51 protein-coding genes (2 of these 51 only partly in view) are annotated in these 57,097 nt (G+C 71.0%); 7 read left to right on the top strand and 44 right to left on the bottom strand.

Going from position 1 to position 57,097, the window contains the following annotated elements; translation table 11 throughout:
- Positions 1-239, bottom strand: the 5' portion of a protein-coding gene (locus OV207_RS08840; RefSeq protein ID WP_267554173.1) for a YicC/YloC family endoribonuclease. The gene continues 640 nt to the left of window position 1, outside the view; the window shows 239 of its 879 coding nt (coding positions 1-239); the start codon lies at positions 237-239; its stop codon lies off the left edge, out of view.
- Between the two features lie 81 nt (positions 240-320).
- On the opposite strand from OV207_RS08840, the gene OV207_RS08835 reads away from it, so the two are divergent.
- On the top strand, positions 321-1,430 hold the full coding sequence (locus tag OV207_RS08835; RefSeq protein WP_267554167.1) for a glycosyltransferase family 9 protein: 1,110 nt from the start codon (positions 321-323) through the stop codon (positions 1,428-1,430).
- Here OV207_RS08835 and OV207_RS37635 read toward each other — a convergent pair.
- The 10 genes from OV207_RS37635 to OV207_RS08790 form a co-directional block, all read right to left on the bottom strand.
- Complete coding sequence (locus tag OV207_RS37635; RefSeq protein WP_324291512.1) at positions 1,420-1,566, bottom strand: Trm112 family protein; 147 nt, start codon at positions 1,564-1,566, stop codon at positions 1,420-1,422. The genes OV207_RS08835 and OV207_RS37635 overlap by 11 nt on opposite strands.
- Before the next feature lie 33 nt (positions 1,567-1,599).
- Complete coding sequence (locus tag OV207_RS08830) at positions 1,600-2,088, bottom strand: adenylyltransferase/cytidyltransferase family protein (protein WP_193430622.1); 489 nt, start codon at positions 2,086-2,088, stop codon at positions 1,600-1,602.
- The gene (locus OV207_RS08825; RefSeq protein ID WP_267554163.1) at positions 2,085-3,098 is read right to left on the bottom strand and encodes a bifunctional heptose 7-phosphate kinase/heptose 1-phosphate adenyltransferase; all 1,014 of its coding nucleotides are present in this window, start codon (positions 3,096-3,098) and stop codon (positions 2,085-2,087) included. Before OV207_RS08825 ends, OV207_RS08830 begins: the two co-directional genes overlap by 4 nt.
- Before the next feature lie 31 nt (positions 3,099-3,129).
- Positions 3,130-4,272: a tetraacyldisaccharide 4'-kinase gene (gene lpxK / locus OV207_RS08820; protein WP_267554161.1), complete on the bottom strand. Its 1,143-nt coding sequence runs from the start codon at positions 4,270-4,272 to the stop codon at positions 3,130-3,132.
- The gene (locus tag OV207_RS08815) at positions 4,269-5,300 is read right to left on the bottom strand and encodes a glycosyltransferase (RefSeq protein ID WP_267554159.1); all 1,032 of its coding nucleotides are present in this window, start codon (positions 5,298-5,300) and stop codon (positions 4,269-4,271) included. Before OV207_RS08815 ends, lpxK begins: the two co-directional genes overlap by 4 nt.
- Entirely contained in the window at positions 5,300-6,301 is a 1,002-nt protein-coding gene (locus tag OV207_RS08810; protein ID WP_267554156.1) for a glycosyltransferase family 4 protein, read from the bottom strand. The genes OV207_RS08815 and OV207_RS08810 overlap by 1 nt, the downstream gene beginning before the upstream one ends.
- Positions 6,298-7,581 carry a 3-deoxy-D-manno-octulosonic acid transferase gene (locus OV207_RS08805; protein ID WP_267554154.1) on the bottom strand — a complete coding sequence of 428 codons (1,284 nt, stop codon included), beginning with the start codon at positions 7,579-7,581 and terminating at the stop codon, positions 6,298-6,300. The genes OV207_RS08810 and OV207_RS08805 overlap by 4 nt, the downstream gene beginning before the upstream one ends.
- 20 nt (positions 7,582-7,601) lie before the next feature.
- On the bottom strand, positions 7,602-8,768 hold the full coding sequence (locus tag OV207_RS08800; protein WP_267554152.1) for a PHP domain-containing protein: 1,167 nt from the start codon (positions 8,766-8,768) through the stop codon (positions 7,602-7,604).
- Between the two features lie 247 nt (positions 8,769-9,015).
- The gene (locus OV207_RS08795; protein ID WP_267554150.1) at positions 9,016-10,800 is read right to left on the bottom strand and encodes an ABC transporter ATP-binding protein; all 1,785 of its coding nucleotides are present in this window, start codon (positions 10,798-10,800) and stop codon (positions 9,016-9,018) included.
- 2 nt (positions 10,801-10,802) lie between these two features.
- A complete protein-coding gene (locus tag OV207_RS08790) occupies positions 10,803-12,686 on the bottom strand; it encodes a DUF4388 domain-containing protein (protein WP_267554149.1) in 1,884 nt (627 codons plus the stop codon).
- A gap of 65 nt (positions 12,687-12,751) precedes the next feature.
- Here OV207_RS08790 and lpxB point away from each other — a divergent pair, with 65 nt between their 5' ends.
- The 3 genes from lpxB to OV207_RS08775 all read left to right on the top strand — a co-directional run bounded on the left by lpxB (position 12,752) and on the right by OV207_RS08775 (position 15,331).
- Entirely contained in the window at positions 12,752-13,921 is a 1,170-nt protein-coding gene (gene lpxB / locus OV207_RS08785; RefSeq protein WP_267554147.1) for a lipid-A-disaccharide synthase, read from the top strand.
- A gap of 62 nt (positions 13,922-13,983) precedes the next feature.
- Positions 13,984-14,691 (top strand): polyprenol monophosphomannose synthase, encoded by a 708-nt coding sequence (locus OV207_RS08780; RefSeq protein WP_267554146.1) that lies wholly within the window; start codon positions 13,984-13,986, stop codon positions 14,689-14,691.
- A 4-nt stretch (positions 14,692-14,695) separates the two neighbouring features.
- Positions 14,696-15,331 (top strand): MarC family protein, encoded by a 636-nt coding sequence (locus tag OV207_RS08775; protein WP_267554144.1) that lies wholly within the window; start codon positions 14,696-14,698, stop codon positions 15,329-15,331.
- On the opposite strand, the gene OV207_RS08770 is transcribed toward OV207_RS08775, so the two are convergent.
- The 20 genes from OV207_RS08770 to OV207_RS08675 all read right to left on the bottom strand — a co-directional run bounded on the left by OV207_RS08770 (position 15,324) and on the right by OV207_RS08675 (position 40,016).
- Positions 15,324-15,794 carry a hypothetical protein gene (locus OV207_RS08770; protein WP_267554142.1) on the bottom strand — a complete coding sequence of 157 codons (471 nt, stop codon included), beginning with the start codon at positions 15,792-15,794 and terminating at the stop codon, positions 15,324-15,326. The genes OV207_RS08775 and OV207_RS08770 overlap by 8 nt on opposite strands.
- An 8-nt stretch (positions 15,795-15,802) precedes the next feature.
- Positions 15,803-16,840, bottom strand: a complete 1,038-nt coding sequence (locus OV207_RS08765) for an OmpA family protein (RefSeq protein WP_267554140.1) — start codon at positions 16,838-16,840, stop codon at positions 15,803-15,805.
- Positions 16,841-16,976: 136 nt separating this feature from the next.
- Positions 16,977-17,780: an LpxI family protein gene (locus tag OV207_RS08760; RefSeq protein ID WP_267554138.1), complete on the bottom strand. Its 804-nt coding sequence runs from the start codon at positions 17,778-17,780 to the stop codon at positions 16,977-16,979.
- Between the two features lie 39 nt (positions 17,781-17,819).
- A complete protein-coding gene (gene lpxA / locus OV207_RS08755) occupies positions 17,820-18,596 on the bottom strand; it encodes an acyl-ACP--UDP-N-acetylglucosamine O-acyltransferase (protein ID WP_193430607.1) in 777 nt (258 codons plus the stop codon).
- Positions 18,597-18,627: 31 nt separating this feature from the next.
- A complete protein-coding gene (gene fabZ, locus OV207_RS08750) occupies positions 18,628-19,098 on the bottom strand; it encodes a 3-hydroxyacyl-ACP dehydratase FabZ (RefSeq protein ID WP_369414599.1) in 471 nt (156 codons plus the stop codon).
- Complete coding sequence (lpxD, locus tag OV207_RS08745) at positions 19,095-20,159, bottom strand: UDP-3-O-(3-hydroxymyristoyl)glucosamine N-acyltransferase (RefSeq protein ID WP_193430606.1); 1,065 nt, start codon at positions 20,157-20,159, stop codon at positions 19,095-19,097. Before lpxD ends, fabZ begins: the two co-directional genes overlap by 4 nt.
- Before the next feature lie 20 nt (positions 20,160-20,179).
- A complete protein-coding gene (locus OV207_RS08740) occupies positions 20,180-20,740 on the bottom strand; it encodes an OmpH family outer membrane protein (protein WP_193430605.1) in 561 nt (186 codons plus the stop codon).
- 113 nt (positions 20,741-20,853) lie between these two features.
- A complete protein-coding gene (gene bamA, locus OV207_RS08735; protein WP_193430604.1) occupies positions 20,854-23,328 on the bottom strand; it encodes an outer membrane protein assembly factor BamA in 2,475 nt (824 codons plus the stop codon).
- 76 nt (positions 23,329-23,404) lie between these two features.
- Positions 23,405-24,079 carry an ABC transporter ATP-binding protein gene (locus tag OV207_RS08730; RefSeq protein WP_267554134.1) on the bottom strand — a complete coding sequence of 225 codons (675 nt, stop codon included), beginning with the start codon at positions 24,077-24,079 and terminating at the stop codon, positions 23,405-23,407.
- A gap of 2 nt (positions 24,080-24,081) precedes the next feature.
- The gene (locus OV207_RS08725; protein WP_267554131.1) at positions 24,082-26,463 is read right to left on the bottom strand and encodes an ABC transporter permease; all 2,382 of its coding nucleotides are present in this window, start codon (positions 26,461-26,463) and stop codon (positions 24,082-24,084) included.
- A 12-nt stretch (positions 26,464-26,475) separates the two neighbouring features.
- The gene (lysS, locus tag OV207_RS08720) at positions 26,476-28,038 is read right to left on the bottom strand and encodes a lysine--tRNA ligase (protein WP_267554129.1); all 1,563 of its coding nucleotides are present in this window, start codon (positions 28,036-28,038) and stop codon (positions 26,476-26,478) included.
- A gap of 109 nt (positions 28,039-28,147) precedes the next feature.
- Positions 28,148-28,528: an anti-sigma factor family protein gene (locus OV207_RS08715; RefSeq protein ID WP_267554127.1), complete on the bottom strand. Its 381-nt coding sequence runs from the start codon at positions 28,526-28,528 to the stop codon at positions 28,148-28,150.
- Positions 28,525-29,157: an RNA polymerase sigma factor gene (locus OV207_RS08710; protein WP_193430599.1), complete on the bottom strand. Its 633-nt coding sequence runs from the start codon at positions 29,155-29,157 to the stop codon at positions 28,525-28,527. The genes OV207_RS08715 and OV207_RS08710 overlap by 4 nt, the downstream gene beginning before the upstream one ends.
- A 185-nt stretch (positions 29,158-29,342) precedes the next feature.
- A protein-coding gene (gene prfB, locus OV207_RS08705) for a peptide chain release factor 2 (RefSeq protein ID WP_227028123.1) occupies positions 29,343-30,465 on the bottom strand; the annotation gives its coding sequence in 2 pieces (ribosomal slippage) (positions 29,343-30,395 and positions 30,397-30,465; 1,122 coding nt in all).
- Between the two features lie 50 nt (positions 30,466-30,515).
- Complete coding sequence (locus OV207_RS08700; RefSeq protein WP_267554124.1) at positions 30,516-31,835, bottom strand: DUF4105 domain-containing protein; 1,320 nt, start codon at positions 31,833-31,835, stop codon at positions 30,516-30,518.
- A gap of 131 nt (positions 31,836-31,966) precedes the next feature.
- Positions 31,967-32,848, bottom strand: coding sequence for an rRNA maturation RNase YbeY (ybeY, locus tag OV207_RS08695; protein WP_193430597.1), 882 nt, complete (start codon positions 32,846-32,848; stop codon positions 31,967-31,969).
- A complete protein-coding gene (locus tag OV207_RS08690; RefSeq protein WP_193430596.1) occupies positions 32,845-35,352 on the bottom strand; it encodes an HD family phosphohydrolase in 2,508 nt (835 codons plus the stop codon). Before OV207_RS08690 ends, ybeY begins: the two co-directional genes overlap by 4 nt.
- Before the next feature lie 207 nt (positions 35,353-35,559).
- Entirely contained in the window at positions 35,560-36,639 is a 1,080-nt protein-coding gene (locus OV207_RS08685) for a PhoH family protein (protein ID WP_267554121.1), read from the bottom strand.
- 95 nt (positions 36,640-36,734) lie between these two features.
- Complete coding sequence (locus OV207_RS08680) at positions 36,735-37,853, bottom strand: DUF4388 domain-containing protein (RefSeq protein WP_267554120.1); 1,119 nt, start codon at positions 37,851-37,853, stop codon at positions 36,735-36,737.
- 3 nt (positions 37,854-37,856) lie between these two features.
- Entirely contained in the window at positions 37,857-40,016 is a 2,160-nt protein-coding gene (locus OV207_RS08675) for a hypothetical protein (protein WP_267554119.1), read from the bottom strand.
- A 116-nt stretch (positions 40,017-40,132) separates the two neighbouring features.
- Between OV207_RS08675 and mazG the strand changes: the two genes are divergently transcribed.
- A complete protein-coding gene (mazG, locus tag OV207_RS08670; protein ID WP_267554117.1) occupies positions 40,133-41,314 on the top strand; it encodes a nucleoside triphosphate pyrophosphohydrolase in 1,182 nt (393 codons plus the stop codon).
- Positions 41,315-41,475: 161 nt separating this feature from the next.
- The gene (gene rpsT / locus OV207_RS08665) at positions 41,476-41,742 is read left to right on the top strand and encodes a 30S ribosomal protein S20 (protein ID WP_120538442.1); all 267 of its coding nucleotides are present in this window, start codon (positions 41,476-41,478) and stop codon (positions 41,740-41,742) included.
- A gap of 40 nt (positions 41,743-41,782) precedes the next feature.
- Here the strand turns inward: rpsT and OV207_RS08660 are convergent, their stop codons facing one another.
- From OV207_RS08660 to leuS, 3 genes are read right to left on the bottom strand one after another with little or no spacing between them, the layout of a single operon-like run.
- Positions 41,783-42,298, bottom strand: a complete 516-nt coding sequence (locus OV207_RS08660; RefSeq protein ID WP_267554114.1) for an LptE family protein — start codon at positions 42,296-42,298, stop codon at positions 41,783-41,785.
- Positions 42,299-42,330: 32 nt separating this feature from the next.
- The gene (locus tag OV207_RS08655; RefSeq protein WP_193430590.1) at positions 42,331-42,903 is read right to left on the bottom strand and encodes a hypothetical protein; all 573 of its coding nucleotides are present in this window, start codon (positions 42,901-42,903) and stop codon (positions 42,331-42,333) included.
- An 18-nt stretch (positions 42,904-42,921) separates the two neighbouring features.
- Positions 42,922-45,423 (bottom strand): leucine--tRNA ligase, encoded by a 2,502-nt coding sequence (gene leuS / locus OV207_RS08650; protein WP_267554113.1) that lies wholly within the window; start codon positions 45,421-45,423, stop codon positions 42,922-42,924.
- Between the two features lie 239 nt (positions 45,424-45,662).
- On the opposite strand from leuS, the gene asnS reads away from it, so the two are divergent.
- Positions 45,663-47,063: an asparagine--tRNA ligase gene (gene asnS / locus OV207_RS08645; protein ID WP_267554112.1), complete on the top strand. Its 1,401-nt coding sequence runs from the start codon at positions 45,663-45,665 to the stop codon at positions 47,061-47,063.
- Between the two features lie 343 nt (positions 47,064-47,406).
- On the opposite strand, the gene OV207_RS08640 is transcribed toward asnS, so the two are convergent.
- The 10 genes from OV207_RS08640 to OV207_RS08595 all read right to left on the bottom strand — a co-directional run.
- Positions 47,407-48,297, bottom strand: coding sequence for an NAD(P)-dependent oxidoreductase (locus OV207_RS08640; protein ID WP_267554110.1), 891 nt, complete (start codon positions 48,295-48,297; stop codon positions 47,407-47,409).
- A 25-nt stretch (positions 48,298-48,322) separates the two neighbouring features.
- Positions 48,323-50,053, bottom strand: coding sequence for a putative ABC exporter domain-containing protein (locus tag OV207_RS08635; RefSeq protein ID WP_267554108.1), 1,731 nt, complete (start codon positions 50,051-50,053; stop codon positions 48,323-48,325).
- On the bottom strand, positions 50,050-50,829 hold the full coding sequence (locus tag OV207_RS08630; RefSeq protein WP_267554106.1) for an ABC transporter ATP-binding protein: 780 nt from the start codon (positions 50,827-50,829) through the stop codon (positions 50,050-50,052). Before OV207_RS08630 ends, OV207_RS08635 begins: the two co-directional genes overlap by 4 nt.
- A gap of 21 nt (positions 50,830-50,850) precedes the next feature.
- Positions 50,851-51,237, bottom strand: coding sequence for a response regulator (locus OV207_RS08625; RefSeq protein ID WP_193430583.1), 387 nt, complete (start codon positions 51,235-51,237; stop codon positions 50,851-50,853).
- Between the two features lie 70 nt (positions 51,238-51,307).
- Entirely contained in the window at positions 51,308-52,351 is a 1,044-nt protein-coding gene (gene cheB, locus OV207_RS08620) for a chemotaxis-specific protein-glutamate methyltransferase CheB (RefSeq protein ID WP_267554105.1), read from the bottom strand.
- Complete coding sequence (locus OV207_RS08615; protein WP_193430581.1) at positions 52,351-53,223, bottom strand: CheR family methyltransferase; 873 nt, start codon at positions 53,221-53,223, stop codon at positions 52,351-52,353. Before OV207_RS08615 ends, cheB begins: the two co-directional genes overlap by 1 nt.
- 13 nt (positions 53,224-53,236) lie before the next feature.
- A complete protein-coding gene (locus OV207_RS08610) occupies positions 53,237-55,228 on the bottom strand; it encodes a HEAT repeat domain-containing protein (RefSeq protein ID WP_267554103.1) in 1,992 nt (663 codons plus the stop codon).
- Between the two features lie 260 nt (positions 55,229-55,488).
- Positions 55,489-56,016, bottom strand: a complete 528-nt coding sequence (locus OV207_RS08605; RefSeq protein WP_267554102.1) for a chemotaxis protein CheW — start codon at positions 56,014-56,016, stop codon at positions 55,489-55,491.
- Entirely contained in the window at positions 56,013-56,576 is a 564-nt protein-coding gene (locus tag OV207_RS08600; RefSeq protein WP_193430578.1) for a chemotaxis protein CheW, read from the bottom strand. The genes OV207_RS08605 and OV207_RS08600 overlap by 4 nt, the downstream gene beginning before the upstream one ends.
- A gap of 35 nt (positions 56,577-56,611) precedes the next feature.
- Positions 56,612-57,097, bottom strand: the final stretch of a protein-coding gene (locus OV207_RS08595) for a chemotaxis protein CheA (RefSeq protein ID WP_267554100.1). The gene runs 1,842 nt beyond the window's last position; 486 of the gene's 2,328 nt are visible here — the last part of the coding sequence; its start codon lies off the right edge, out of view — the gene reads right to left on this strand; it ends in the stop codon at positions 56,612-56,614.

Raw genomic sequence — 57,097 nt, 5'->3', positions numbered from 1 at the left:
ACCGTGGGGACATTGCCCGAGACGGTGGCGGCCTGACGGCGCACCAGGATCTCCACCGAGCCTCGGGCGAGCCGGTCCTTCACCAGCTTCGCGAGCGCGGGCTCCAGCGCGGACAGCTCGCGCGGCAGCCGGACCTTCACTTCACAGAACTTGTGGTTGAGGGAGCGCGCCTCCACGGAGACCTCTTCGTCTCCCACGCGGGCGCGGCCTGAACCAAATCCGGTCATGCTTTTGAGCATCGGGCGGGGTGCTAGGGGCTTTCCGCCCCGAGGTCAAGCCAGCGTCTTGTGTCCATTCCAATTCTGGTAGGGTCCGCCGCGATGGCGTGGCACAAGCGGCTCGAAACGTGGGCGAAGCTGGCGCTGACGCTCCTGGCCTCAGTCCTGTTCTGGCGCCCTGGACGTCGTCGCCCGCTCGGAGCGCCCCTCCCCCTCCCTCGCAGGGTCCTGCTCGTCCGGCCCGACAACCGTGTGGGCGAAGCCCTGCTCACCACGCCCCTGTTACGGACCCTGAAGACCCTCCTCCACCCGCCTCCGGAGGTGCACGTCCTGGTGCACTCCAAGGTCGTCCGCGTCCTCAAGGGGCATCCCGACGCGGATGCGGTCCTGGGATTCGACCGGCGATTCCTGTGGCTGGGTCCCCTGGCGCCCGGCATCCGCGCGCTGCGGCGTGCGGGCTACGACACCGTGGTGGACTGCGCCAACTGGAGCGCTCCGTCCGTGACGAGTGCGCTCGTGGCGCGGATGGTCGGGCCGAAGGCCATCGTCATCGGGCCCAGCATCTGGCCGGTGAACCTTCTGCAGTCGGTGTCCGTGCCCGCTCGCTCCGACAGCCGGCATGAGGCCGTCCAACGCACGCACCTCCTGACGCCCCTGACCCAGGGTGCTGTCGCCCAGGGGCTTTCGTTCCGGGAGCCGGTCCTTGGGAAACCGTTCCAGGAGTATCTGGAAGGCCTAGCAAGGAGGGGTGTGCGCCGCGCGGTCATCAATCCCGGAGGTCGTCTGGGCGAACGGCGCATCCCGGCGGAGGCGTTCTCGGCGGCGGCTCGGGAGCTGGTGGCGCTGGGCCATGTCCCGATTGTCACCTGGGGTCCAGGTGAGGAGGCGCTGGCTCATGCCGTGCTTTCGGGGGCTCCCGGGGCAGAGCTTGCCCCGGCCACCAGCATCGACGAGCTCGCCGCGCTCATGCGCGCCGCGGGGCTGACCGTCTGTAACAACACCGGCCCCATGCACCTGTCCGTCGCCGTCGGTGCTCCCACGCTGGCGTTCTTCCTGCGCATCGAAATGGCCCGCTGGGGCCATGCGGTCTCGCCACATCGCATGGTGGACCTGACGCCCCTGGTGGATGGCGCTGGTGGCGTGGGGCTGGAGCAGCGCGTGGCCGAGGAGGTCCGGTCCTTCGTCGCGGAGCGGGGTTCGCTCACGGGGTGAGCGGTCGCTCCCGTTCGGACACCAGCTGCGGGACTCCCTGCTCCACGGGCCACGCTCGCTGGCACCTGGCACAGTGGAGCTCAGGCGGGGGGCCTTCGTGTGGTTCGAGCGGCCCCTTGCAGTGGGGACACCCCATGATGGACCGCAGTCCCGGGTCCAGGTCCATGGGCTACTTCGTGCCCTCGCGGCCGAGCCGACGGGCCAGCTCCGTGGTGCTGTGGTCCTTCGGGTCTCCCGCCACCGCGGTCCGCCCTCCGTAGGCCCGAACCTCATCCCCCTCTGGAATGGAGTCTGGCGTGTAGTCCGTCCCCTTCACGTGCACGTCGGGCTTGAGGGCCCGGATGATGACTCGCACGTTCGGTTCGTCGAAGACGACCACCCGGTCGGTGCAGGCCAGGGCCGCCACCAGCTCCGCTCGCTCCGCTTCCGGGATGTGGGGACGACCTGGCCCCTTGTAGGCCCTCGTGGAGGCGTCCGAGTTCACCGCCACCACCAGCACGTCCGCCAGGGCCTTCGCTCCCTCCAGATACCGGACGTGGCCGACGTGCAGCAGGTCGAAGACCCCGTTGGCCAGGGCCACGGTGCGGCCCTGCTCGCGCCAGCGCTCCCTTTCCTCCGCGATGGCCGAGAGGGGACGAAGCTTGTCCAGGGTGTTCATCGTGGGCTCCGCAGGGCTCCGAGGAGTTCGTCGCGCGAGACCGTCGCCGTGCCGGGCTTCTGCACCACGAGGGCCCCGGCCACATTCGCGAGCCTTGCCGCTTCGCCGAACGAGGCGCCGGCCGCGAGCGACAACGCGAGGCTCGCGATGACCGTGTCCCCTGCTCCCGTCACGTCCACCGCCGACTTCGCGCCGTGCACGGGGATGAGGTCCACGCCGCCCTTCGCGTCGAAGAGGGCCATGCCGTGACGGCCTCGGGTCACCAGCAGCGCCTGACATTGCAGCTGGCGAACCGCCGCGTGTCCCGCCTCCAGCAGGTCTTCCTTCGTGCGCACCGGACGTCCCGTGAGCGCTTCGAGCTCCGGCTCGTTGGGCTTGCACAGCGTCAGGCCCTTGAAGGACGCCAGGGCGTAGCGACTGTCCACGCAGACCGGGAGCCCTTCCTTGGCGAGCTTGCGCAGCACGTCGCGCACCTCGTCGCTCACCACTCCGGCGCCATAGTCCGAGACCACCACCGCGTCCGCGTCCTTCGCGGCGGTCTCCACCTGCCGGGCAATCGCCTTGCGCATCCGGGATGGGAGGCCCTCTCGCTGGCCCTGGTCCACGCGGAGCATCTGCTGCCGCGTGGTGCTCACGCCTCCCGCGAGGATGCGCGTCTTCGTCTCCGTCTGGATGCCCCGGCTGCTGACGGCGTGCAGCCGGATGTCCGCGGCGTCGAAGAGCTTGCGCAGCGACCGGCCCATCGGATCCACGCCCAACGCTCCCACCGCCGTCACCTGACCGGACAGCGTCCGGACGTTGGCCGCCACGTTGGCACCACCGCCCAGCTTCACCTCGGAGGACTCGTAGCGGACGATGAGCACCGGGGCCTCGCGGCTCACCCGGTCCGTCTGCCCGTAGAGATAGTGGTCGGCGACCAGGTCTCCCACGAGCAACACCCTCCGGCGCGCGAAGGCGAGTGGCAACCGCGAGGACGAAGCTGTCGGACGTGAGGACGGGGCCGCGGCCATGGGCGCGCTTTGTCCCACAGCGTTCCTGCCCTCACAAGTCGCGCGTCTGGGCCGGGAGCCCGAGTGCTCGCCGCAGATGCGATTCGCCCTCCAGGACTTCCACTCCCAGCCGCACCCCCCAGGCCTCGAACCCCGGGGGCAACCGCACCGCGTCCTTCTCCGTCGTCACCACGAGCGCGCCCTGCTGGCGGGCCCGGGCTTCGACATCCCGCAGTTCGTCCGCCGTGAAGCGATGGTGATCCGGGAAGAGGGCCGCGTCCCGCACCTCCGCGCCCAGCGCCATGACGGTCCTCAGGAAGCCTCCGGGCCTCGCCAGCCCCGCGAGCACGAGGACCGGCCTTCCTTCGAGCGCGCTCGTCGCGTGCTCGGCCCCCGAGGGATCCCACCAGCCCGTGGGCCCGTAGCGCGTCCGGACCCTGGGGGCCGTCACCGCTTCGAGGCCAGGAATGGAGATGGGGGCCGGTGACGGCAGCGGGGCAGCTCGCAGCCAGAGGAGCGTGGCGCGGCGCAGGGCCGAGGGCGGTTCCCGCAGCGGCCCCCTGGGAAGCAGGTGGCCGTTGCCCAGGCCCACGGCTTCGTCCACGACCACCAGGTCTTCGTCACGATGGAGGCGCCGGTGCTGGAAGCCGTCATCCAGCAGAACCGTGTCCAGACCGAAGTCGTCCCGGGCCCGGCGCGCCGCGGCGACCCGATCCGCTCCCACGAAGAGGCGGGCCGCTGGGCAGCGGCGCGCGAGCAGCAAGGGCTCGTCTCCGGCCGCCGTCACCGGAGGCAACCGTTCGGCGCCCGTGAAGGTCAGGGGCTCCTGGGACTCGCGCCCGTAGCCTCTCGTGAGGATGCCGACCTTGCGCCCCTCGCGGATCAGCATGTCGGCCAGGTGCAACACCGCGGGCGTCTTGCCCGTGCCTCCCACGTTGAGGTTGCCCACGGAGATGACCCGCAGGTCCTCGACGTGCTCGGCTTGCAGCAGGCCGGCGTCGTAGAACGCGCCCCTGAGCCGGACCGCTCCGCTGTAGGGCCAGGACAGCAGCGACAGGGGCGCCAGGAGGGCCTTGCGGGTCCAGGGCTCCGGCGTCGGCGGATAGAAGATCCGCTCCAGGGCCGTGGGCGCGAGGACATCCGGCGGCTTCGGCGGGCTTCGCGTGCTGAGTCCGGTGCCCGGACCCGCCGTCATCGCCGGGCCTCCGCCGCCTGCCCGTAGAGGGCCAGGATGTCGCTGGCGATGCGGTGATTCGTCGGGTGTTCCGTCGTGGCTTGCGCTCCGGACAGGACGGCGGTCAGCACGGCATCCACCGTGGGGGCGTCTACCCGCGCATCCGCCAACTCCGGGAGCGCGCCCTCCTTCACCGCCACCACCCGGACCCCACAGGCTCGCGCCTGCGCCGCGGCCCTCGCGCTCCAGTCGTTTCCCAGACCGAGGATCCAGACCTCGTCCAGCGCCTGCAGCCACTTCGCGAAGGCCGGCCCCTGCTGGTAGCCCGCGAACGTCACCTGGTCCTTGAGCCCGTGCGCCGAGACCTGGGCTCGCGTCGCTTCGAGCAGGGCTCCGTCTCCCACCAGCACGAGGCGGGCTTCTGGACGCTGGCGGACGAGCGCGGCGAAGGCTTCCACTCCCACGGCGTGGCGGCGGCTCTCCTGGAACGTGGAGATCATCCCCACGAGGTGGGTGTCCTCCAGGCCCAGGGCTCGGCGCAGGGCCTCGCGGTCCTTCGGAGGCTCGAACATCGAATCCACCAGCGCCGGCAGGACCTGGACGGGGCGGTGTCGGCCTTCGAGCTTCGCTCGCAGGTGGCTCGCGGGCACGGTGTAGGCGCCTGCATCGGGCAGGGAGGCACGCAGGGAGCGGGGGGCGTGGATGGAGCGGATCCGCACCGCGCCCTTCGGCGTTCCCCAGCGGGTCAGGAGGTGGTCGTGCGTGAAGTGGGCGTGAAGCACGTCCACCTGCCTTCCGCGCAAGGCTCGCAGGTCGTTCCACATCTCCCACGGCGACGACTTCACGGACAACGTCAGGCCTCCTTCGTCGAGGAGGCCCAGGGACTGGAAGCGCGGGACGGCGGGCTCCTCGGAGAGGACGTCCCGGCGCTTGCGATCCACCGCGACCGTCACTTCGTGCCCCAGCGCCCGCTGCGCCTGCGCCAGCAGGGCCACGTTCTCCGCCGGGCCACTCCAGAAGGGGCTCGCCAGCAGGTGCAGGATGCGCATCAGCACTTCACCAGTGATTGGTAGAGCGCACCCAGGGCCCGGGCCTCGTGTTCGACCCCGAAGCGACAGTGCGCCTCCTCCGCGGCGTTGCGTCCCACCTGGCGCACCTTCTCCGGCTCGCGGGTCAGGTGGCTCAGCAGTTCGCGCAGGCCCTTCACATCCCCGGGTTCGAAGAAGAAGCCCGTGCGCTCGTGCTCGATGAACGCGCCCAGGTGCGGCAGCTTCGACGCCACCACGCAGCACCCGGAGGCCATCGCCTCCAGGTACACCAGCGAGTAGCCCTCCGAGTAGGACGGTTGAACCAGGATGCTCATCCCCTGGTACCAGGGCTCGATGGAGGACTGCTCCCCCACGAACCGCACCCGGTCCTCGATGCCCTGGCGCAGCCCGTTCACCCAGGCCTGATCCGGCCCCTTCGCGAGCCCCACCAGGACCGCCTGCCACTCCGGTCGCTCCGGCAACAGGGGCCGCAGGGCTTCGATGAAGTCGCCCTGACCCTTCTCCTTTCGGATGCGTCCGATGACGCCGATGCCGTAGCGCCCTCCCTGCCCCAGCCTCGCCCAGGCCGCGTCCCGGTCCTCCGGTGGCCGGAAGCGCTTGAGGTCGATGCCGTGCCCAATGACCGTGGAGGGAAGCGCGAGGACGTCCGCGACCTGGCTCGTGAGCGACACCAGTGCGTCCGCGCCCCGGGCGATCCACCGGGTGAAGCGTGAGGGCACCGTCGCCGTGTGCCTCGTGAAGACGAGGCGGACTTTCCCTCCCAATGCCTTCAGGAGCATTCCCGCGAGCAGCTCATTGTTCCGGTGCGCGTGCCAGACGAGCGGCTCCTGGTGCGAGCGGCGGATCAGCTCCCCCCAGGTGATGCGCGGCAGCCCTGCTGGCAGGCCAGAGCCGAGGGTCCGCGTCTCCGCGTCCTTCGCGAGCGCGGGCACCACCGACTCCACGTGCCGGGTCACCCCCGTGTAGCGCTTGTGGAAGTGGGGATGGACGATGAGGGTCATGCGCGGACCACTCCCTGTTCACGGCGCGGCAGCGCGGCCATTGCTTCGGCGTTGCGCTCGCTGGCGCCGGAGATGCGACGCACCGTGGCCTCGGCCCGGGCCCCCAGCGACTTCAATCGCTCCGGGTTCGCGAGCAGTTCCTCCAGCGCGGCATGCAGGGCTTCACCGTCCGCCACCAGGATGCCTCCGTTTCCTTCGAGCACCGCCACGCTGTCCCGGAAGTTGTCCATGTGCGGGCCGAACAACACCGGCCGCCCCTGCCCCGCGGGCTCCAGGATGTTCTGCCCGCCCCGCTTCGTGAACGAGCCTCCCACGAACACCACCGTCGCCAGGCGGTAGGCCCGCGACAGCTCTCCCATCGAGTCCATCACCACCACCGCCGCCCGGCCCGGATTGCCCTGGGAGCGCAGCCCCGCGTCCAGGCCCCGCTCCTTCGCGAGGGCGAGGATGCGTTCGGCCCGGTTCAGGTATCGCGGCGCGATGACCAGCGCCAACTCAGGCCAGCGCTCACGTAGACGCTGATACACCTGCAACAGGATTTCCTCTTCGCCCTCGTGCGTGCTGCCGGCGATCCACACGGGCTGCCCGGAGGTCAGGTTCAGCGCGCCTCGCAGTGCCTCGTCCTCGGGCGCTGGCCCCGCGGCCAGGGCGTCAAACTTGGTGTTTCCCGTGGTGAGGACCCGCTCCGGTGGTGCTCCCAGCAGCCTGGCCCTTCCTGCCTCCTCGTCCTGGCGCATGAGGAGCAGGTCCATGTCCTCCAGCGGGTTTCCGATGAGCCCGAAGAGCGTCCGGTACCTGCCCACGTTCGCCGGGGAGAAACGCCCGTTGGTCATCACCACGCGAGCACCCGCCTGCTTCGCGGCGCGGATGAGGTTGGGCCAGACCTCCGTGTACTCCAGCACCAGGATGTCCGGGCGCAGGGCTCGCACCGCGCGCCGCGTGGCGCCCCACAAGTCATAGGGCGCGTACACGACCCCGTCGATCTGCTTCGCCAGCCGGTCGCGCGCCATCGCGTGGCCGCTGTCCGTCATCGTCGAGAGCACGATGCGGCAGCCCGGGAAGCGCTCGCGCAGGGGGCCGAACATGGGGGCCAGCGCCAACAGGTCTCCCGCGCTGGCGCCGTGCAGCCACAGCAGCGGGCCTTCTCCCGATGGGAGCGCTCCTGGTGCGTAGAAGCCCAGCCGCTGCATCAGCCCGTGACGCGTCTTCCGGTGCACGCAGAGCACCGGGAACAGCAGCGCGAAGAGGACGTATGTGGCGACGATGTAGAGCAGGCGCATGGGCGACGTCCCGCGCTCTATCAGATGCCCGGCGCGCGTGGCACCACCCGCACCGGGCTGGGGACGAGCCAGGGCCGCCACTCGTGGCCGAAGAAACGTCCGGGCGCACGGGCCCAGATCTCAACCTGCACCACTCCGGGTCCCGTCAGCTCGATGCTCCGTCCGTCAGGGCCCAAGCGGCCCTCTCCCCATACGCGGACCTCAAGCGTCTCCGGGACGTGGTCGGGGAGGCGCACCGTCAGCGTCGTCCCCACCGGGGCCTCCCGCGTCCTCGCGTCGTACCCCTCCAGGGCGAAGCCGTCCGGGGCTCCGAGTGCTCGGAAGACGCACAGGGACTGGGGGCTCGCCAGGGCCTGCGTGACCTGCTTCGCGGCCTCGCGCGCGTCCCGGGAGAGGGGCCCTGGGAGGAGCTCTGGTGGGAATTCCACGTCGAGCGCGCTGAAGACGGTCTCGTATGCCGGCAGGCCGTGCGCGTCGTGCGCGCACAGCGCCAGCCTCGGCTGTTCGCGTGACAGCCCCAGGAAGCGCGCCGTGGGTTCCGGCTCCGGAGCCACGAGCAACATCACGCCATGCACCGGGTTCATCAGGGAGGCGCCTACCCCAGGCAGGAGCCGGCTGAACGGGCTTCGCAGGGCCTGCCGGAAGAAGGTGTCCGCGGAGTACAGCTCGAAGCCGGGGACCCGCTGCGCGGTGGCTTCGTCCCTCCAGGGGTTCTTCTTCTGCACCGGATGGGCGAGGACCGCCGTGCCTCCGGCGGCTTCGACCGCCGCCAGGGCTTGTTCCGGCGGCCCCCAGGGCTTCACGTCCCGCAGCGGGCGCTGCATCCCGAAGGCGGTCAGGTGCCCTGATTGGGTCGACAGCTCCACGCCGGGAATGAGCAGCACGCCGTCCATCCACGTCGCGGCGGGCGGGGCGAGGTCGTTGTGGTCGGTGAGCACCACGAAGTCCAGGCCGGCAGCCTTGGCGGCAGCCGCGACCTTGGCCGGAGAGCCATTCCCATCCGACCGCGTGGTGTGCACATGGTACGCGCCCCGGATCCATGCCTTCGCCGTGGGCGAGGGAGGCACCACCGGGTAGTCCGCGAAGCCCGCCGCGAAGGCGAAGAAGCCCGCGATGCCCAGCAGCAGCAACAGCACCCCGAGCACGACCCGAAGCCCCAGCGCGAAGAATTGCTTCGCGGACTTCACGCCCGGCTCCACCCGTGGACCCCATGGGCCCGGAGATCTGGGGTCGCGCATGAGGCGCGTGCTGCCCTCATGACCTGCATGGCGGGCCGGGCCTCATCGACCTCGCCCCCCAACCGGGAGCCCTTCCCGGGCGCATGCGTCCTGGGAGCCCACGCGTTGACGCCGTGCACGAAGGGATGGGCCTGCTCGACGTCGGTCCCGCTCCGGATGCCCCTGGCGGATGCGCATGTCGCGGGGACCGAGGCCTTCACGCGGCACCTTGCGCCGCGGCACCGGTCGTCTGCAGGCGCCACATGGCTGCGTAGCGTCCTTCCAGTTGGAGCAGCTGCGCGTGGCTGCCGCTCTCCACGATGCGCCCCGCCTCCACCACGTGGATGACGTCCGCGCTTGTCACCGTCGTCAGCCGGTGGGCAATCACCAGCGCCGTCCGGCCCGGGAGCACCTTCGCCAGCGCGGCCTGGACCTCCCGCTCGTTCTCCGGATCCAGGCTGCTGGTCGCTTCGTCCAGCACCAGCACTGGCGCCTTCGACAGCACGGCCCGGGCGATGCACAACCGCTGGCGCTGACCTCCGCTCAGCGTGACGCCCCGCTCGCCGATGCGCGTGTCGTACCCCTGCGGCAGCGCCTGGATGAAGGTGTCCGCGTTCGCCACCCTCGCCGCGGCTTCGACTTCTTCCCGCGTGGCGTCCGGCCTCGCGTGGCGCAGGTTGTCCAGCACCGTGCCCTGGAAGAGCAGCGGCTCCTGCGTCACCAGCGCGAACTGGCTGCGCACGCTCGCCGCCGTGTACGCGTCCGCGTCCACCCCATCCAGGAGGATGCGGCCTTCCTGGGGGCGCTCGAAGCGCAGCAACATCGACGTCACCGTGCTCTTGCCACCTCCACTGCCGCCCACCAGCGCCGCCACCTGGCCCACCTTCAGCTCCAGCGTCAGCCCTTCGAGCGCGCGCCGCTCCCCGTAGGAGAACCGCACGCCCTCCATCCGCAACGACTGCAGCAGCACCGGCGCAGGGACGGCCTGGGGCGCGTCCTCCACCGGGTGCTTCAGGTCGAGCAGCGCGAAGAGCCGCTCTCCCGCCGCCCCCGCCTGCACCGCGAACTGCGTCACCCGGCCCAGGTCCTTCACCGGCTGGTACACGAGGATGACCGCCGTCAGCAACGAGAGCAGCGCCTCCGGCTCCATCGCTCGCGTCGCCGCCGCGTACCCCAGCGCTCCCGCCAGCGCCGCCGCCGCCAGCACCTCCATCAACCCCGGCACCCCACCGCGCGCCCAGGCCGCGCCCACCACGGCCTCCTCGTGGGCCTTCGCGTAGGACTCGAAGCGCGCCAGCTCCGCCTGCTGGCCGTTGAAGGCCTGGATGGTGCGCAGCCCTCCCAGGCCCTCGTGCAGCTGGCCCGCGAGCTGCCCCAGTTGGGTCTGCCCCTCGCGCGTGCCCTTCAGCACCTTGCGCGTGAGCTTCGAGGCCGGCAGCGCCGCCAGCGGAATCACCAACAGCATCAGGCCGCCCAGCAGGGGGCTCATCCACAGCGCCACGCCCGCCAGCACCAACACCTGGAGCGTGTCGCGCAGGTACGAGCCCACCGTGTACATGGCGGCCTGCTCCACCGCCAACACGTCCGAGGAGAAGCGGCTGAGCAGGTCCCCCGTCCGCTGTCGCGACATCTGCGAGGGCGACAGCGCGGTGAGGCGCAGGAACAGGTCCCGCCGCAGGTCCTTCACCACGCGCTGCGAGAACAGGCCCATGAAGTAGAACTGGCCCAGGTAGCCCACGGCCTTCACCGCGCCCACGCCCAGCACCACCACCGGGAAGCCCCAGAGCGCCGCGTCGCGCGGCAGGTCCCCAAGCCACGGCACCTTGTGCGCGCCCGCGAAGCCCTCCTCCCCTCCCGACAGGAGGAAGCGCAGGGCCGGGCCCAGCAGGTACGCGTACGCGCCCGTGGCGAGCCCCAGCACCGCCATGCACACGAAGGCCAGCACGAGGATGCCCGCGTGCGGGCGCGCATAGCGCAACAGTCGCCACAACACCCGGGGCATGGCTACTTCACCACCTTCTGCAACGCCGCCCTCGCGAGCACCGAATACGGATTCAGCTCCAGCACCTTCATCAACTTCTTGCGCGCGAGCGGCGCGTCGTCCAGGTCGATTTCGATGATGGCCGCGATGATCTGCGCCCGCTCCAGGTACGGATCCAACGTCAGCGCCCGCTTGAGCACCTTGCGGGCCGCGAGCGCCCGCTGCATCAGCGACCCGGCGGCCCCCCGGTACGTCGCCCAGGCGAGGTACGAGTAGTACTCCGGCTCATGCGCGTTGAGGGCCACCGCCTCCTCGAAGCCCTGGATTGCCGCGCGGTAGTCGCCCCGCTTCAGCGCGGACTCGCCCCGGCGCAGCGCGATCTCCGCGTCCACGTTGATGGCGGTCGCCCGGCCCACCACCTCCTGCCGGCTGAAGAAGTACTGGAGATAGGCGCGGCGCTTCTCGTCCACGCTCAGCACCCGGTACGACGCGGACAGCTTCTCCTGCACCTGATCCAAGAGGTCGCGCAGGTCGGAGATGTCGAACTCCGCGTAGGTGTCCGGATGAAAGCGCATCGCCGTCTCGTGGTACGCGCGCTCCACCGCTTCCTTGTCCGCCGCGATGTGCAGCCCCAGCCCGCCGAAGTAGCTGCGCGTGATGATCCGCACCGCCTCCTCGCGCAGCGCCGCCGCCGTCTCCGCGGGCAAGGTCTTGCGCTTGCGCGGCGCGATGACGTCCGGCGCCGCCGCGCTCAGCACGTCCGTGCCCGAGGCCACCGGCACCGGCGAGAACGTCACCCCGCCCGTCAGCCGCAGGAACCACAGCAGCGTGTACGCCGCCCGCAGCTCCGCGCGCCCGTGCGCCAGCAGGTCCTTGAGCACGATGCGGCCATTCACCTGCATGGCCAGCTTGATGTCCTCCGTGTCCAGCGCCATCGCCTGGAGGTCCCGGCCGAAGTCCGCCGAGCGCACGGGGTATTCGTTCAGGTGCGCCCGCAGCGCCGCCGCCACCACCCGCAGCGGCATCCGCTTTCGCGCCGCGTCCAGCAGGGGCGCCAGGGCGGGCTGCTCCGCCAGGGCCACCTCCGAGGCGAACTCGTCGCCCGCGTAGAACGCGAAGCGGCCCTCGCGCATGGCCAGCACCCGGCCGAGCCGGTCCCGGGTGAAGTCGCGCAGCAGGGCCAGCAGGTCCTCGCCCGCCGCCTCCACGCCCACGTCCGCCAGCGCCGCGCCGATGCGAAGCCCCGAGGCCAGCGCCTCCAGCACCACGGGCTCCTGCGCCTCCGTGAGGATTTGACGCTCGCGCAGGAAGCGGGGCAGCCCGTCCTGCTTCGCGGACGCGTCGAAGTTCACCGGCCCGCCGCGCCGGAAGTACACGCGCCGGGACAGGTCCCGGTGGGCCACCACCAGCACGCCGTCGCGGCGCAGCCGGTAGAGCGAGTGCAGGAGCGCCGGCAGCGGGTAGCCCTTCAGGTCCCCGCCCGCCACCGAGGGGCGCGACAGCGTGGCGGAGAGGCCCGTCGGCACCACGGCCTGCGCGGCCTTCACCAGCGACTCCAGCCGGGGAACGAGTTCGCCGGGCTTGAGCGGATCCGGGATGTACGCGTTGACCTTGAGGTCCAGCACCGAGCCCACGCCGCGCGCCCGGCCCAGGTGCCCCTTGTCGATTGCCACGATGGGCACCCGCCCGCCCTGGCTGTGCCCCCGGATGAGGTGCACGACGTGCTGACCGTCCACGCGCGGCAGGTCCACGCCCAGCACCACCACGTCCGGGTTGTCCGCCGAGAAGTGCTCCAACGCCATGACGGCGTCATTCACCGCCCGCACGGTGTACCCGGCCTGGGAGAGCAGGCCCGTCAGGTGCTCGAGTGTCGGGGGGTGGCTCTCAGCGAGCAGAAGCGTCTTCAAGGGGGCCGCAGTCTACAGCCTCCCTCCCCCCGCGCATCAGGTACGATGCGGGCCTCTTGCCGCCCATGACGCAGCCGCCCTCCCCCCGCATCCTCGTCGTGGCCGGCGAGGCCTCCGGCGACACCCACGCCGCGGAGCTCGTCGCCGCCCTCCAGGCCCTGCGACCCGACCTCACCTTCTTCGGCATGGGTGGAACCCGACTGGCCGCACGGGGGGTGGAGCTCATCCACGACGCCCGCGAGGTGTCCGTCATGGGCATCACCGAGGTGCTGCCCCGCATCCCGCGCATCCTGCGGATCATGAAGGACCTGGCCCAGGCCGCCGCCGAGCGCCGCCCGGACTGCGCCATCCTGGTGGACATCCCGGACTTCAACCTGCGCCTGGCGAAGAAGCTCAAGGCCCTGGGCATCCCGGTGGCCTACTACGTGTCGCCGATGATCTGGGCCTGGCGCCGGGGCCGGGTGCGCACCATCCAGCGCCTGGTGGACCGGATGCTCTGCATCCTGCCCTTCGAGGAGGACTTCTACCGGGAGGCCGGCGTCAGCGCCCGCTACGTGGGCAGCCCCGTGCTGGAGCAGATGCCCGCCCCCGCCACCGCGCGGGAGTTCCGGCAGCGACTGGGCCTGGCGCTGGACGCCCCCACGCTCGCGCTGCTCCCGGGCAGCCGCATGGGGGAGATCCGCCGCATCCTGCCCACCCTCGTGGGGGCGGCGAAGCAGCTGTCCGCGGAGCGGCCGGGGCTCCAGGTGGTGGTGCCGGTGGCGCCCACCATCGACCGGGCGGAGATCACCTCCCGCTTCGAGGGCAGCGGCGTGACGCCGGTGCTGGTGGAGGGCCGGGCCCCGGAGGTGGTGGGGGCCAGCGACGCCGCGGTGGTGGCCTCCGGCACGGCGGTGCTGGAGGCGGGGCTGATGGAGCGCCCCCTGGTGGTCGTCTACCGCGTGTCGCTGGTGACGTACCTGGTGGGCCGGATGATGCTGAAGGTGGCCTTCGTGTCGCTCGTCAACCTGCTGGCGGGCCGGCGCGTGGTGCCGGAGCTGCTCCAGGGCGACATGACCCCGGAGCGGATCTCCGCCGAGGTGCGCCGCGTCTGGCTGCCGGGTGAGCCCCGCGACGCGATGGTCCAGGGGCTGGCCGAGGTGCGCGGACGCCTGGGCGAAGTGGGCGCGGCCCACCGGGCGGCGCAGACGGTGCTGGAGCTGCTGCCCCCGGGCCCTGCCTCCAGTAGCGGGTAACGGACGCTGCCCGCGCCGCTTCTGCTGTTCCGGCGCCGGGTTTGGGGTATGTCCGCCGGGCCATGAAGAACCGTGCGCTGGTCTGCATCCCCACCTACAACGAGCGGGACAACATCGGGCCCATCACCCAGGCGGTGCTGACGGCCGATGCTCGCGTGGACATCCTGGTCGTCGACGACAACTCGCCCGACGGGACGGGGCAGATCGCCGACGAGCTGGCCGCGAAGGACCCGCGCGTGCGCGTGCTCCACCGCGCGAAGAAGGAGGGGCTGGGCCGGGCGTACCTGGCCGCCTTCCGGTGGGCGCTCGCCGAGGGCTACACGTACATCCTGGAGATGGACGCGGACTTCAGCCACGACCCGGCCTACCTGCCCACCTTCCTGGACACCGCCGAGGGCGGCGCGGACCTGGTGCTGGGCTCGCGCTACGTGCCGGGCGGCGGCACCGTGAACTGGGGCGTGGGCCGGAAGATCATCAGCCGGGGCGGTTCGCTGTACGCGCGCAGCATCCTGGGCGTGGACGTGCGCGACCTCACCGGCGGCTTCAAGTGCTTCCACCGCCGCGTGCTGGAGACGCTCAACCTGGACGACGTGCGCAGCACCGGGTACGCGTTCCAGATTGAGTTGACCTACCGCACGCTGCGCAAGGGCTTCACCGTGCGCGAGGTGCCCATCGTCTTCGAGGACCGGCGCGTGGGGCACTCGAAGATGAACAAGAAGATCTTCGTGGAAGCGCTGGGCATGGTGTGGAAGCTGCGCTTCACCGTCTGACGCCATGACGACGGCCAGCATGGTGTCCACGTTCCTCGTGTCGCTGTCCGCCATCTTCTTCGTGGTGGACCCCATTGGCGTCGTGCCGCTGTTCCTGGCGATGACGGCCGGGGACACGAAGCAGCAGATCCGCAGCACCGCCCTGCGCGCCTGTCTGGTGGCGTGCGGGATGATGCTGTTCTTCGCCCTCTTCGGCCGCATCATCTTCCAGGTGTTCGCGGTGTCGCTGGGCGCCTTCCGCGTCGCGGGCGGCATCCTGCTGCTCATCACCTCGCTGGACATGCTGCGGGCCCGTCCGTCCTCCACCCGCACCAGCCCCTCGGAAGAGGAGGAGGGCGCGGTGAAGGAGGACGTGGCCATCGTCCCGCTGGCCATTCCCCTGCTGGCGGGGCCGGGCGCCATCGCCACCGCCATGGTGCTGATGGCGCGCAGCGGGACGTCCTTCGTGTCCGCGCTGCCGGTGGTGGCCGCCGTGGTGCTCACCTTCGTGGCGAGCTACTTCATCCTGCGCGCGTCCAGCCTGGTGCAGCGGGTGCTGCGTCAGTCCGGCGTGGCCATCCTGGAGCGCGTGTCCGGGCTCATCCTCGCCGCCATCGCGGTGCAGTTCATCGCGGACGGGGCGAAGGACCTGCTCAAATGACGTCCGCGCCGGCCACCCACACGGCGCCGTCCTTGCGCACGGTGCCCTGGGGCCGGCCATCCATGGACAGGTGCTCCGGGCTGGAGCGCTGCGCGTCGTACGCGTAGCCCCCCTGGACCTCCTGCAGGTACACCACCACCGCGTCCACGACGTTCTCCTGCACGACCTTGAACGTGGCGTCCGTGCACTGCGTGCCCTCGGAGAAGAAGCGCTCCAGTGTGGCGTCCTCCGGACGGCGAACGTAGACGACGACGGGGGCCTTCGCCTCCTTGCCCTCCGCGACGAACCGCTGGACGGCCTGGGCGGGAGCGGGCTGCCGCATCAGCGCCTGGAGGAGCGTGCACTTCTCCCCTTCCACCTCCATGCGCTGCGCGTACGGCACGGTGCGCACGCAGCCCGCCGCGCCCACGAGCCCCAGGCCCGCCACGGCGACCAACAACCGGATGCCAGGAAACCCCACCATGTCCCACCTCATGGCTTGCGCCAGCGAGGGGTGAAGGGGGCGTTCGCCAACGCCGGGTCCTCCACCGCGATGATGTACTCGGCGCGACGGTTGCCCGCCTCCGCCGTTTCGTCCGGCGTGGCCACCGCCGGGGCCTGCTCTCCGAACCCCTCGTAGAACACCGGCACCTTCAGGCCACGCTGCCGGAACCAGGCGGCGATGCTCTTCGCCCGCTTGAGTGACAGCTCCCGGTTGGCCTCCGTCGCACCCACCGTGTCGGTGTGCCCGAGCACGTACAGGCGCAGTGACGCCCAGCGGCCATACTTGTTCAACGCTTCAGTGACGGCTTTATAGGAGGCCTCCAGCTTGCCCTTCTCCGTCGGGGGGATGTCCGAGCGGCCGGAGGGAAAGCCCACCTCCTCGTGTGGCACATCCACCTGCCACGGGAAGAGGTCCACGCCCGTGTAGTAGTTCGAGGTGTCGAAGGCGCGCAGGCTGATGCGCATCACCTTGCCCTCCGCCGGCATCCACTTCACCTCCAGCGGCGTGCCCGCGGGCGCGCCCTTGAAGTCCACGTCGCCCGCGAAGGCCGTCTTGCCGGTGTCCATCAACACGGTGACCTCCGTCTTCGCCGCGGGCCGCGACAGCGTGAAGCGCACCTTGCGCGCCGCCACGTCCACGTCCTCGCGGCGCACCTCCAGCTTCAGCGGGCCGTACAGCTCCGTGTCGAAGGACAGGGGCATGGAGCCGGGTTCGGTCCCCGGGGGGAATCGCACCGTCAGCTCGCCCTCGTAGTGGAACTTCCCCTCCGGCTGCTCCAGCGCGAGCCGCCGGGTGACGCCCGGCTTGCCGCCGCCCTTGAGCTCCACCGTCTTGCCGTCGCTGCGCTTGAGCTTCACCTCGAAGCCGGCGATGGGCTCCTCAATGTGGACGAGCAGCGCGGGGACGCCCTCCCCCAGTGCCGCGCGGCCCTCCAGGGACACCCGGATGGCCTCCGCGAACGCGGGCAGGGGCAGGAGCACGAGCGCCGACAACAACACTGCGGAGGGTAGGAGTCGAACGGACATGGGCGGCGTCGGCCTCGGCGTCGCGGGGGGAGGTGGGGAGGCAACTCCAGCCCGGGGTGACGGATTCCCCAACGCTAGGCGCCCTCCCCGGCCCGGGCCAGCCCGATACGAGGGTGCCCTTCCGTAGGTAGCGGACCTACCTCACGCCGACGAGCGAGATGCCCCGCGCGGTGGCGCCCGCGAAGAGCGCGGGTGCGTCCAACAGCACCGTGCGCCCTACCTCCAGCGCCAGCACCCGGGCGCCGACTTCGTCCATGACCTCCAGGGTGCGCGGGCCCACGGCGGGCAGGTCGAAGCGCAGGTCCTGCTCCGGCTTGCAGCGCTTCACCACCACGGCGCCCGGGCCGCCCAGCTTCGCGCCCCGGCGGATGGTCTCGTCGGTGCCCTCCACGGCCTCCAGCGCGAGCACGTGGCCGTCGCGGACGACGACCGTCTGGCCCACGTCCGCCTGCCCCAGCAGCACCGCCACCTCGCGGCCCAGGGCCACGTCCTTCTCCTGGGCGGGCTTGAGCGCGGGGCCGGCCAGCAGGCCCTCCGGGCACAGCACCTCACCCAGGAAGTCCGTGGGCGCGATGATGGTGATGCCGCGCGATTCGAAGTCCGCGGCCACCGCGCGCAACAGCGCGTCGTCCCGGAAGCTGCGCAGGCGGGAGATGATGCGCACCGCGCCCAGGTCCGGCCGCGCGTCGGAGAGGGCCTTCACGCGGCCGATGCCGCCCGCCATGGCCGCCTGCTTCACGCCGGCCTGCCGGAAGACCTTCTGGATGCGGTCCACCTGGCCCACGCGCACCCAGGCGAAGTGGCCCACCTCCGCCTCGAGCGCCGGGTCCGTCTCCCCGCGGTGCGCGGCCACCACCACGTCCAGGCCCCGGGCCCGGGCGGCGCGCGCGAAGAGGAAGGGAAGCTGGCCGTTGCCCGCGATGAGCCCGATGCGCTCCACCCGTTCCCCTTTCGTGCCGTGAAGAAGGGCGTGCCGCGCCTAGCGCGTCACGCCGCGCTTGCTCTGCTCCACGAACTTCACCAGGTGCTCCACTTCCGGGTGGCTGGACAGTTCACCGCGCAGCTGCGCGAGCGCGTCCTGGAGCCCCAGCTTGGAGCGGAAGAGGATGCGGTAGGCCTCCTTCACGCGGCCAATCTGCTCCTCGGTGAAGCCGCCGCGCTCCAGGCCCACGGTGTTGAGGCCCACGAGCGTGGCGCGGTCGCCCTGCACCGTGCAGTACGGGGGCACGTCCATGGTGACCATGGAGCCACCGGAGATGAACGCGTAGCGACCCAGCCGGGTGAACTGGTGCACCGCGACGAGGCCGGAGATCTTCACCGCGTCCTCCACCACCACGTGGCCCGCGAGCGCGGCGCCATTGGCGAGGAGGACCTCGTTGCCCACTTCGCAGTCGTGCGCGATGTGGCTGTTGGCGAGCAGCAGGTTGCGGTGGCCCAGGCGCGTGGCCCCGCCGCCCGACACCGTGCCCAGGTTCACCGTGACGAACTCACGGATCTGGTTGTCGTCGCCGATGATGAGTTCGGTGTCCTCGCCCGCGTACTTCAAGTCCTGGGGCGCGGCGCCCACCGAGCAGAACTGGAAGAGGTGGTTGCGCTCACCGAGCGTCGTGCGGCCCTCGATGACGACGTGCGGCCCGATGCGCGAGCCCGCGCCGATGACGACGTGCTCACCGATGACCGAGAACGGCCCCACGACGACGGTGTCGTGGAGGCGGGCCCCCGGATGGACGACCGCGGTGGGATGAACCTGCGCCATGTCCTTCTCTCCTCAGCCGCGCGCGTCGCGCCTACGACGCCGCGCTCTCGTCGCCCTTGGCGGCCTTGTTCTTGTCCACCACCGTGGCGAGGAACTCGCCTTCCGCCACCTTCACGCCGTCCACCGTCGCCAGGCCCCGGGTCTTCCAGATGGCACCCTTGTGACGGATGACCTCGATGTCCAGTTGGAGCCTGTCCCCGGGCACCACCGGCTTGCGGAAGCGCGCATTGTCCACGCCCATCAGGTACGTCACCAGCCGCGACGGATCCATGGCTTCCGTCTTGTACGCAAGGATGGCCGTCGCCTGGGCGAGCGCTTCGAGGATCAGCACGCCCGGCATGACGGGGTGGCCCGGGAAGTGGCCGTTGAAGAAGGGCTCGTTGATGGTGACGTTCTTGTACGCCGTGAGCTTCTGGCCCGGCACGATCTCCACCACCCGGTCCACCAGGAGGAACGGGTAGCGGTGCGGCAGCAGGCTCTGGATCTCGCTGATGTCCATCATCCGCCCTTCTCCTTCTCGAGCATCTCCACCCTGCGGCGCAGGGCGCGCACTTCCTTGAGCAGGTCCGCCAGCTGCCCCGACGCGGCACTGGCACGCAGCCAGTCGCGGTGGGGGATGGCGGGACTGCCACTGACGACCTGTCCGTCCGGGACGTCATGGGCGACGCCGGACTGCGCGCCCACCTTGGCCAGGTCTCCCACGCGGATGTGGCCCACCACGCCCACCTGCCCCGCGAGCACCACGCCGGTGCCCACCTCCGCCGAACCCGACACGCCCGCCTGCGCACAGATGAGCGACAGCGGGCCCACGCGCACGTTGTGGGCGATCTGCACGAGATTGTCGAGCTTCGTGCCCCGGCCCACCACCGTTTCACCCACCGTCGCGCGGTCGATGCAGGTGCAGGCCCCCACCTCCACGTCGTCCTCGATGCGGACGATGCCCACCTGGGGAATCTTGAAGTGCTCCGGTCCCGCGTCGCCTTCGGCGTTGAAGGCGAAGCCGAACCCGTCCGCGCCCACCACCGACGAGGCGTGGAGGATGACGCGCGAGCCCACGACGCAGCGCTCGCGCACCGTGGCGTGGGGGTAGAGCACGCAGTCGTCACCCACGCGCGCGTCCTCGCCCACGTAGGCGCCGGGGTGCAGCACCGTCCGGGCGCCGACCTGGGCGCCCCTCTCCACCACCGCCCCGGCGCGCACGGACGCCTCCGGGTGCACCGTGGCCTCCGGGTGGACGTGGGCGGACGGGTGGATGCCGGCTTGCGGCCGCGCGACGGGGTGGAGCAGGGCCAGCAGCTTCGCGTACGCCAGATGCGGGTTGTGCACCCGCACCAGCGCCACGCCGTCACGGGCCTGGGTGTCCATCCCCACCAGCACGGCCGAGGCGCGGGTGGCCTCGAACTGCTTGCGGTAGCGGGGGTTGCCGTAGAACGACACCTCCCCGGGAGCTGCTTCCTCCAGCCCGTTCAGGCCGTGGACGAGCAGTCCGGGGTCGCCGAGGAGCTCACCCCGGACGTGGGCGGCGATGTCCCCCAGCCGGTGCGCGGAAGGTGCGGAGGGCACGGGGGCGGTTCCTTTGTCGCCTACTTCTTGACCGGGGCGTCCTTGGCCACCGGCGAGGACTTCTTGGCGTTGTTGTAGCTGCGCACGACCTCGTTGGAGATGTCGTACTGGCCCAGCGCGAAGACGATGCCGGAGTCGCGCTTGTCCAGCACGAAGCCCAGGCCGTCCCGCTCCGCGATGGTCGCGATGACCTGGTCGATGCGGGAGATGATGGGCTCCATCTCCTGGCGCTCCTTGTTGGCCGCCTCGGCGCGGCTGCGCTCGTACTTCTGCGCCAGCTCCATGACCTTCTTCTGGAGCTCGGTGGCCTTCTGCGTGCGGGTGGCCTCGCTCATGGCGCTGGCCTGCTTGTCGAGGAGCTCCTTCTCCTTGCGCAGCGTGTCCTGCTCCGCGTCGATCTCCTTCTGGCGGGCCTCCAGCCACTTCTGCAGGCGCAGCTTGGCGGCCTTTCCGTCGTCCACCTCCAGCAGCACGCGCTGCAGGTCGACGTAGGCCACCTTGAGGTCGGCGGCCGAAGCGGCAACCGGGAGGGCGAGCGACAGGACAGCGGCGGTGACCGCCAGGGTGCTTCGAAGCGACATGGGTTACGGCTCCTCGAAAAGGGTGCTGCAGGCTCCGACGTCCACCCCCCCGGCCTGTTCACTCCCACCTCTTGAGGAGGTGGAATGGCCGGGGAAGCCGGGGTCAATGCCTATCAGAAGAAGTTACCGATCGTGAACTCGAACAGGATGGGGTCGTCCGAAGGCCGCTTGGTCAGCGGGATGCCCCACTCGAAGCGCAGCGGCCCGATGGGCGAGAACCAGCGGAAGCCGAAGCCGGCCGAGTGGAAGAGCCCGAGGGGCAGCTTGTTCTGCCGGTCCTCGAAGAACTTCTCGTTGGAGCCGAAGGCATTTCCCGCGTCGTAGAAGAGCACGCCGCGCAGGCCGGCCTTCTCGAAGATGGGGAATTCCAGTTCGAAGTTGAAGATGAGCTGCTTGTTGCCGCCCACCCGGAACTCGGTGACGTTGGCGTCCGGGTTGTCCGCGCGAGGCACCAGGAGCGTGGGGCTGATGCTGCGCAGGTAGTAGCCGCGGATCGTGTTGATGCCGCCCACGTAGTACAGCTCGCTGATGGGCAGCGGCTTGCTGGAGTCCAGCTGCTGCACGTAGCCCATGGTGGCGTTGGTCTTGAAGACGAAGCCCAGGGGCAGCGGGAAGTACAGGCGCGAGTAGGCGGTGTACCGGTTGAAGAGGAACGTGCCGCCCAGGAAGGACGGGGCCGTCTCCACCGAGCCATAGTGGATGAAGCCGCGCGACGGGAAGAGGCGGTTGTCGCGCCGGTCGAACTGCACGGACAGGCGCAGCGCGCTGGTGGTGCCGGACTGGAACTGGTTGGCGAGCAGCACCGCGCCAATGCCCTGCCCCGCCTGCACGTCCACGTACTCCCGCGTGTAGCCCACCGTGGCCAGCACGTCGTCCACGAGCTGGCGGCCCAGGGACACGGTGCCGCCCGTGGAGTTGCGGATGAAGCCCTCGTAGTCCGCCTGCACGCGGAAGAACTCCGCGGACAGCAGGTAGTTCGTGTCGAGGAAGTACGGGTCGTAGAACGACAGCTGCACGAGCGAGCGCAGGCCGGAGATCTGCGCGGACGCGGAGACGCTCTGGCCCCAGCCGAGGAAGTTGTTCTGCGACACCTGGGCCGTGAAGATGAAGTTCTCCACGTTGGAGAAGCCCAGGCCCACCTGGAAGGTGCCGGTGGCCTTCTCCTTCACCTCCACCTGCAGCACGATGGCGTTGTCGGAGCTGCCCGGGTGCTGGGTGATCTCCACCGTCTCGAAGAAGCCCAGCGCGGTGACGCGCTCGCGGCTGCGGCGCACGGCGGTGCCGTCGTAGAGTTCTCCCTCGTAGACGCGCAGCTCGCGGCGGATGACCTTGTCGCGGGTCTTGTTGTTGCCGACGACGTCGATGCGCTCGATGTTGACGAGCGGCCCCTTCTGGATGTCGAAGGTGAGGTCCACCGTCTTGTCCTCGGCGTTGACGGACGTAACGGGGTTGATGTTGGCGTAGGCGTACCCCTTGTCGAAGTACACGTCGGAGATGGCGGAGATGTCCGTGGAGAGCTGGCCTCGGTTGAAGCGCTCCTTGGGACGCGACCTCATCAGCTTCGCCAGCTCCTCCGGCGGGCGCTCCAGGTCGCCCGCGAAGTCGATCTTCCCGATGTCGTAGGCGTCGCCTTCGACGATGTGCAGGGTGATGTAGATGTCGCGCTTGTCCGCGGACAGCTGCACGGTGGGCTTGTCCACGCGCACGTTGATGAAGCCGCGGTCGTAGTAGGCGATCTGGATGACCGCCAGGTCGCGCTGGAAGGCCTCTTCGCGGTACGTGCCCTCGCCGGTGAAGAAGGACAGGAAGCCGCCCTCACGGGTGATCATCACCGCCTTGAGCTCTTCCGGAGAGACCTTCTCCGCGCCCAGGAGGTTGATCTGCTTCACCATCACCTTCGAGTGCTCGTTGATGACGTAGACGACGTTGACCGCGGCGCCCTGCTCCACCGGGTCCAGCCGGTACGTCACCTCCGCCAGGAAGTAGCCCTTTTCGACGTACTTCTCCTGGATCTTCTTCTGCGTCGCGCGCACTGCCTCGATGTCGAGGATGGTGCCGGGCTTGAGCTCCAGTTGCTCCTTCAGGTCCTCCGCGCTGAGCTCCTCGTTGCCCTGGAGCTGCACGGCGCGGATGGTGGGGCGCTCCACGACGCGCACCACGTAGGCGAGGCCGGCGGGCAGGCGCTGGACGAGCAGCTGCACGTCCGAGAAGTAGCCCAGGGCCCAGACGGCGCGCAGGTCCTCCGACGTGCGGGGGCCGGCGAGCGCGTCACCGACCTTGGTGCGCAGGGCGCGGCGGACGGCCTCGGCCTCCACGCGGCGGTTGCCCTCCACGCGGACCTCCACCACGCGGTCCCCGGCGGACACGTTCGCGTCCTCCTCCGGGTCGCTGGCGAGGGGGGCATCGACACCGGCGTCGGTGCCCGCGTCCGGAGCGGCGACGGGGGTGGCGGCGGACGTGGACGGCGGAAGGACGGCGGGCGAGCCCGCGTCCACGTCCAGTTGGGCGTGGGCAGGGCCGGGCCAGAGCGCCCACAGGGCGACCGCCAGCAGCGGGAGCAATGACTTGCGCAGAACGGTGAGCCTCAAGTGCAGTCCGGCCAGGAAAAGGCGGGGCAATCTACGGGATGGGCCAAGGGGCCCTCAATCCAAAAGCGAGCGGCCATCAGGCCTCCGACACCTGCCCGCCGGCCAGCCGCAGGCGGCGGGGCATGGAGCGGGCGAGCGTCTCGTTGTGCGTCACGATGACGGCGGTAATCCCCAGGTCCCGGTTGACGTCCCGGAGCAGCTGGTGGATGCCCTCGCCCGTGGTGGGGTCCAGGTTGCCGGTGGGCTCGTCCGCGAGCAGCACCGCGGGCTTGAGCACCAGGGCCCGCGCGAGCGCCACGCGCTGGGCCTCGCCGCCGGACAGCTCCCCGGGGCGGTGATCCACGCGGCTGCCCAGCCCCACGCGCTCCAGCAGCTCCCGGGCGTAGGTGTAGGCCCCCGCGCGCTCCCGCCGCTGGATGAGCGCGGGCATGGCGACGTTCTCCAGCGCGGTGAACTCCGGCAGCAGGTAGTGGCTCTGGAAGACGAAGCCGATGGTGCGGTTCCGGAACTCGGCGATCTCCGCGTCGTTCATGGAGAAGACGGAGCGCCCGTCGAAGAGGACCTCTCCGGCGGCCGGGGCGTCCAGCGTGCCCAGGACGTGCAGGAAGGTGCTCTTGCCCGCGCCGGACGCGCCAACCATGGACACCAGCTCCCCGGCCTGGATGTCCAGCGACACGGCGCGCAGGATGTCAATGCGCTTGCCGTGCAGGAAGTAGCTCTTGAAGACGTTGCGGATGGACAACAGCGCCATGGCTACTCCGCCTTCAGACCTTCGACCGGTTCCACGCTGCTCGCCTTGAGGGCCGGGTAGATGGACGCCAGGTAGGTGACGAGGACCGCGATGATGACCGCCAGCGCCGTCTGGACCGGCTCGATGCGGACGGGCAGCGCGGGGATGTAATACACCTCCGGGTCCAGCTTGATGCCGACCTTCTCGATGAAGAGGCACCACGCGAGCCCGGAGAAGAGGCCCAGCAGGCCCCCGGCCACGCCAATCTGGAGTCCTTCGGCGAGGAAGATCTTCACGATGCCTCCGTCCGGGACACCCAGCGCCTTGAGGACGGAGATCTCCTTGCGCTTCTCCAGCACCAGCATGATGACCGTGGCGACGATGAGGCCCGCGGCGACGATGATGATGATGGACAGGATGATGCCCATCACCAGCTTCTCCAGGCGCAGCGCGGAGAAGAGGTTCTTGTTCATCTCGCCCCAGTCGCGCGCGCGGTAGGGGTAGCCGCCCAGCACGCGCACCACCTGGTTGGAGATGCGCCGGGCGTCGTCGATGTCCGCCACCTTCAGTTCGATGCCGGTGGCGCCCTTCACGTTGAAGAAGTCCTGCGCTTCCTTGAGCAGGATGTAGACGAACTTGGAGTCGTACTCGTACATGCCCGAGTAGAAGATGCCCGCCACCCGGAACGCGCGGCTCTTGGGGATGGGGCCCGAGGGGCTCAGCTCCGTGCCGAGCGGCGACACGACGTTCACCCGGTCTCCCACCACCACGCGCAGCGACGTGGCCAGCTCGCGGCCGACGATGATGCCCGGCAGCACCGCGGACTTCGCGGGCTTGGAGGGCTTGCCGATGATGGGGTCCTCCTCTTCCGTCGCGCTGGACTTCGCGTCCTCGTCGTCGTCGTCCCGCGCGCGGCTGGGGAGGATCTTCGCCGGCTGCTCCAGGTGGCCCAGGTCACCGCCGGGCAGGATGTTCTCCGGCAGGTCCGTCACCGAGCCCACCGAGTGCGGGTCGATGCCCTTGATGATGACGCCGTCGACGTTGCCCTCCGACGCGATCATCACCTGGTTGATGATGAAGGGCGTCTGGCCCACGACGCCGGGCACGCGCTTCACCTGCTCCATCACCTTGGAGTACTCCGGCAGCTCCCCGGCGTACTTGGACACCACCGCGTGCGCGTTGGTGCCCAGGATCTTCTTCTGGAGGTCGGCCTCGAAGCCGCTCATCACGCTGAGCACGATGATGAGCGCCATCACGCCCACGCCCACGCCGCCCACCGACAGCGCGGTCATCATCATCGTGGGGGACTGTTCGTGCAGCTTCATCCGGTGCTGCGCGGACGCGGCGGCCAGCGGATCCGCCAAGCCCAGGGACTTCACCCGCGTGCGCTCCACGGCGGCCTCCGCCCCGCGGATGATGAAGTAGATGATGAGCGGCGGGATGATGCCGAACATCAGCACCGCCAGCGCGCCCAGCAGCAGCGACGGGCGGAACACCGCCACGTGGCGACGGGCGACGAAGAGCTCGAAGCCCAGCCGCAGGTCCACCCGGCCGCTGCCCGCGGCGATGAAGCCGGTGTTGATGCCCAGCACCAGCGCCAGCACCAGCGCGGCGAAGACGAGCCAGTACCCCAGCTCCGGCCGGCCGAGCAGCCCCGCGACGTACGTCACCTCCCTGAGCCGGTAGCCCAGCGCGAGCTGGAGCGACGGCACCCGCTCCATCAGCGACAGGAGGATGGGGATGGGCAGGCCCAGGTAGAAGACGCCGATGGTGGCCTCGGGCAGCGACAGCCGCTGCGCCCGGGACGCGCCCACGAAGCCCGACGCGAAGGCCACGCCCGCGCCCACGACGAGCGCGATGGCGAAGGCGATGGTGGGCGGCAGGCTCGCGCCGCCGCCGGCGTCACGCGGCGTCACGCCCCCCAGTTCCGAGGCCCCCCCACTGGAGAGCACCGTCTGGAGCAGCAGCATCACCAGTTCGGCCAGCAGGATGCCGCCGCCGTAGGCGCCGAGCGTGCTCCAGTAGAAGTCCCGGTAGCGCGCCAGGCGCGGATACAGCGTCGAGCCGGCGGCCGGGCTGGGCCCTTCCGTGGAGGCGGGCGCGCGGCGGATGCCCGCGGCGACCAGCCCCCAGCCCGCCAGCCAGACGAGCGTCCCGGCCACGAGCATCTTGGGGCCGGCGACGGCCCCCACGGGGTTGGGGCCCAGGGCGAGCGCCCCGGCGTCGAAGGACTGCACGAGCCCGCCCCACCCGAAGAGGGAGAGGCCCAGCGCGCCGACCACCTCGGCCCACGCCTCGGAGTCGGAGATGGCCACGCCCAGGAGCGCGGCCCCCATGAGGGCCACGAGGGCACCGGCCCACAGGAGGGGCCAGCGATAGTCGGTCTGCCGTTCGGCGGGGTGCACGAGGCCTCGTGGCTACTTCGCCAGCGGCTTGAGGAGGGGGAAAAGAATCACGTCGCGGATGCTGGCGGCGTCCGTGAACAACATGGCGACGCGATCAATCCCGATGCCTTCGCCCGCCGTGGGAGGCATACCGTGTTCCAGGGCGCGGATGTAGTCCTCGTCGTAGTCCATCGTCTCCTGCTGGCCGCGCTGCTTCGCGTCCAACTGGGCCTGGAAGCGGCCCTTCTGGTCCAGCGGGTCGTTCAATTCGGAGAAGGCGTTGGCGATTTCCCGGCCAGCGACGAAGAGCTCGAAGCGATCCGTGATTTCCGGGTTCTGGTCGTTGCGGCGGGCCAGCGGCGAGACGGCGGTGGGATACTGGGTGATGAAGGTGGGATGAACCAGCGTGTGCTCGACGTGGTGCTCGAAGAGGGCGCCCACGAGCTCGCCGTGGTTCATGTTCTCCACGGCGCGGCGCTCCGACTCCGCGTGGGACGTCTTGAGCAGTTCGTGACGCAGCCGGTCCGCGTCCACCATGTCCTTGTCGGACAGGCCGGGGACCACTTCACGGATGGCCTCCGTCATGGGGATGCGCTTCCAGCCCTGGCCGAAGTCCACCGTGTGCTCGCCGTACTTCACCTTGGTGTCGCCGGTGAGGTGGCGGGAGGCCCCGGTGAGCATCTCCTCGGTGAGGTCCATCAGGTCCTCGTACGTGGCGTACGCCTGATAGAACTCCAGCATCGTGAACTCGGGGTTGTGCCGGGTGCTGATGCCTTCGTTGCGGAAGTTGCGGTTGATCTCGTAGACCCGGTCCATGCCGCCCACCACGAGCCGCTTCAGATAGAGCTCGGGCGCGATGCGCATGTAGAGGTCGATGTCGAAGGTGTTGTGGTGCGTGATGAAGGGCCGCGCGGCCGCGCCCGTCACCAGCGGGTGCATCATCGGCGTCTCCACCTCGACGAAGTCGCGCCCGTCGAGGAAGTTCCGGATGAACTTCACCAGCTTGCTGCGCGTCAAGAAGACCTGCTTCACGTCCGGGTTGGAGATGAGGTCCAGGTAGCGCTGGCGGTAGCGGATCTCCACGTCCGTCAGGCCGTGCCACTTCTCCGGCATGGGGCGCAGCGTCTTCGTGAGCGGCACGAACTTCGCGGCGGACAGCGTCAGTTCGCCCGTCTTGCTGCGGAACAGCGGGCCTTCGGCGGCGACGAAGTCACCCAGGTCGCACAGCTTGAAGACCTCGTAGAGGTCCCCCAGCGCGTCCTTCTTCACGTGCACCTGGATCTCACCGGAGCGGTCACGCAGCTTGATGAACGCGGCCTTGCCGAACGAGCGCATGGCCACGATGCGGCCAGCGACGTCGTAGACGGGGGCGTCCTTCTCCAGGTCCTCGGTGGAGTGCTTGTCGTGCGCGTCGGTGATCTGCTTCGCGACGTGCTTGGGGCGATAGCCGTTGCCGTATGGGTTGAAGCCCGCGGCGCGCCACTTGTCGGCCTTGTCCAACCGCTGCTGGTAGATCTCCTGCTCCACGTTGGAGCCGAGATCCGCCGCTTCGCCGCTCTTCACACCAGGGGGGGTCTTGTTATCGGTCTCGGCCATGACGCGCTTTCCAGAAAGGCGCGGCACGCTAGCCAAGCGGCCCCCGGGACGCAACGCATCACGGAGGGTGGCGCGCGACGGAGGTTGCCTCCCCAGAGGGTGGCGGGCCTCAGGAGGACATCAAAAGAAATGCGCCCACCGCCGCGGCCAGGAGCAGCGGGATGAGCACTTCCACGGGAAAGCGGTGATTCGCATGGGCCAGGTGCAGCCCGCGCAGGCCGAACCGGCGCTGCCGGCGGACGCGGCCCGCGACCAGCGAAGCGAGCGCGGGGGGCGCCTTTTCCCGCGCCACGGTCCGCACGCGCTGCACGGTGCGTGCGTACCGGTCCCACCCCTGGCGGCACTCCAGGCAGTCGTCCAGGTGGCTTTGCACCGCCTGGGCCTGGGGCGCGGGCAGCTCTTCGTCGGCGAGCGCCAGGAACAGGGCCCTTGCCTCACGGTGATCCAATCGCGGTTCCACGTCCGTTCCTCTCCGCTGCAGGCCGCTCATGGCTCAAACCGCCCCAGCAGGTCCGCCAGCTTCTCGCGTGCCCGGTGGAGCCGGCTCTTCACGGTCCCCTCGGGCAGCTCGGTGATGTCCACGATTTCGTCGTAGCTCAGGCCCTCGATGTCGCGCAGCGCCACCAGCATGCGCGCATCGGGTTCCAGTTGGGAGATGGCCCGCTGCACCCGGGCCCGCTCGCGCGCCGCGTCCAGGGCGGCGTCCGGCTGCGGGGGCGCGCCGCCGCCCTCGGCGATGGCCGCGGCGCTCGTCTCGTCGTATTCGTCCGAGCGGCCGCGCCCCCGGCGTTGCAGGTACTTCAGCCGGTTGAGGCAGTGGTTCTTGGTGATGCGGAACAGCCAGGTGGACAGCCGCGCGTCCTCGCGGAAGCGGCGCACGTTCTGGTGCACGCTGACGAAGATCTCCTGCACCAGGTCGTGGGCCTCCTCGCGGTCGCCCACCATGCGGAAGCAGAAGTCGTAGAGCCGGTCCTGGTGCTCGCGCACCAGCTCCTCGAAGGCCCCCGGGTCGCCACGACGCAGCCGGACGAGCAGCGCCTGCTCCTCCCGGCGCACGTCCGGGACAGCCGCGCTGGCCAGGGCCTGCTGTCCGACTTCGAGCACTCCGCCCGATGCCACCCGTGCCTCCCGGCCCTGGGCCCTCCGTCACCGGAAGAAGGGCCGCCACGCATCCTACCGCACCACCCTGCCCCGCCCCCTGACACCGGTCCGGGGAAAAGGTTCCCGGGCACGAAAAAACCCCTCCCCCGGCGCATGCTCGCCGGTGGAGGGGTGGAAGGTTTCCAGCCCGGGAGGACGAAGGGTCAGTCCGCGGGGGCGTTGCGGTTGGGGTTCTTCACGCCCAGGAGCTGCGCGGTGACGAACTCGTCCAGGTCGCCGTCCAGCACCTTGTCCACGTTGCCGGTTTCGATGCCGGTGCGCAGGTCCTTGACCATGCGGTACGGCGCCAGCACGTAGCTGCGGATCTGCGAGCCGAAGGTGATGTCCTTCTTGGCCGCCTCCGCTGCGTCGCGCTCGGCATCGCGCTTCTTCATCTCCAGCTCGTACAGGCGGCCGCGCAGAATCTGGAAGGCCATGTCCTTGTTGGCCGACTGCGAGCGCTCCGTCTGGCAGGTGATCATGATGCCCGTGGGCAGGTGCCGCAGCTGCGCCGTGGACGACGTCTTGTTGACCTTCTGGCCACCCGCGCCACTGCCGCGGATGAACTTCAGCTCGTAGTCCTTCTCCGGCAGATCGATTTGAATGCTGTCGTCGACCTCCGGGTACACGTCCACGGACGCGAAGGCCGTCTGCCGGCGGGCGTTGGCGTCGAAGGGGCTGATGCGCACGAGCCGGTGCACGCCCACCTCCGCCTTGAGGTAGCCGTAGGCGTTCTCGCCCTCGATGCGCAGCGAGACGTTCTTGAAGCCCGCCTCTTCGCCCGGCAACGCGTCGCTGATTTCGACCTTCCAGCCCTTCGTCTCGCCGTAGCGCGTGTACATGCGCATGAGCATGGCGGCCCAGTCCATGGAGTCCGTGCCGCCCGCGCCCGGGTTGATGTCCATGAAGCAGTTGCTGTGGTCCTGCGGGCCGGAGAGCATCCGCGCCAGTTCCAGCTTCGCGACCTCCGCCTCCAGCGACGCGAGCGAGCCTTCCGCTTCCTGCGCGCTCGCCTCGTCGTTCATCTCCGCCGCCAGCTCCAGCAGCGTCTGGGCGTCGTCCAGCCCGCGCAGCGTCTTGTCGAAGGCACCCACGCTGGCCTCCAGCGTGGACTTCTCCTTCAACAGCCCCTGGGCCTTGGTGTTGTCGTCCCAGAAGCCGGGCTGCGTGGAGTCACGTTCAATCAGCGCGATGCGGGACCGCTTGCGGTCCAGGTCAAAGATGCCCCCGGAGCGCGTTGAGGCGCTCCTTCAGGGCGTGGATCTTCTCCATCGAATCGTTCGCCATGGTGTTCGTCGTCCTTCGTGTTGGGAGGTTCTTGGAAGAGTCGTGCTGCTTCAGGAGGCCTTGAGCGAGGGCACCTGCGCGCCGTCACCGGTGGCCGCGGGTTCCCGGAGCGCCGCGCGGGCGCGCAGCCGGTCCAGCCAGAAGGCACCGGCCATGCCCAGCGAGATGGGCAGGATGAGCGCGATGAGCCGCCAGTTGTCCTGGTCGAACCAGGGCAGCACCTTCAGCACCACGCCCAGCGCGCCCGTCACCGCGAGGAAGCCCCACACCCACTTGAGCCGCGCGCGCGCCTTCACGCTGTTCCACGTCAGGCGCAGGCCGTACGGCACGGCCAGCAGTGTCACCGGGTTGGCGAGGAAGAGGTTCTCGTTGTGGTGCGTCACCACGTGGTCGGTGCCCACCCACATGACGACGAGCGCGAGGCCCGGGATGCCCAGCACCAGCCCCACCACCATGTTCTCCACGCCCAGGAGGATGCGCGCCGCGCGGCTGCCCCGGCGCTCCCACGCGGCGAGCCCCAGCGCGCTGCCGCCCAGGAGCACGCCCAGGGCGAGGATCCACGGGCCGAAGTCCGGCGGCGTGGCCGGCGGGCGGGGACGCGACGACAGGTAGTAGTCCCACTGCTTCTCCACCAGCGACACCGGCTGCCCATCCACGCCGGGCACCTTCAGCTCCGCCACCTGCTGCTCCAGCTCGTCCGGGAGGAAGGCCTCCTCGCGGCGGGTGATGGGCTTGTCGATGGAGTCGTTCATCATGAAGTCGAGCAGCAGGCTCATGGGCGGGTTCACCGCCGTGTAGCGCCGCGTGTGCTCGCGCAGGTTCATGCGCGCCGGGGCCCGCTCCGCCTCGCTCAGGCGGCCGCCCACGGCCGAGTCGATCATGTCGCGCAGGCGCGTCACGCAGTTGTCGCTGTAGTGCTCGTAGAGGTACTCGCGGTTCTCCGGCAGCACGTTGTCCGCCAGCCGCTTCGCCACCTTCACGCGCTGCTCGGGCGTGAGGTTGAGCTCCTGCACGCGCACGTCGCGCCCCAGCGACTTGTAGAGGCGGAAGGTGCCGTTGACGCTCGACTCGCCCACCCAGAACTCCAGGCGGCCCTTGGCGAAGCGCACCACCGTCTGGTCGTCGAAGGAGTACATCCCGTAGTTGTAGAGCCGCTGCAGCTGCCGGGCGCGGTCCTCCACCACCAGCGAGCCGTGGCCCCACCACGCGAAGACGTCATCGCCGGGGCTGAAGGTCACCAGCCAGATGGACAGGTCTTCGCCGCGGCTCTCGCCCTTGCCCCAGGGCGGCACCGAGGCGGCGCGCGCGGGAGACGTCAGCAGCAGGAGGCCAAGCAGGCTCAGGAGTGTGAGAGATGACAGGCGGGGCATCGTTCCATCCAACACACGGAAGGCGGGCCCCACCTACCTATCACGCAGCGTCCCCGACTCAACGGTCCGGACGCAGGGGGGACGGCCACCCGGGGAAAGCCCCGGGGCTTCGCAAGGCCCCGGAGCAGGCTTCAGATGAGCTTGGCCCGGCGGGCACGCGAGTCGATGGTCAGCGAGTCCGCCACCATCCCGCGCTCGCCCAGGAGCTGCTCCTCCAGGGCGGCCATGCGCTTGGCGTCGCGCGGCTTCTCATGGTCGTGCCCCAGCAGGTGCAGCAGGCCGTGCGCCAGGTAGCGGCCCATCTCCGACTCCAGCGTGCGGCCGTACTCCCGGGCCTGCCGCTTCGCCGTGTCGATGGAGATGACCACGTCGCCCAGCGGGCGCGGGCCCGGCGTCCCCTTGGGCTGATCCCCGGCGGGGAACGACAGCACGTCCGTGGCCTTGTCCTTCTGGCGCCAGGTGCGGTTGAGCCGGCGGATGGCCCGGTCCCCCACCAGCGACAGCGACAGTTCGCAGCCGGTGAGCCCCAGCCGCCGCAGGTAGTCCCGGCTCCAGGTGGTGAGCAGGCGCTCGTAGTCCTCGCCCTGCCCGTGCGCCACCTGCACCGTCACGAAGTTGTCCTGGGCCTTCGGCTTCGGCTCCGGCTTCTCGATGTGCGCCAGCTCCACGCGGAACGCCGGCGCGCAGATGGACCAGTAGTCGCACGCGCCCTGCGAGTCGTTGCGGTACACGACGCGCTTGCCGCGCGGCACGAGCCCCACCTCGCCAGCGCCAATGCGCTCGCGCTTGCCGTCCACGACGATGGTGAGCTCGCCCGTGAGGACGAGCACCACCTCGTCGAACTCCGGCGTCTGCGCCGGTTCGCTCCACCCCGGGGGCGCCCGCATGCGCGCCACCGACGCGGACTCCGTCTCCGTGCTGGCCGCGCCGACGAACTCCTCGATGCGCTTGCCGTCGTCGCGGGGAATCACCTTGCCCTTGCGAAGCTTCACGCCCTCCACCTTGCGGCTCATGACATGCCCGCCGTTCTCACCTTCGTGTCCTTCGACTCGGCCTTCGCGGGGGCCGGCGCCATCATCAGCGGCGAGCTGGACTTGCCGCCACCCATCGCACCCGCCGGGTACACCGGACGCGTGTGGTAGATGCCCTCCAGCGTGTGCAGGAAGGACTGGGAGATGAGGTTCAAGTCCTTGAGCGTCAAGTCGCACTCGTCCAGCTGACCCTCGGAGAAGATGATGTTGATGATCTTCTGCACCTGCGCGTGGAGCTTCGCGCTGGTGGGGTCCGGCATGGAGCGGGTGGAGGCCTCCACCGCGTCGGCGATCATCACCAGCGCCGCCTCGCGGAACTGCGGCTTGGGCCCCGGGTAGCGATAGATGCTCTCGTCGATGGGCGGCGCGCCTTCCTTGCCCTCCTGCTCCTTGAGGGCCTTGTGGTAGAAGAAGCCCACCGTGCGCGTGCCGTGGTGCTGGGGGATGGCGTCCGCCACCAGCTTGGGCAGCCGGTACTGCCGGGCCATCTCCAGGCCCTCCGTCACGTGGCGCTTGATGATGACCGCGCTCATCGCGGGCGCGAGCCCGTCGTGCCGGTTCTCCCCCTTCTGGTTCTCCCCGAAGTAGAGCGGATTCCGACCCTTGCCGATGTCGTGGTAGTACGCGCACGAGCGCGCCAGCAGCGGGTTCGCGCCGATGGTCTCCGCCGCGTTCTCCACCAGCGTCCCGATGATGATGGAGTGGTGGTACGTGCCGGGCGCCTGGACGATGAGCTCCTTGAGCGCCGGGTGGTTCAGGTTCGCCAGCTCCAGCAGCTTGATGTCCGACGCGTAGCCGAACGTGGCCTCGATGAGCGGCGTCAGCGCCATCACCATCACCGGCACGGCCAGCGCCGTGCCGAAGAACGCGCACAGCGCCGTGACGAGCGTGTCACCCGCCAGCCCCTTGCCCTCCACGAGGAACAGGAACAGCACCGCGACCAGGTTGGCGATGCCGGTGATGAAGCCCGCGCGGAAGATGCCCACGCGGTCCTTCGCCTTGACGATGCGATCCGCCGCCACCAGCGAGCCCACCAGCGTGTAGATGCCGAAGGCCAGCGAGTTGCCCAGCATCACGCCCGCGAGGCACGCGAACACCATGGCGAAGAAGAGCGCCAGCTCCTGCGTGAGGATGAAGCGCACCAGCATCGCGCCCGCCGCCACCGGGAAGGCGTAATAGAAGGCCTCGATGGGCAGCGCCGTGTAGCGGTCCTGCACCGCGTCCGCGATGGACACCCACACCTGGAGCAGCCCCAGCAGGCCCACCAGCAGGAGGCCCAGCAGCATGCCGTCCTTGCGCGTGGGGCGGAAGCGCCGGAAGGCCGCGCGGCAGAAGCCGTAGAAGGCCACCACCAGCAGGGACACCAGGCCCGTGCCGCCCACCTGGAGCTGCAGGAGGTCCAGCCGGTCCGTCTGCGCCCGCATCCCGCGCAGCATCACCAGGTGCGTTTCGTTGACGAGCTCCCCGTCGCCGATGACGCGCTGGCCCTTCTTGATGGAGATGACCGCGTCCTTCACCGCGTCGCCCGCGAGCCTGCGGCGCAGGTCCGTCTCCGCGATGTTGATGGTCAGGCTGGGGCGCACCAGCCGCTTGGCGATGCGCAGCACCGCGCGGCGCTGGACGGCGGGGGACTCCGGCATCACGTTGCCCGGCACGGAGGCGAACCGGTCCAGCTCCTGGTGCGCTTCGCGCATGTCCACCACCTGCGCGGCGGCGGCGGGCAGCGAGTCCTCGTTCTTGTGCTGCACATCGCGCACGGTGAGGCCCTGCGGGGCTTCCCGCACCAGCTCGTCGCGCGAGCTGGCCACGTACACCTGGCCCCGGTCGGCGCGGTAGGCGCGGTCCAGCAGCACCAGGGTGGCGGACTCGGCCTCCCCGGAGAAGCCGTTGGCGACGAGCGCCTGGAAGTCCTCGCCCTCCAGGCCCGCGTCACGCTGGCCGAAGAGCTGCTCCTGGAACTGGGCCTGCATCTCCTCGCGGTCGCGGCGCTGGCGCTCCAGGGCCTCGGGGGTGGGCGGCACCGGACGGCGGCGCTTGGCGGCGCCCTCTTCCGGGGTGGCCTCCTCGGCGCGCGCTTCCTTCTCTTCCTCCAGGTGCTCGCGGGCGGTGGCGAAGGCGGCGCGCACGGACGCGCGCAGGTTGCCCACCACGGCAGGATTCAGGTCGTACACCGGGCGCACCGCGCTGCGGGCCTCGCGGCGGCGCTGCTGCGTCATCGACTGGTGCACGATGTCGTAGTCGCGCGCGGCCTTGAAGCCGGCGGGCGAGTTGGCCCGGAAGGGCTTGCCCAGGTTCTCCTCCGTCAGCGCGGGGATCTGCTGGCTGTAGAGGCCCGGGGAGATGACGAAGCCCGCGCCCACCGACACCACGAGCAGCAGCAGGCCCTGGACGATGCGCCGGCCCCAATCCCCACGTCCGAGCCCCAGACGCACCGCGAGCGCGTCCAGCGGACTGGGCCCGGGGGCTGGTGATTCAGGATCGGCCATGGGGGGACTCCTCACCCTGGAAAAGCGTCAAAGGCTCCATAGAAGGCAGCAGCGACGCGGAAAATTCGTGAGGGTGGGACAGCCGCCGCCCGGACGCCAGTTCGCTCTCCAAAAAATGACAGTGGGCGAACAGGCTGGAATGTAGGCCATCCAACGACTCCACCCCCGCCCCGGCGCAAGCCTGGGAGCGGGGGTGGGGGTGGGGCATCACGCCTGGGAACCGTCGTCTGGAGCCCCGGAGCCGCGCGTCAAGGCGGTGGCCTCGCGGGCGGCCTGGGCCCCCTTCTGGGCGTTCTCCGAGCGCTCGTAGGCGCGGATGACCTCCTGCACCAGCGGGTGGCGCACGACGTCCACGTCGGAGAACTCCGAGAAGTGGATGCCTTCGATGTTCCTGAGCACCGTGCGGGCGTGGTGGAGGCCGGACATCTTGCCCGTGGGCAGGTCCACCTGCGTTACATCGCCGGTGATGACCGCCTTGCTGTTGTAGCCCAGGCGGGTGAGGAACATCTTCATCTGCTCCACGGTGGTGTTCTGCGCCTCGTCGAGGATGACGAAGGCGTCGTTGAGGGTGCGGCCGCGCATGAACGCGAGCGGCGCCACCTCCACCACCCCCTGCTCCACCAGCGTCTGGGCGCGCTCGACGGCCATCATGTCGTGCAGCGCGTCGTAGAGCGGGCGCAGGTAGGGGTTCACCTTCTCCGCCATGTCGCCGGGCAGGAAGCCGAGCTTCTCACCGGCCTCCACGGCGGGGCGCGCCAGGATGATGCGCTTGACCTTGCGCTCCTGGAGGAAGGCGACGGCCATGGCCATGGCCAGGTACGTCTTGCCGGTGCCGGCGGGGCCCACGCCGAAGACGATGTCGTGGGCGCGGATGGCGTCCACGTAGCGCTTCTGGGCGAGGCTCTTGGGGGCGATCTGCCGGTTGCCGGTGCTCTTGAGGACCGTGCCGAGCATGACCTCCTGCAGCGACTCCGAGCCGCGCCCCAGGACCTTGATGGCCTGCTCGACGTCCTCGCGGTAGACGGTGCGGCCCGCGCGGATCATCTCTTCGAGGTTCTCCACGAGGCGCACGGCGAAGGCGACGGCGTCCGCGGGGCCCGACAGGAGCAGCTCCGTGCCGCGCTGCCCCACCCGGACGCCCAGGCGCCGCTCGATCAGCTTGAGGTTCTCGTTCTGGTTTCCGCACAGGGCCAGGGTCGTCTCGTTGTCACGGACGTCCACCTTGGCGGAGGTGGGAGTGGATTCTGCGCGAGCAGCGGGCACTTCCAGCGTGGCGGGGTTTCGCAATGCGCGTCGTTCCTCGTTCAGTGGTCGCTCGCCGTCAACGTAACGCCGCCCTCCCACCCATGCCCGGTGGACCGCAGGACGACTTCCACAGCAGGCTAGCGCACGGGCGGCAGGAGGATGAACCGCCGAGCAGCCAGCCGACGGTAATAATAGGGCTCCCGCCAGGGGTAGCGAAGCTCCTCCGGACGTAACAATCCGGCATCCACCAATGCATCCAGTTGCTCTGGCAGGGTTCCCTTCTCCAACTGGAACACCTCCAGGGCGGCTTCGATGCGGACGCGCTGCGCCTGGGCAATCTGACGCTGGGCGGCGGGATCCCCCAGTACGGTGGCGCCGGGCTCCTGCCAGCCGGGCCCCACCCAGCGGGAGGCGATGAAGGCCAGGGCGGCCAGGACCGCCATGGTCACGGCGACGCGGCCCACCGGCCCCGCCACCCGGGCGAGCAGGCGGGTGTCCTCGGGGACGGGCGCGCGCCCCTCCGCGTCGATGACGCGCACGTAGTCGCCCTTGACCAAGTTGTAGAGCGCCTTGCAGGTTTCGAACTCCCCCAGGCAGCAGAGGTCCACGAGCTTGCGCAGGTCCCGCCCCTGGGCGATCTCCTCGTAGACGTGGCGCTCCGAGGGCCCGATGACGCCCAGCTCCCCGCCCTCCTCCGCATGCGACCGGGGCACGGGCAGCGCCTTGACGCGCTCGAAGGTCATGTCGTCGCGGTGGATGCGCTTTCGGATGACGGGCCACTCGTCCACCATCCGGAAGCCCTCCATCAGCACCGTCTCCGCGCGCAGCGGGGTGATGCCTTCGGGGCCCGGCTCCACCGGCTCCTGGATGAACTCGTAGGTGCCCGCCTTCCAGGTGAAGAGGCGGTAGAGCGTCTCCGTCACCTGGAGCTGGGCCATCTGGTGGAAGCGCTCGGCGGTGAGCGCATGGCTCGCCACCAGCACGTCGCCCAGCCGCTTGAGGGTGCGCTTCTGCACCTCCAGCGCGGCCTCCAGCTGGGTCTCCGTGATGATCTCCGCGCGCACCAGCATGGCGCCGATGAGCTCCTTGCGCTTCCGGGTGAGCCCCTCCGCCTTGATGATGTGCCCGTCCTGGAAGCCGACGCGCACCTCCTGGTCCTTGTTCCGGAAGTGGAGCGTGCCCGTCTTCTGCTGCTGCCCGATGAGCTGCAGGATGTCGCCGATGCCGAAATCCTTGAGGGTGCCCTTGAGGGACATGGCTCAGGCCTCCCCCCGCTGGTGGCGGTGCAGGCCGCGCAGCGTCAGCAGGTAGACGAAGAGGAGCACCAGCGCGGCGGGCACGAGCTTGAGGTACAGCGGCGCGTCTCCGTACGGGGTGCGGACGAGGCCGCGGTGGAGCACCAGCGCGGCCAGGGAGAAGCTGAACAGGAAGGCATAGACGGCGCCGCGCACCGGCAGGCCCCGGCGGATGTGGCCCGCGCCGGATACCAGCCCGCCCAGCACGTACGTCACCCGCTTCGTCCAGGCCTGGTGGCGGTCCACCTCCAACTGCTTGCGCGAGCGGACCTCCTTGGGCACCTGGCTCTTGCGCGCGTAGACATGGACGCACTGGCCGCACAGGGTGCTGCCCACGCCCAGGTCCTTGTCGCAGCGCTGGCACACCGCCCGGCCGCACCGGTCGCAGTCGCGGGACGCCTTCAGCCGCGAGCCCGCCTCGCCCAGCAGGGCCAGGAGCGCCGCGAGCCCCGCGGTCAGCGCCCAGCCCACCGGGCCCTGCGGCAGGGCATGGGACAGCCACCGGCCCACCTGGGCCTCCACTCGCGCGCCCTCCGCCTTCCCGTCCGCCAGCTCCATCCAGTCGCGCTCCGGCACCTGGGGCGACAGCAGCAGCAGGTTGAGCAGGGGGCGGTCCTCGGGGGGCGGCTCGCGGCGCAGGAGCGAGTCGTCCAGCGACTGCGCGGTGGCGCTCGCCGAGGTGGCGCGCTCCAGCTCCTTGCTCAGCAGCTCGTCCGACACCTGCCGGGCCCGGCGTCGGTACACCTGCGCGAGGTTGTAGTGCGGCGCCGCCATGCGCGGATCCGCCTGCGCGGCCTGGTTGTAGAGGGGCAGCGCGCCCTCCGGGTCCCCCAGGCCCACCAGCACGTTGCCGAAGCGGGTGAGCAGCCGCGCGTCCCCGCCGCGCAGGGCGGAGGCGGCCTTGAAGTCCGCCCTCGCCTCCTCCAGCAGGCCCCGGCGGGATTCGTAGAAGGCGAGCGCCCCCAGCTCCTGGAAGCGGGCCGTCCGGGCCTCCGCGCGGGCGCGCACCCGGGCCGCCGCGCCGTCCGCGGATAGGCCGCCGCGCTCCAGCAGGTAGACGTCCTCCGCGGGCGTGCCGGCGAAGACGGTGAAGCGCACCAGGGCCCCCGCCGCGAGCGGCAGCAGGCCCAGCCCCACGAGCAGCACCGCCGCCACCCAGCGCTCGGCGCGGCCCAGGTACAGGGTGACGACGGCGAGCAGCAGCAGCAGTTGGGGCACCAGCCCCACGCCCAGCACGGCGGGCAGCGCGAGGAGCAGCAGGCCCAGGAGGGCCGACTGCCAGCGCGCCACCGCCCGGGGGAACAGGTGGTGGAAGTCATGCAGCGCGTAGCGGATCCGCCGCAGGAAGAGGACGACCACCACCGCCACTGCCGTGGCCGCCCACGCCGCGAGCACCGCCGCGCCCAGGTCCGTGAGCGCCGGCCGCCGGTAGCGCGCGTCCTTCGCCAGCGTCACGAGCGCCGTCTTCCAGGCGCTCAGGGCGCGCGGGACGTCCAGCGGATCCTCCACGACGTAGGCCTCCGCGCGGGCGAAGTGCGCCGCGGGCAACCCCGGCGACAGGGTCACCGCCACGTCCAGGAGCGCCAGCGTCCCCGTGAGGTCTCCGGCGCGGCGGCGGACCTCGGCCTCGCGCAGGAAGCCCACGCTCAGGGGCTCCAGGTCCGTGGCGAGGATCTCCTCGCGCAGCTTGAGCAGCTCCTGCTGCGCGCTCTGGGCCGCGGCCTTGTCGTTGCGCGCGCGGGCCTGCTTCCACCGCTCCCACACCGCCAGCAGGTCCGCGTCCACCACCTTCGGCGCCATCACCGGCGTGGGTCCGGGGCGCGGCGCGACGACGACGGGCTCGGGCTCCAGCGGCGCGGCGGGCACCACGGGCTTGGGCGGCGGGGTGACGACGCGGCCCTTCGCGGCGGGGCGCCGGGGCTCCGGCTCCGGCTCGTCGGCCAGCTCTTCCTCCGGGTCCGGCTCCGGTTCGTCCTGGATGAGGGAGCCATCCCCGGTGTCGGCCTCCGGATCTTCCAGGTAGGTCTCCTGGATGCGCGTGGGCGCGTCCTGCATCAACGCAGGAGCACGCGCGGGGACAAGCAGCACGAGGCAGCAACACAGGCCGAGGAACGAGCGGAGCATCCGGGCGGCGGATGATAGGCGACAGCGGGGACGACACGAAATCATGTGCCCCCTGCCCGCCCCCGCCCCCGTGCTACAGGAGCGCCCGGCGGGGGACTGCACGGGAGCGAAATCGCATGGCGGCGCCTGGATCAGAGCTGGAACGACTGGTGGGGATCATGCAGCGGCTGCGGGCCGAGGGCGGCTGCCCGTGGGACCGTGAACAGGACCTGCGCTCGCTGCGCCCCTACCTGACCGAGGAGGCATTCGAGGTCCTGGACGAGATGGATCGCGTCTCCGACGGGGGGCCCTGGCGCCCCCTGTGCGAGGAGCTGGGGGACCTGCTCTTCCAGATCGTCTTCCACGCCCAGCTGGCGGCGGAGCTGGGCGAGTTCACGATGGCGGACGTGTGCGCGGCCATCAGCGACAAGCTCACCGGCCGCCACCCCCATGTCTTCGGAACTGAACAGGTGGAGGGCGCCGAACAGGTGCTCGCCAACTGGGCGAAGCTCAAGGCGGACGAGCGCAAGAAGAAGACGGGGCGCGCGGGCTCCGTGCTGGACGGGGTGCCCACCGCGGCTCCCTCCCTGCTGCGCGCCGAGCGCCTCACCGAGAAGGCCAGCCGCCTGGGCTTCGACTGGCCGGACCTCGCCGGGGTGCGCGGCAAGCTCGACGAGGAGCTGCGCGAGCTGGACGAGGCCATCGCCGCCGGAGGCCGGGACGCCATCGAGCACGAGCTGGGGGACGTCCTGTTCTCGCTCGCGAACCTCGCCCGCTTCGTGAAGACGCCGGCGGAGGACGCGCTGCGCATGGCCTCGCGTCGGTTCGTCACCCGGTTCCAGTACATCGAGGCCCGGCTGAACGAGGAGGCCGTGCCCTTTGGCGGCGCGACCCTGGAGCACATGGAGCGCCACTGGCAGGGCGCCAAGGCCCAGGAGAAGCTGCTGCCCCCGCCGGCCCACCCGCCCCGCGCCACCGTCGCCACCCTGCGCCTGCCGGTGCCGGACGTGGCGGCCCAGCGGGCCTTCTGGGACCCGGTGGCCTCCTGGCTGGGCTGGACGAAGCCGCAAAGCCCGGACGGCACGGCGGCCTACACGGGCGCGGGCCTGGGGCTCGTCTTCACGCCGGGCGCCCCGGCCGGGCCGCCGTCCTCCCAGGCCACGCTGGGGCTGGAGGCGCCCTCCCAGGCCGCCGTCACCCGGCTGCGGGAGCTGATCCAGGCCCACCACCCCGAAAGCCTCCTGTCGGGCCCCGGGGAGGGCCTGCGGTTCCGGGACCCCGCAGGGCTTACGTGGGAATACATGCCCCCGTCGGTTTGATTCTTCCTCGCGGGTGGCGTCAGGCCCTCGCGGGTGCCGTTCGAGGCCTTCCGGAGCCGGAAATCCTGATCGCGTTTGCACGCGTGCCTTGACGCAATGGGGGCGTCGAAGTAAGGACGGCCCCTCTTTTTCCTTGTCTTGCCTTCCGCTGGAGCATTGCCTTGGCGAACACCAAGTCTGCAGAGAAGCGTCACCGCCAGTCCCTGAAGCGCCGCGCCCGGAACGTGAACGTCCGGACGTCGGTGAAGGACGCCGTCAAGTCCGCCCGCGAGGCCATTGCCTCCAAGGACGGCACGAAGACGACGGACGCTCTCAAGGCGGCTTCCAAGACCCTCAACAAGGCGGCCAGCAAGGGCGTCCTTCACAAGCGCACCGCCTCGCGCCGCATCTCCCGGCTGGCCAAGGCCGCCGCGAAGAAGTCGGCCTAGTCGCACCCTGCCCTTGGTCGAGGACCGGGTTTCCCGGTCCTCACCAGGTGCTGGCCAGTCGGTCGTACCCATCCCGCATGAGCGTCTCCGCCAGGCGTGCCATCGCCGCCTGACGGTTGGCTTCTGCTTCCAGGACATTGCCTCGCCCCTGGAGGTAGTCCTCGGTGCCCGACACCACGGTCTCCCCGAGCAACTGTCCCTCCTTCACGAGGCGCAGTCGCACGGTCGTGAAGACGCGGTAGTTGTTGGCGATGATGGTCGGTGAAGCCCAGACGTTGAGCACCGCCCCTTCAATCGTGGACGCGCAGCCCGGTCCGCTGGCCAGACGGCCGGCCTGGACGAGCTGCTGGCGCAGGTAGCGCGTGAAGAGGTTCTCCAGCGCGGGCTCCGGCGTCTCGTTGACGAAGATGGGCGCGCACACCTGCCCCACGCCTTCCGGCAGCGCCGAACCCCACGGACTGAAGCGGTAGCCGCAGCCGGACACCAGCGCCGCCACAACCACCACGGCCGTCCGGGCCCGCCGGTACTCGCTCCCCGCACTCCAAGTCGGCCGCATGGGCGCGCACCCTACCCGCCGGCGATCCTCCGTCAAGCGCCAGGGCCGGACACCGGCACGCCCCGCGCGCGGGCCGCTTCCGCCAGCGCCAACCGGGCCGCCTCCAGCCGCGCCTCCCGCGCCGAGCCCCGGAGCGCCATGCCCAGCGGCCACTGCAACCGCGCGCCGTCCTCCACCTCCACCGTGAGGCCCTGGTGGCGGTACATGGCCGCGAGCAGCAGGCCCACGATTCCCGCCGCGCCGGCCATCACCTGGATGGCCGGCTCCCGCGCCCAGAACCCCAGCAGCGCGAAGGCGAGCAGCCCCAGCGCCTCCAGGTAGGGCCGCGTGCGCCACTCCAACCGGCGCACCCGCGTCCACGGCACGTCGAGCGGCGGGCCCCTGGCGCGCCCCTGGAAGGTCAGCCGCTCCGCGTCCAGGGACAGGCCCCGCCCGTTGCCCAGGTCCACCGCCACCGAGGCGATGCGCGGGGGCGGTGGGGCCGCGGGGGCCTGGGGTGGCAGGGGTGCCTCCGGCAGCTCCGCGTTGCAGAAGGCGCAGCGACGCCGGGCCGCCGTCTGGGGGCGCCCGCAGGCGGAGCACATGACGAGCACTTCCGCGGGCACCGCCCCTCCCTCCCGGCCTCAGCCGACGACGAAGTTGACCAACCGCTTGGGGACGAAGACGAACTTGCGCAGCGTCTTGCCCTCCAGGGCGGACTTCACCTTCTCCTCCGCCTCCGCCGCCGCGCGCACGTCCGCCTCGCTCGCGTCCGCCGCCACGCGCACCTCCGCGCGCAGCTTGCCGTTCACCTGCACGGCGTACGGAATCACGTCGTCCACCACCAGCGCGGGGTCGAACTCCGGCCAGGCCTCCGACACGGTGACGGCCTTGGCGCCATAGGCCTCCGCCAGCTCGTCCGCGATGTGCGGCGCGAACGGGGTGAGGATGCGCGCGAGCAGCCGCACCGCCTCCGCCATGGCCGCCTTCTCCGCCTGCGTCTCCGGCGTGCCCACCGCGTAGAGCGCGTTCACGCACTCCATGATGCCGGCGACGCCGGTGTTGAAGGACAGGCGCTCGATGGCCTCGCCCACGCGCTTGATGCACTTGTGCGCCGCCCGGCGCGTCTCCAGGGCCTTGCCCTCATAGGGGCCGTCGTACGTGACATCCGCCACGGAGGCGTGGTGCGTGGCGCCGAGCGCCCACACGCGCTTCAGGAAGCGGGAGACGCCCTCCACCTGGTCCGGGGACCAGTCGAAGTCGCGCTCCGGCGGGCCCGCGAAGAGCACGTAGGTGCGCGCGGTGTCCGCGCCGTACTTCTGCACGATGGTGGAGGGGGCCACGCCGTTGCCGTAGCGCTTGCCCATCTTGCGGCCGTCGGCGCCGTTGACGATGCCCTGGGTGATGAGCCGCGTGACGGGCTCGTCCACCGGCGACAGGCCGAGCAGCTTCATGACCCGGGTCCAGAAGCGGAAGTAGAGCAGGTGCATCGTGCCGTGCTCGGGGCCGCCCACGTACACGTCCACGGGCAGCCAGTGCTTCGCCACCTCCGGGTCGAAGGGCGCGGCGTCGTAGTGCGGCGACAGGTAGCGCGCGAAGTACCAGCAGGAGTCGACGAAGGTGTCCATCGTCTCCGCCTCCCGACGCGCGGGGCCGCCGCACTTCGGGCACTCGGTGTTGACGAAGGACGCGACCTTCGCGAGCGGCGGCTCGCCACGGCCGGTGAGCACCTCTTGCGTGTCGATGTCCGGCAGGCGAACCGGGAGCTGGTCCAACGGCACGGGGATGCCCTTGCGCTCCGGGTCGCACTTCTCGCAGTAGACGATGGGGATGGGCGTGCCCCAGTAGCGCTGGCGGCTGAAGCCCCAGTCCCGCTGGCGGTACGTCACCGTGGCCTTGCCCTTGCCCTGGGACTCCAGCGTCGCGGCCATCTTCACGCGCGCCTCCGCGGAAGGCAGGCCGGTGAAGTCCCCGGAGTCCACGAGCACGCCGTCGGCGGTCGCCGCCCCGGTCAGCGTCTCCCCCGCGCCCAGCTTGTCGCCCGTGGCCGGCTGGATGACCACGCGCACGGGCAGCGAGTACTTGCGCGCGAAGGCGAAGTCGCGCTCGTCGTGCGCCGGCACGCTCATCACCGCGCCGGTGCCGTAGTCGCTCACCACGAAGTTGGCGATCCAGATGGGCACCGGCTGGCCGGTGAACGGGTGCAGCGCGTGCGCCCCGGTGAAGACGCCTTCCTTCTCCGTGTCCTCGCCCAGCCGCTCCGTCTTGTTCTGCGCCGCCATGCGCTTCGCGAACGCTTCGACGTTCGCGCGCTGCTCCGGCGTCGTCACCTGGGCCACGAGCTTGTGGTCCGGCGCCAGCACCACGTAGGTGCAGCCGAAGAGCGTGTCCACGCGGGTGGTGAAGACGCGCAGGGACGCGTCATGCCCCTGCACGCGGAAGTCCACCTCCGCGCCATCCGAGCGGCCAATCCAGTTGCGCTGGCGGGCGGTGATGCTGTCCGGCCACTCCTTGAGCGTGTCCAGCGCGTCGAGCAGGTCCTGCGAGTACTTCGTGATGCGGAACGCCCACTCAGGCATCTCCTTGTCCAGCACCTCCGAGGAGCAGCGCTCGCAGCGGCCGTCCTTCACCTGCTCGTTGGCGATGACGGTGTGGCAGCCGGTGCACCAGTTCACCTTGCTGAAGCGGCGGTAGACGAGCCCGCGCTCCAGCATCTGGAGGAAGAACCACTGGTTCCAGCGGTAGAACTCCGGCGCGCTGGTGTTCACCTCGCGCGACCAGTCGTAGCTGTAGCCGAGCGTCTTGATCTCCGCCTTGAACGATTCGATGTTCTCGCGGGTGCGGATGGCCGGGTGCACGCCGTCCTTGATGGCCGCGTTCTCCGCCGGCAGACCGAAGGCGTCCCAGCCCATGGGGTGCAGCACGTCGAAGCCGCGCATCAGGTAGTAGCGCGCGTAGACATCCCCGATGAGGTAGTTGCGCACATGCCCCATGTGCATCTGACCACTGGGGTACGGCAGCATCTCCAGGATGTACTTCTTGGGCGCATCCGGGCGCCTGCCTGCCCGGAAGATGCCCTCCTGGTCCCAGCGGGTCTGCCACTTTCCTTCAATCGACTGCGGCTCGTAACGCTCGTTCATCGCCATGGCTTTCCAGTCTCTTAGCGGGAGGTGCGACATGCGGGCAACAAGTCTTGGCGCGTCGAAGGCGGGGACCGTCCGCCCCCGTGCGGCCTGCCTCCCCGGACGGCCGCCAGGCCCGGAAGCCTGACCGGGACGGCTCCCATGTGGGTGCCCCGGGCCGGGGGCGGGCCTCGCACGGTGCTTGCCCTCCGGCCCGGGCACGACTAACTCGCCTTCCCGGTCTGGAGCAGAGGGAGAGCACCATGCAGGTCGTGAGTGTGAAGAGGGCCCTGGCGGGCTCGGTCGAGGCGGGCTCGAAGGTGGAGGTGCGCGGCTGGGTGCGGACGCGCCGCGACTCCAAGGCGGGCATCAGCTTCGTCAACGTGAGCGACGGGTCCGTGTTCGACCCCATCCAGGTCGTCGCGCCCAATTCGCTGCCCAACTACGAGAAGGAGATCCTCCGGCTCACCGCGGGCGCGTCCGTCATCTGCCGGGGCACGCTGGTGCAGTCCCAGGGCAAGGGGCAGGCGTTCGAGGTCCAGGCGGACGAGGTGCAGGTGCTGGGGCTGGTGGACGACCCGGACACCTACCCCATCCAGCCCAAGCAGCACACGCTGGAGTTCCTGCGGGACGTGGCGCACCTGCGCGTGCGCACGAACACCTTCGGGGCCATCACCCGCGTGCGCAACTCCGCCATGCAGGCGGTGCACCGCTTCTTCCACGAAGAGGGCTTCTGCTGGGTCAACACGCCCATCATCACCGCGAGCGACGCGGAGGGCGCCGGGCAGATGTTCCGCGTGTCCACGCTGGATGCGTCCAACCCGCCGCGCGGGCCGGACGGCAAGATTGATTGGGGCAAGGACTTCTTCGGCAAGGAGGCCTACCTCACCGTGTCCGGGCAGTTGAACGTGGAGGCGTACTGCCTGGCCATGTCCAAGGTCTACACGTTCGGTCCCACGTTCCGCGCGGAGAACAGCAACACCACGCGGCACCTGGCCGAGTTCTGGATGATTGAACCGGAGATCGCCTTCGCGGACCTCAACGAGGACGCGGCGCTGGCGGAGCGGTTCCTCAAGTACGTGTTCAAGGCCGTGCTCAACGAGTGCGCGCCGGACATGAAGTTCTTCGAGGAGCGCCAGCAGAAGGGCGTCACGGAGCGGATGGAGAAGTTCATCGGCTCCAGCTTCGAGCGCATCGACTACACGGACGCCATCTCCATCCTCCAGAAGGCGAAGAAGAAGTTCGAGTACGCGCCGGAGTGGGGCAAGGACCTCCAGACGGAGCACGAGCGCTACCTCACCGAGGAGCACGTGGGCCGGCCCGTGGTGGTGATGAACTACCCGGAGGCCATCAAGTCCTTCTACATGCGCCTCAACGAGGACGGGAAGACCGTGGCCGCGATGGACGTGCTCGCGCCGGGCATCGGCGAGATCATCGGCGGCAGCCAGCGCGAGGAGCGCCTGGACGTACTGGACGCGCGCATCAAGCAGTTCGGGCTCGAGCCCGAGCACTACCAGTGGTACCGCGACCTGCGCCGCTACGGCACCGTGCCGCACGCGGGCTTCGGCCTGGGGTTCGAGCGGCTCATCGTCTACATGTGCGGCCTGCAGAACATCCGCGACGCCATCCCCTACCCGCGCGTGCCGGGCTCCGCGCAGTTCTGAGCCTCGCGCCGCCTACTGGAGGACGGAGGGCTCTGCCTCCTCCTCCTTGCGTGCCTGGACGCGGGCGTAGGAGGAGGCCGCGCTCAGCGGTCGCTCAGCCGACCTCGGGTCCATGGGAAATCTGGGGGCCGCGCGCGCGGGAGCACAGGTCGCCGCCCGTGGGTTCCGGGTGAGCCCTCGTGACCCTGGCCGACGGGCAGCGCCCCTCTCGTGCCGTCCCTTCGCGGGACCCAAGCGCGCCTCCTGGCGACGGAGCACCTGGACCGTCCCGCGAGTCGCTCGGGAGGAAGGATGGGCCCGGTTCGACGGACGGCCCTCGCAACGTTCCGGGCACCATGTCCGCTCAGGCCTTCTTCGGGAGGCCCGCGCGGTCCCTCGCGAGTCCGCCCAACGCGGACCAGTCCTCGTCACCGCGCCCCTGCGCGACGCCGGTGAGGAAGTGGTCGCGCAGGAGGCTGGCCAAGGGCAGCGGCACCTCCGCGGCGCGCCCTGCTTCGAGCGCCAGCGTCACGTCCTTGAGGCCCAGGCGCAGCGCGAAGCCCGCGGGGGTGGTCTGCCCCCTGGCGATGGCGCCCGCGTAGTTCTCGAAGATGGGCGAGCGGGCGAAGACGGCCTTGAAGACGTCCAGGAACGCGGCGCGCTCCACGCCGGACTTCTCCGCCAGGGCGAAGGCCTCCGACAGGGCCTCCATCATGGAGGCGATGAGGAAGTTGCCGGAGAGCTTCACCAAGTTGGCGGACGAGGGCTTCTCGCCCAGCTCCGTGAGGCCCCGGCCCAGCGCCGTGAGCAGCGGGCGCACGCGCTCCACCTGCGCCCCGGGGCCGGCGGCGATGACCCAGAGCTGCTTGCCCTCGGCGGCTTCCGGGCGGCCGAAGACGGGAGCGGACACGTAGCCCTGGCCCGCCTCCGCGTGCGCGTTCGTCAGCCGCTCCGACAGCGCGACGGAGATGGTGCTGGAGGAGACGTGGACCGCGCCCTCCGGCAGGGCCGCGACGACGCCGTCCGGGCCCAGGGTGGCGGCCTCCACGGCCGGGTCGTCCGCCAGCATCGACACGACGACCTCCGCGTCACGCGCCGCCTCGCCGGGCGTGCTCGCCACGCGCGCGCCCTGCTCCCGCAGCGGCTGCGCCTTGGCGGCGGTGCGGTTCCACACCGTAACGTCGTGGCCCGCGCCCAGCAGGTTCTTCGCCATTGGCGCGCCCATGTTTCCCAATCCGATGAAGCCGACCTTCATGGGGATGCTCCCTTCGTGCTCGGGTTCAACCTGCGTTCGACTGTTCCTCGGACACGTCCAGCCGCTCGAAGGCACGGCCGAGGAAGGCGACGCCCAGCGCCACCTCCGCGAAGAGTGCCCCCGCGGCCACCAGCCCCGCGAGCGGCACCGCCCACCGACCCATGACAGTGAACAGCGGGTAGCCCACGAGCAGGGCCACCACCGCGGCGGGCAACAGTCCCAGCAACGTCACCACCAGCGTGCCCACCAGCGTGAGCAGCCGCTGGCCCAGGGCCTCCACGCCGCGCGCCCGCTCCGAGTCCGCCGGAATCCACGCGGGCAGCAGCACCACCGCCGCGTTCTGCACGAACAGCCCCGCGAGCCCCAGCGCCGGCAGCACCGACAGCAGCCCCAGCACCACCGGCGTGGACCACGGCGCGAGCGTTTCGTCGTCCGTGCCCACGCCCAGCACCAGGGCCACCAGCAACATCACCCACTGCGCCACGCCCAGCGTCAGCGCCGACGCCGCCAGCTCCGCGCGCACCACCTGGCCGCCCGTGAGCGGCAGCGCGCGCAGCAGCTCCAGCTTCGGCAGGTCCATGCGCAGGTCGGTCCGGAACGCGGTCGGTCCGATGACGGCCATCGCCACCGCGACCATCAGGCTCATGGGGCCCAGCAGCTCCCGCGTGTTCGAGAACATCCGCAGGTCGCCCAGCACCAGCGCCACCAGCGCGCCCATCACCACGAAGCCCAGCAGCATCACCAGCCCGCCGCCCAGCCGCTTGCGCGCGATGAGGTTCTTCCACAGGAGCGCCACCTCCGGGCGCCCCCGGGCCTTCAGCGCGAAGGGCACCCGGCCCACGCGGATGTTCCCGCCCCGCGCGGCCCGGTCGCCCCGCCGGGCCTGCTGCCGCGTCCGCGCGTCCGCGCTGGCCACCGCCGAGTCCTCGAAGGGCACCTCCACCGCCATCACCCAGGCGTAGTGGGCCAGCAGCAGCGCGAGCGACGCGGGCAGGTAGCGCAGGAAGTCCTGCCCGCTGCGGGCCATGGAGGGCGCCACCAGCGCCCGGCCCGGCCACAGCACCGCCCGCGGGCCCGGCGCGTTCAGCACCTCGCGCAGCCACTCCCGCACGGCGAAGGGCGCGCCCGCGTTGTCCGGCCACGGGTGTGCCTGGAGCGTGGACACGAGCGTCCCCGTCACCGCCACGAGGACCAGCCCCACCACCGCCCAGCGCACGGCGCCGCCCCAGCGCCCCCGGGACACCAGCCACGCGCGCACGAAGGACGCCGCGGTGCCGTGCAGGTACAGCGTGCCCATGGCCAGCGCGGCGCCCAGGAAGAAGAGCTCCGGGCGGGGGCTCGTGAAGCGCCCGACGAACACCGTCGCCGCCAGCGCCGCCAGCGTCGCGCTCAGCAGGCCCCGCAGGAGTTTGTAGTGCAGCAGCGCCCGGCGCGTGACGGGCGCCGGGAAGAGGTACTGCACCTCCGTCTGCGTGAAGCTCAGCGCCGGCCGGTCCGCGCCCAGCACCCACGCCGTCACCAGCGTGCCCAGCACCGACACCTCCAGCGAGAGCTCCGCGAACAGCCGCGCGTTCGGGGACACCGCCCGGCCCGTGCCCTGCACGAACACGCTGCGGCCCACGAGCGAATACAGGTACGCGGCGCCCACCAGCGCGCCCAGCAGGTAGCGCGGGCGCTTCAGCCGCTGCACCTGACGCACCAGCCGGTTGCGCCAGGTCCGCACCCACAGGAAGGCCACCGCCCGCGAGAAGCTCACGGCGCCCGGGGCCCCGGCCCGACCGCTTCCGGATCCTCCGAGGCCGCGCTGGTGATGCGCACGAACAGCTCCTCCAGCGACGCGCCGTCGCCCTCCCCACCGGCCAGCTGTTCGCGGATCTCCGGCAGCGTGCCCAGCGCCACCGCGCGGCCTCCGGCGATGATGAGCAGCCGGTGGCACAGCTCCTCCACCAGCGGCAGCAGGTGCGACGACAGCACCAGCGCCGTGCCCTCCTCCGCGCGGCGGCGCAGCGACGCCTTCATCCGGCGGATGCCCAGCGGATCCAACCCCGTCAGCGGTTCGTCCAGGAGGATGAGCCGGGGCTGGTGCAGGAAGCCGCACGCGATGGACAGCTTCTGCTTCATGCCCCGCGACAGCTCCCCGGGCAGCGACTTCTCCCGGCCCGTCAGCTCCATCTCCTCCAGGAGCGCGCGGCCCCGCTCTTCCCAGTCCTCCACGCCGTAGAGGCGCGCGGTGAAGTTCAGGTGCTCCCAGACGGTGAGGTATTCGAAGAAGCGCGGCTCGTCCGGCAGGAAGGCCAGCGCCCGCTTCGCGTCCACCGGCGCCACCGCCAGGTCGTGCCCCGCCACCCGCACGCGGCCCACGGACGGGGGCAGGATGCCGGCGAGGCAGCGCAGCGTGGACGTCTTGCCCGCGCCGTTGGGCCCCACGAGTCCCAGCACCTCTCCCGGGGCCACCTGGAACGTCAGCCCCCGCACCGCCTGCACCGCGCCGTACGTCTTCTCCAGCCCCTCGACGTCCAGCGCCGGTTCCATGCGTGCCTGGGCCTCCGAAGCTCAGCCGAGCTTCAGCAGTTCCTTCACCGTCTCCAACACCACCCGGGCCTGCACGGGCTTCACCAGGTAGGCGCTCGCGCCCAGGGCCATGGCCCGCGCCCGGTCCGCGGCCGCGCCCTCCGTCGTCACGACGACGATGGGCACGCCCCGGTGCTCCGGCGCCTGGCGGATGTGGCTGATGAGCTTCAGCCCGTCCATCAGCGGCATGTTGATGTCCGTCAGCACCAGGTCGAAGCGGCCCTGCGTGGTGAGCATCTTCAGCCCCGCCACCCCGTCCTCGGCCTCCACGCAGACGACGCCCGTGAGCCGCTGGAGCGCGTACATGATGCTGCGGCGCATGGCCTGCGAGTCGTCCACCACCAGCGCGCGGATCTGCTGCTGCGACATGCCCGGGAGCCTAGCACCCGCGCGCCGCCCGGCCCGGGAATGTGCGGGGGCCTGTCCGGCAACCACCGATTCACTGCCCGGCGGCCTGCCTTCGCCGCCGCACCAGCAGGGCCAGCTCCGTCCCGATGGCGTCCAGGGCCAGCACCCGCGTCACCGCCCCGGTGGCGATGGCCTCCTTGGGCATGCCGAACACCACCGCCGTGTCCTCGGACTCGGCCCAGGTCTCCCCCCCCTCGCGCCGCACGCTGCGCACGCCCTGCGCCCCGTCCGCGCCCATGCCCGTCAGCACCACCGCCACCGCGCGGGAGCCCAGCACCTCCGCCGCGCTCTCGAAGAGGCGGTCCACCGACGGCGCGTACTTGTCCGCGGGCACCGGCCCCGGCGTGCGCAGCTCCATCCGCCCCGCGCGCTCCGTCAGCACCAGGTGCCGGCCGCCCGGCGCGATGTAGACGTGCCCCGGCGCCACCACGTCGCCGTCACACGCCTCCGTCACCGTGAAGGGGCCGATGCGATCCAACCGCTCCGCGAAGGCCCGGGTGAACTGCGAGGGCATGTGCTGGCTCACCAGCACGCTCGCGGTCGGCTCGGAGGCCAGGCCCTCCAGCAGCCGCTGCACCGCCGGAGGCCCGCCGGTGGAGGCCCCCACGGCGATGACCTGGGGCGCCTCGCCGGAGAACACGGCGCTGCGCAGCGCGGCCCCATGGCGGCCACCGGACTTCACGTGGCGGGCGGCGAACACCTTGTCCAGGAGCTCACGCCGGAGCAGCTCCAGGGTCTCCGGCGTGATCCGGGGCGGCTTGGCGATGAAGTCGAACGCGCCCAATTCCAGCGCCTTGAACACGTCCGACTTGTGCGCGTAGCTGGAGATGACGATGACGGGCGTGGGCGATGCGCGCATGAGCAGCCGCAGGAAGGTGTGGCCTCCCAGCCTGGGCATCTCCAGGTCCAGCGTCACCACGTCCGGCTTCAGGTCCAGGACCTTCTTGAGCCCCTCCTCGCCGTCCCCCGCCCAGTCCAGCACCTGCACGTCGTTGGAGGACTCCAGGAGCGTGGTGAGCGTGCGGCGGTTGGTGGCCGAGTCGTCGATGACGAGCACCGTGAGCGGGCGTCCCATCAGCGGCCCTCCCCGTTCGGCAGCTCCGGCCGGCGGTACACGAGGTCGCCCTTCAGGTGCACCAGCTCGAAGTCCGCGCCCAGGCTGAGCAGGTTCTCCGCGTGGCCCAGCAGCAGGTAGCCCCCGGGACAGAGCCGGTCGCGGATGACGCCCAGCACGCGGCGGCGCGCGGCCTGGTCGAAGTAGATCATCACGTTGCGGCAGAAGACGACGTCGGTGCGCGGCACCAGCTGGCTGGCCGCCTCGTCCGCCAGGTTGTGGTGGCCGAAGCTCACCCACGCCTTCACGTCGTCGCGCACGCGCACGCGGTTCACCCCCACGGGCACGAAGAAGCGCTCCAGCAGGTCCGGCGGCGTCGCGCGCAGGGCGCTGGGCCCGTACTCGGCGCGGCGGGCCACCGCCAGCACCCGGCGCGACAGGTCCGTGCCGTGCACCTCCACGTCCCAGTCGTCGAAGCGGCCGCTGTCCTTCAGCAGCATCGCCACCGTGTACGCCTCTTCTCCGGAAGAGCACCCCGCCGACCACAGCCGCAGCCGCCGGGTGCGCGCGTTCTTCTTCTCCAGCAGCGGGAGCAGCTCCTCGCAGAAGGCCTTGAGTTGCGCGGGTTCGCGGAAGAAGTACGTCTCGTGCGTGGTGAGGGACTCGACCGCCGCTTCCAGCTCCGCGATGCGCTGGGCGTCGTAGCGCAGGTAGCGGTGGTAGGCGCCGAAGTCCGCGAGCCCCAGCGCCTCCAGCCGGGGCCACAGCCGGCGCTCCATCACGAACTTCATGTCCTCGTGGATGAGGATGCCGCAGTGGGCATAGACGTGGTCGCGCAGGAGCCGGAACTCCTCCAGCGTCATCTCCGGACGGCCTTCGTCGAAGCGTGGCATGCGCGGCCTTCCCTCAGCGCCCTGACAACCGGGCCACCGCGTCCACCAACGCCCGGCGGGCCAGCGCGTCGTGCTCCACCGACAGCGCCTGCTCCAGCACCGGCAGGCACTCCGGGCGCCCCAAATCCCCCAGCACGCGGGCCGCCGCCGCCCGCACGTCCCAGCGGGGATGGCCGACGAGGGACACCGCCAGCGCCGCGCCGTCCGCCGCCCCCTCCGCCGCCGTCAGCGCCGCCAGCGCCGCCTTCACCACCTCCGTGTCGGGGTGGCCCAGCGCGTCCCACAGCATCCCCGAGCCCACCTTGCCCAGCTTCGCCAGGGCCCGCACGGCCAGCACCGCCAGCGCGCCATCCGCGTGGCGCACCAGCGCCTCCAGGTCCAGGGCCCGCTCCGTCGCGCCGCCCGCGCCCACCGCCTCCACCGCGGCCAGGCGCACGGCGCGGTCCTCGTCCTTCAGCGCGAGCCCCAGGAAGCTCCCGGCCTCCTGCCCGCCCTGCCGGCCCAGCGCCCGCACGGCGGCGATGCGCACCGGCGCGGATTCGTCCGCCAGCGCTCCGCGCGCCAGCTCCAGGCCCGCGTCGCCGCTCACCCGGCTGGCCGCCTCCACCGCCGCCGCCCGCCACGGGGCATCCGCGTCGCGCGCCAGCCGCCGCAACAGGGGCAGCACCTGCGCGCCGCCCAGCCGCCCCAGCACCGCCACCGCCGCGGGCGTCGTGCGCTGCTCCACCGCCGCCTCCAGCGCCGCCAGCGCCGCCAGCGGATGCACCGCGATGAGCTGCTCCAGCGCCCGCACCGCCGTCCCCGACAGCGAGGGGTCCGCGAGCAGCGCCACCAGCGGCGGCAGCGCCTGCGGCGAGCGCGTGCGCCCCAGCGCCCGCACCACCACGGCGCGCAGGTCGTCCTCCGCCCACTCCAGCAGCGCGCACAGCTCCGGCACCGACGTCGCGTCCACCAGCAGCACCAGCGCCTCCGCCGCCACCGTCCGCGCGGGCAGCGACAGCGCGCCCATGTTCTTCAGGAGCAGCCGCCGGCCCTCCGGGCCCAGCTGGCCCAGCGTGAAGAGCACCTCGCGCAGCAGCCGGTCCTCGCGCGCCACCTCCGCCACCGCGAGCGCCAGCGACGCCTCCCCCAGCGCCCCGGCGGCCACCAGCGCGCCGGCCCGCACCTGCACGTCCTCCACGTCCAGCGCCTGCGCCACCCGGTCCGTCATCTCCTGGATGCGGGAGAGCACCGCGCGCGCCACCGCGTCCAGCTCACCGCGGGCGTAGGGTCCCAGCCCCGAAGCCTGCGTCCCCAGGGCGACGAGGGCCGCCTCGCGCACCGAACGCACCGGGGAGGCCAGCGCCTGGCAGATGCGCTCGGTGGACACGCCCGGCGGGCACAGCCCCAGCAGGCGCAGGGCGCTGCGCTGGAGGAGCGGCGCGTCCACCAGCGCCATCACGCGCTCGGTGGCCGGCGCCCTGCGCAGCGCCACGAGCCCCTCCAGCGCCGCCAGCCGCAGCAGCGACGTCTCCGCGTCCAGCAGCGCCTCCAGCGCCCGCACCGCCGCCTCGCCGCCCGTGCGGCCCAGGGCCTCGGCCGCGGACACGCGCACGTTGAGGTCCACGTCGGAGAGCGCGCGCAGCAGCACGTCCTCCACCTCCGCGCGGCCCAGCTGGCCCAGGATGTCCGCCGCGAGCTTGCGCTGATCCGGATCCTCGTGCTCCAGCAGGAGCACCAGCGGGTGCAGCGCCACCGTGCCCATGCCGGCCAGGGCTTCGGCCGCCGCGTTGCGCGCGCCCGTCTCGCCCCGCTCCCCCAGCACGGAGATGAGCCGCGCGGTGACGCGCTCCGCGTCCGGCAGCCGGCGAAGCCCCTCCGCCGCCGCGTGCCGCACGCGCCAGCTCTCGTCGTGCAGTCCCGCCGTGAAGGTCTCCAGGGCGCCCGGCGCACGCGGGTCCACGGCCTGAAGTGCCCGGTAACGGACCTCCTCCTGTCCCGCGAGGGACTGCGCCGCGTCGCTCATCCGCCGTACTCCTCCGGTGGCCGGTCCTGCCCCGGCCCCGCATCCTGCCCCAAGAAGCCGGGGGTGTAATTCCCACCGTCGTCCCCCGGGCCCCCACGCCCTCCGAAGCCGCCCTCCCGAGGAAAGCACCGGGGAGCAGCGCCCCAGGGGAAAAAGGCAGCGCCAGGAGGCAGGGCCCGAGCGCCTGCCCAGGGACGCCCGCTGGCCGCGCGAGGGGGCCCTGTCCGCCCTCGCCGGAGCACGGGACGGGAGCGCCGCGCTCAACCCGCCGTCGGGCCCCGCGACTCCCGGTCCAGCTCCGAGCGCAGCAGCGCCTTCAGGTCCAGGAGCAACCGCAGCCGCTCCGGCGGCCCACACACGCCCACGACGAAGGGCGTGCGGCCCGCGGCCATCAGCGCGGGCGCGGGCTTGATGTCGCCCTTGCGCACGCGCATCACCTCCGCGACGCGGTCCACCCGCACCGCCACGCGACGCGGTCCCAGCCGACACACGAGCAGCCGCGTGCGCTTCGTCTCCGGTGCGTCCTGCCCCAGCAGGCGACGGCGCAGGTCCACCACCGGCAGCATGGCGCCGCGCAGGTGCAGCACGCCCTCCACGAAGGCGGGGGCATGGGGGATGGGGATGACGCGCTGGGGCGGGAGGATCTCCTCCACGCGCATGATGTCCAGCACGTACTCCTCGTTGCCCACGAAGAAGGCGCACAGCTGCACCTCCAGCTCGTGCGCCGGAGCGTCGTCGGCCGTCACTCCGCGAGGACGGCGGGCCAGCAGGTTCACGGGGTCCGTCATGGGGCGAGCGCCTGCTCCGGATCCAACAGGATGTAGAGCTGCGAGCCCTTGCGGCCCAGCCCCGCCACGCAGTCGCGGTCGCCGCGCAGCCCCGCGGGCGACAGCTCCACCATGGACGGCTTGAGCCGCACCACGCCCGCCACCGAATCCACCCAGACGCCCGCCGGCCCGTCCTGCGTCTTGAGCACCAGGATGCGCGCGGCCCGGGGCGGCAGACCCGCGTCCGGCCCCGCCACCAGCGGCGGCGCGTCCGCCAGCCGCAGCCGCAGCTTGATGTCGTAGACGGGCAGCAACTCCCCGCGCAGGTTCATCACGCCCAGCAACTGCGGCTCCGAGCGCGGAATCTCCGTGAGCAGCGGCACCTTGCAGATCTCCCGCACGGTGAGGATGGGCACCGCGTAGCACTCGGCCTCCAGGCGGAAGGCCAGGTACTCCGTGGGCTCCTCCTCCAGGACGCGCGAGGCCAGCCCGTCGCTGCCCGCGGCGAAGTCCATGAGGCCGCTGACGTCCTCGTCCGGGCGGTAGAAGAACGCGTCGAGCAGGGCTTCGAAACGGGACACGCCCCGGAAGATAGCAGCCCCCCGGCACGGGCGCCTCAGGCCCGGCGCCGCTCCTGCGCGATGCCCTCTTCCAGCAGCTCCGCCACGTCCAGCACCAGCACCGTGCGCCGGTTGCCCAGGTCGGTGGCGCCGGAGATGCCCTTGACGCCGCTCAGCCTGCCCCCCAGCGGCTTGGTGACGATGTCCTGCTGGCCGAACAGTTCATCCACCGCGATGCCCAGCCGCTGCTGCGCCAGGCCCACCACCACCACGAAGTGGCGGTTCACCTCGCGCTCCGGCAGGTGGAACAGCCGCCCCAGCCGCAGGAAGGGCAGCGTCTGGCCGCGCAGGTCCAACACCTCGCGGCGCTCCACCGTGCGGATGTCCTGGGGCTGCACGGAGAGGATCTCCAGCACGCTGTTGAGCGGCACCGCGTAGGTGCGGCCGCTGACGCCCACCACCAGCGCGCGCACGATGGCCAGCGTCACCGGCAGCGTCAGGTGGAAGGCCGTGCCCTTCCCGCGCTCGCTCCACACGTCGAT

The organism is Corallococcus sp. BB11-1 (assembly GCF_026626625.1).
Taxonomy (GTDB): Bacteria; Myxococcota; Myxococcia; order Myxococcales; family Myxococcaceae; genus Corallococcus; species Corallococcus soli.
The sequence above is the reverse complement of the archived record's forward strand: the minus strand, read 5'-3'. Positions and strand labels throughout refer to the sequence as shown.

Bases quoted from the DNA above. Each gene is read 5' to 3' on its own strand.
- OV207_RS08835 (WP_267554167.1), top strand. From the start codon at position 321: ATGGCGTGGCACAAGCGGCTCGAAACGTGGGCGAAGCTGGCGCTGACG.
- OV207_RS37635 (WP_324291512.1), bottom strand. From the start codon at position 1,566: ATGGGGTGTCCCCACTGCAAGGGGCCGCTCGAACCACACGAAGGCCCC.
- OV207_RS08830 (WP_193430622.1), bottom strand. From the start codon at position 2,088: ATGAACACCCTGGACAAGCTTCGTCCCCTCTCGGCCATCGCGGAGGAA.
- OV207_RS08825 (WP_267554163.1), bottom strand. From the start codon at position 3,098: ATGGCCGCGGCCCCGTCCTCACGTCCGACAGCTTCGTCCTCGCGGTTG.
- lpxK (WP_267554161.1), bottom strand. From the start codon at position 4,272: ATGACGGCGGGTCCGGGCACCGGACTCAGCACGCGAAGCCCGCCGAAG.
- OV207_RS08815 (WP_267554159.1), bottom strand. From the start codon at position 5,300: ATGCGCATCCTGCACCTGCTGGCGAGCCCCTTCTGGAGTGGCCCGGCG.
- OV207_RS08810 (WP_267554156.1), bottom strand. From the start codon at position 6,301: ATGACCCTCATCGTCCATCCCCACTTCCACAAGCGCTACACGGGGGTG.
- OV207_RS08805 (WP_267554154.1), bottom strand. From the start codon at position 7,581: ATGCGCCTGCTCTACATCGTCGCCACATACGTCCTCTTCGCGCTGCTG.
- OV207_RS08795 (WP_267554150.1), bottom strand. From the start codon at position 10,800: ATGCCCCGGGTGTTGTGGCGACTGTTGCGCTATGCGCGCCCGCACGCG.
- lpxB (WP_267554147.1), top strand. From the start codon at position 12,752: ATGACGCAGCCGCCCTCCCCCCGCATCCTCGTCGTGGCCGGCGAGGCC.
- OV207_RS08780 (WP_267554146.1), top strand. From the start codon at position 13,984: ATGAAGAACCGTGCGCTGGTCTGCATCCCCACCTACAACGAGCGGGAC.
- OV207_RS08775 (WP_267554144.1), top strand. From the start codon at position 14,696: ATGACGACGGCCAGCATGGTGTCCACGTTCCTCGTGTCGCTGTCCGCC.
- OV207_RS08770 (WP_267554142.1), bottom strand. From the start codon at position 15,794: ATGGTGGGGTTTCCTGGCATCCGGTTGTTGGTCGCCGTGGCGGGCCTG.
- OV207_RS08765 (WP_267554140.1), bottom strand. From the start codon at position 16,840: ATGTCCGTTCGACTCCTACCCTCCGCAGTGTTGTTGTCGGCGCTCGTG.
- lpxA (WP_193430607.1), bottom strand. From the start codon at position 18,596: ATGGCGCAGGTTCATCCCACCGCGGTCGTCCATCCGGGGGCCCGCCTC.
- fabZ (WP_369414599.1), bottom strand. From the start codon at position 19,098: ATGATGGACATCAGCGAGATCCAGAGCCTGCTGCCGCACCGCTACCCG.
- OV207_RS08740 (WP_193430605.1), bottom strand. From the start codon at position 20,740: ATGTCGCTTCGAAGCACCCTGGCGGTCACCGCCGCTGTCCTGTCGCTC.
- OV207_RS08730 (WP_267554134.1), bottom strand. From the start codon at position 24,079: ATGGCGCTGTTGTCCATCCGCAACGTCTTCAAGAGCTACTTCCTGCAC.
- lysS (WP_267554129.1), bottom strand. From the start codon at position 28,038: ATGGCCGAGACCGATAACAAGACCCCCCCTGGTGTGAAGAGCGGCGAA.
- OV207_RS08715 (WP_267554127.1), bottom strand. From the start codon at position 28,528: ATGAGCGGCCTGCAGCGGAGAGGAACGGACGTGGAACCGCGATTGGAT.
- OV207_RS08700 (WP_267554124.1), bottom strand. From the start codon at position 31,835: ATGCCCCGCCTGTCATCTCTCACACTCCTGAGCCTGCTTGGCCTCCTG.
- ybeY (WP_193430597.1), bottom strand. From the start codon at position 32,848: ATGAGCCGCAAGGTGGAGGGCGTGAAGCTTCGCAAGGGCAAGGTGATT.
- OV207_RS08690 (WP_193430596.1), bottom strand. From the start codon at position 35,352: ATGGCCGATCCTGAATCACCAGCCCCCGGGCCCAGTCCGCTGGACGCG.
- OV207_RS08680 (WP_267554120.1), bottom strand. From the start codon at position 37,853: ATGTCCCTCAAGGGCACCCTCAAGGATTTCGGCATCGGCGACATCCTG.
- OV207_RS08675 (WP_267554119.1), bottom strand. From the start codon at position 40,016: ATGCTCCGCTCGTTCCTCGGCCTGTGTTGCTGCCTCGTGCTGCTTGTC.
- mazG (WP_267554117.1), top strand. From the start codon at position 40,133: ATGGCGGCGCCTGGATCAGAGCTGGAACGACTGGTGGGGATCATGCAG.
- OV207_RS08660 (WP_267554114.1), bottom strand. From the start codon at position 42,298: ATGCGGCCGACTTGGAGTGCGGGGAGCGAGTACCGGCGGGCCCGGACG.
- leuS (WP_267554113.1), bottom strand. From the start codon at position 45,423: ATGGCGATGAACGAGCGTTACGAGCCGCAGTCGATTGAAGGAAAGTGG.
- asnS (WP_267554112.1), top strand. From the start codon at position 45,663: ATGCAGGTCGTGAGTGTGAAGAGGGCCCTGGCGGGCTCGGTCGAGGCG.
- OV207_RS08640 (WP_267554110.1), bottom strand. From the start codon at position 48,297: ATGAAGGTCGGCTTCATCGGATTGGGAAACATGGGCGCGCCAATGGCG.
- OV207_RS08630 (WP_267554106.1), bottom strand. From the start codon at position 50,829: ATGGAACCGGCGCTGGACGTCGAGGGGCTGGAGAAGACGTACGGCGCG.
- OV207_RS08625 (WP_193430583.1), bottom strand. From the start codon at position 51,237: ATGTCGCAGCAGCAGATCCGCGCGCTGGTGGTGGACGACTCGCAGGCC.
- cheB (WP_267554105.1), bottom strand. From the start codon at position 52,351: ATGGGACGCCCGCTCACGGTGCTCGTCATCGACGACTCGGCCACCAAC.
- OV207_RS08615 (WP_193430581.1), bottom strand. From the start codon at position 53,223: ATGCCACGCTTCGACGAAGGCCGTCCGGAGATGACGCTGGAGGAGTTC.
- OV207_RS08610 (WP_267554103.1), bottom strand. From the start codon at position 55,228: ATGAGCGACGCGGCGCAGTCCCTCGCGGGACAGGAGGAGGTCCGTTAC.
- OV207_RS08605 (WP_267554102.1), bottom strand. From the start codon at position 56,016: ATGACGGACCCCGTGAACCTGCTGGCCCGCCGTCCTCGCGGAGTGACG.